This is a genomic window from Geobacillus sp. DSP4a, assembly GCF_013096875.1.
GTDB lineage: Bacteria > Bacillota > Bacilli > Bacillales > Anoxybacillaceae > Geobacillus > Geobacillus thermophilus.
The window spans coordinates 1-56,477 of the sequence record NZ_SDLD01000007.1 but is presented as its reverse complement, the minus strand read 5'-3'; the positions used below and the strand labels follow the sequence as shown (position 1 = coordinate 56,477).

General features: G+C 52.9%; 58 protein-coding genes, 1 other RNA gene, 4 pseudogenes and 1 riboswitch (1 of these 64 running past the window's edge). Of the genes and pseudogenes, 12 read left to right on the top strand and 51 right to left on the bottom strand.

What is annotated here, in order from left to right; all coding sequences use genetic code 11:
• On the bottom strand, positions 1-149 hold the 5' portion of the coding sequence (locus tag ETC02_RS04125) for a YutD family protein (RefSeq protein ID WP_033010389.1). Its footprint begins 127 nt before the window's first position; the window shows 149 of its 276 coding nt (coding positions 1-149); its start codon is at positions 147-149; its stop codon lies off the left edge, out of view.
• A gap of 112 nt (positions 150-261) precedes the next feature.
• Here ETC02_RS04125 and ETC02_RS04120 point away from each other — a divergent pair, with 112 nt between their 5' ends.
• The gene (locus tag ETC02_RS04120; protein WP_050367760.1) at positions 262-948 is read left to right on the top strand and encodes a YhcN/YlaJ family sporulation lipoprotein; all 687 of its coding nucleotides are present in this window, start codon (positions 262-264) and stop codon (positions 946-948) included.
• A gap of 186 nt (positions 949-1,134) precedes the next feature.
• Here ETC02_RS04120 and lipA read toward each other — a convergent pair whose 3' ends face one another.
• Complete coding sequence (gene lipA / locus ETC02_RS04115; protein WP_033010386.1) at positions 1,135-2,031, bottom strand: lipoyl synthase; 897 nt, start codon at positions 2,029-2,031, stop codon at positions 1,135-1,137.
• Positions 2,032-2,227: 196 nt separating this feature from the next.
• Here lipA and ETC02_RS04110 point away from each other — a divergent pair, with 196 nt between their 5' ends.
• On the top strand, positions 2,228-3,184 hold the full coding sequence (locus tag ETC02_RS04110) for a M23 family metallopeptidase (RefSeq protein WP_235468564.1): 957 nt from the start codon (positions 2,228-2,230) through the stop codon (positions 3,182-3,184).
• Between the two features lie 59 nt (positions 3,185-3,243).
• On the opposite strand, the gene ETC02_RS04105 is transcribed toward ETC02_RS04110, so the two are convergent.
• From ETC02_RS04105 to ETC02_RS03970, 28 genes are all read right to left on the bottom strand, one after another.
• Positions 3,244-3,951, bottom strand: a complete 708-nt coding sequence (locus ETC02_RS04105) for an ABC transporter ATP-binding protein (protein WP_033016329.1) — start codon at positions 3,949-3,951, stop codon at positions 3,244-3,246.
• 1 nt (position 3,952) lies between these two features.
• Positions 3,953-4,732, bottom strand: coding sequence for an ABC transporter ATP-binding protein (locus tag ETC02_RS04100; protein ID WP_044742717.1), 780 nt, complete (start codon positions 4,730-4,732; stop codon positions 3,953-3,955).
• On the bottom strand, positions 4,707-5,681 hold the full coding sequence (locus ETC02_RS04095) for a branched-chain amino acid ABC transporter permease (RefSeq protein WP_020753764.1): 975 nt from the start codon (positions 5,679-5,681) through the stop codon (positions 4,707-4,709). Before ETC02_RS04095 ends, ETC02_RS04100 begins: the two co-directional genes overlap by 26 nt.
• A 16-nt stretch (positions 5,682-5,697) precedes the next feature.
• Positions 5,698-6,576 carry a branched-chain amino acid ABC transporter permease gene (locus ETC02_RS04090; protein ID WP_011232449.1) on the bottom strand — a complete coding sequence of 293 codons (879 nt, stop codon included), beginning with the start codon at positions 6,574-6,576 and terminating at the stop codon, positions 5,698-5,700.
• 105 nt (positions 6,577-6,681) lie between these two features.
• Positions 6,682-7,878, bottom strand: coding sequence for an ABC transporter substrate-binding protein (locus ETC02_RS04085; protein ID WP_063210260.1), 1,197 nt, complete (start codon positions 7,876-7,878; stop codon positions 6,682-6,684).
• A gap of 750 nt (positions 7,879-8,628) precedes the next feature.
• The gene (gene yunB / locus ETC02_RS04080; RefSeq protein ID WP_063210254.1) at positions 8,629-9,375 is read right to left on the bottom strand and encodes a sporulation protein YunB; all 747 of its coding nucleotides are present in this window, start codon (positions 9,373-9,375) and stop codon (positions 8,629-8,631) included.
• A gap of 52 nt (positions 9,376-9,427) precedes the next feature.
• Complete coding sequence (locus tag ETC02_RS04075; RefSeq protein WP_033010377.1) at positions 9,428-9,730, bottom strand: YunC family protein; 303 nt, start codon at positions 9,728-9,730, stop codon at positions 9,428-9,430.
• Between the two features lie 61 nt (positions 9,731-9,791).
• Complete coding sequence (locus ETC02_RS04070; RefSeq protein WP_171698079.1) at positions 9,792-11,174, bottom strand: bifunctional metallophosphatase/5'-nucleotidase; 1,383 nt, start codon at positions 11,172-11,174, stop codon at positions 9,792-9,794.
• Positions 11,175-11,194: 20 nt separating this feature from the next.
• The gene (locus tag ETC02_RS04065; protein ID WP_050367766.1) at positions 11,195-12,097 is read right to left on the bottom strand and encodes a sulfite exporter TauE/SafE family protein; all 903 of its coding nucleotides are present in this window, start codon (positions 12,095-12,097) and stop codon (positions 11,195-11,197) included.
• Between the two features lie 18 nt (positions 12,098-12,115).
• The gene (locus tag ETC02_RS04060) at positions 12,116-12,964 is read right to left on the bottom strand and encodes a DUF72 domain-containing protein (RefSeq protein ID WP_171698085.1); all 849 of its coding nucleotides are present in this window, start codon (positions 12,962-12,964) and stop codon (positions 12,116-12,118) included.
• Between the two features lie 125 nt (positions 12,965-13,089).
• Entirely contained in the window at positions 13,090-13,530 is a 441-nt protein-coding gene (locus ETC02_RS04055; RefSeq protein WP_227412625.1) for a hypothetical protein, read from the bottom strand.
• Between the two features lie 623 nt (positions 13,531-14,153).
• Positions 14,154-15,551, bottom strand: coding sequence for a Fe-S cluster assembly protein SufB (sufB, locus tag ETC02_RS04050; RefSeq protein ID WP_015375743.1), 1,398 nt, complete (start codon positions 15,549-15,551; stop codon positions 14,154-14,156).
• Between the two features lie 22 nt (positions 15,552-15,573).
• Positions 15,574-16,008, bottom strand: coding sequence for a Fe-S cluster assembly sulfur transfer protein SufU (gene sufU, locus ETC02_RS04045; RefSeq protein ID WP_015375744.1), 435 nt, complete (start codon positions 16,006-16,008; stop codon positions 15,574-15,576).
• Positions 15,998-17,218: a cysteine desulfurase gene (locus tag ETC02_RS04040; RefSeq protein WP_171698078.1), complete on the bottom strand. Its 1,221-nt coding sequence runs from the start codon at positions 17,216-17,218 to the stop codon at positions 15,998-16,000. Before ETC02_RS04040 ends, sufU begins: the two co-directional genes overlap by 11 nt.
• Entirely contained in the window at positions 17,215-18,525 is a 1,311-nt protein-coding gene (sufD, locus tag ETC02_RS04035) for a Fe-S cluster assembly protein SufD (protein ID WP_063193246.1), read from the bottom strand. Before sufD ends, ETC02_RS04040 begins: the two co-directional genes overlap by 4 nt.
• 17 nt (positions 18,526-18,542) lie before the next feature.
• Positions 18,543-19,322, bottom strand: coding sequence for a Fe-S cluster assembly ATPase SufC (gene sufC / locus ETC02_RS04030; RefSeq protein ID WP_011232465.1), 780 nt, complete (start codon positions 19,320-19,322; stop codon positions 18,543-18,545).
• A gap of 378 nt (positions 19,323-19,700) precedes the next feature.
• A complete protein-coding gene (locus ETC02_RS04025) occupies positions 19,701-20,555 on the bottom strand; it encodes a MetQ/NlpA family ABC transporter substrate-binding protein (RefSeq protein ID WP_171698077.1) in 855 nt (284 codons plus the stop codon).
• A gap of 14 nt (positions 20,556-20,569) precedes the next feature.
• Complete coding sequence (locus tag ETC02_RS04020) at positions 20,570-21,238, bottom strand: methionine ABC transporter permease (protein ID WP_020961126.1); 669 nt, start codon at positions 21,236-21,238, stop codon at positions 20,570-20,572.
• Positions 21,228-22,256, bottom strand: a complete 1,029-nt coding sequence (locus ETC02_RS04015) for a methionine ABC transporter ATP-binding protein (protein WP_063329821.1) — start codon at positions 22,254-22,256, stop codon at positions 21,228-21,230. The genes ETC02_RS04020 and ETC02_RS04015 overlap by 11 nt, the downstream gene beginning before the upstream one ends.
• Before the next feature lie 92 nt (positions 22,257-22,348).
• A riboswitch (SAM riboswitch) is annotated at positions 22,349-22,458 on the bottom strand.
• A gap of 61 nt (positions 22,459-22,519) precedes the next feature.
• On the bottom strand, positions 22,520-22,876 hold the full coding sequence (locus ETC02_RS04010; RefSeq protein ID WP_171698076.1) for a sterol-binding protein: 357 nt from the start codon (positions 22,874-22,876) through the stop codon (positions 22,520-22,522).
• A 154-nt stretch (positions 22,877-23,030) separates the two neighbouring features.
• Positions 23,031-23,345, bottom strand: coding sequence for a thioredoxin family protein (locus tag ETC02_RS04005; protein WP_171698075.1), 315 nt, complete (start codon positions 23,343-23,345; stop codon positions 23,031-23,033).
• Positions 23,342-23,701, bottom strand: coding sequence for a ribonuclease M5 (locus ETC02_RS04000; protein ID WP_033010412.1), 360 nt, complete (start codon positions 23,699-23,701; stop codon positions 23,342-23,344). The genes ETC02_RS04005 and ETC02_RS04000 overlap by 4 nt, the downstream gene beginning before the upstream one ends.
• Positions 23,702-23,872: 171 nt before the next feature.
• Positions 23,873-24,013 (bottom strand): DUF2553 family protein, encoded by a 141-nt coding sequence (locus tag ETC02_RS17630; RefSeq protein WP_233205007.1) that lies wholly within the window; start codon positions 24,011-24,013, stop codon positions 23,873-23,875.
• Between the two features lie 73 nt (positions 24,014-24,086).
• Positions 24,087-24,470: a glycine cleavage system protein GcvH gene (gene gcvH, locus ETC02_RS03990; protein ID WP_033016348.1), complete on the bottom strand. Its 384-nt coding sequence runs from the start codon at positions 24,468-24,470 to the stop codon at positions 24,087-24,089.
• Between the two features lie 93 nt (positions 24,471-24,563).
• Positions 24,564-24,941 (bottom strand): arsenate reductase family protein, encoded by a 378-nt coding sequence (locus tag ETC02_RS03985; RefSeq protein ID WP_033010367.1) that lies wholly within the window; start codon positions 24,939-24,941, stop codon positions 24,564-24,566.
• A gap of 79 nt (positions 24,942-25,020) precedes the next feature.
• Positions 25,021-26,805 (bottom strand): acyl-CoA dehydrogenase family protein, encoded by a 1,785-nt coding sequence (locus ETC02_RS03980; RefSeq protein ID WP_033010365.1) that lies wholly within the window; start codon positions 26,803-26,805, stop codon positions 25,021-25,023.
• Between the two features lie 232 nt (positions 26,806-27,037).
• The gene (locus ETC02_RS03975; protein ID WP_171698074.1) at positions 27,038-28,213 is read right to left on the bottom strand and encodes an acetyl-CoA C-acetyltransferase; all 1,176 of its coding nucleotides are present in this window, start codon (positions 28,211-28,213) and stop codon (positions 27,038-27,040) included.
• Positions 28,214-28,240: 27 nt separating this feature from the next.
• Entirely contained in the window at positions 28,241-30,628 is a 2,388-nt protein-coding gene (locus tag ETC02_RS03970; protein WP_171698073.1) for a 3-hydroxyacyl-CoA dehydrogenase/enoyl-CoA hydratase family protein, read from the bottom strand.
• Positions 30,629-30,811: 183 nt separating this feature from the next.
• Between ETC02_RS03970 and ETC02_RS03965 the strand changes: the two genes are divergently transcribed.
• The gene (locus tag ETC02_RS03965) at positions 30,812-30,961 is read left to right on the top strand and encodes a YuzL family protein (RefSeq protein ID WP_011232479.1); all 150 of its coding nucleotides are present in this window, start codon (positions 30,812-30,814) and stop codon (positions 30,959-30,961) included.
• Positions 30,962-31,023: 62 nt separating this feature from the next.
• On the opposite strand, the gene ETC02_RS03960 is transcribed toward ETC02_RS03965, so the two are convergent.
• A complete protein-coding gene (locus ETC02_RS03960; protein WP_033010362.1) occupies positions 31,024-31,941 on the bottom strand; it encodes a proline dehydrogenase family protein in 918 nt (305 codons plus the stop codon).
• Positions 31,942-32,105: 164 nt separating this feature from the next.
• Between ETC02_RS03960 and ETC02_RS03955 the strand changes: the two genes are divergently transcribed.
• Positions 32,106-32,363 carry a hypothetical protein gene (locus ETC02_RS03955; protein WP_033010361.1) on the top strand — a complete coding sequence of 86 codons (258 nt, stop codon included), beginning with the start codon at positions 32,106-32,108 and terminating at the stop codon, positions 32,361-32,363.
• Between the two features lie 15 nt (positions 32,364-32,378).
• Positions 32,379-32,714 (top strand): spore coat protein, encoded by a 336-nt coding sequence (locus ETC02_RS03950; RefSeq protein WP_033010359.1) that lies wholly within the window; start codon positions 32,379-32,381, stop codon positions 32,712-32,714.
• Positions 32,715-32,929: 215 nt separating this feature from the next.
• On the opposite strand, the gene ETC02_RS03945 is transcribed toward ETC02_RS03950, so the two are convergent.
• The 6 genes from ETC02_RS03945 to ETC02_RS17625 all read right to left on the bottom strand — a co-directional run bounded on the left by ETC02_RS03945 (position 32,930) and on the right by ETC02_RS17625 (position 36,759).
• Positions 32,930-33,073, bottom strand: a complete 144-nt coding sequence (locus ETC02_RS03945; protein WP_167332995.1) for a hypothetical protein — start codon at positions 33,071-33,073, stop codon at positions 32,930-32,932.
• A gap of 99 nt (positions 33,074-33,172) precedes the next feature.
• Positions 33,173-33,352 (bottom strand): hypothetical protein, encoded by a 180-nt coding sequence (locus tag ETC02_RS03940; RefSeq protein WP_050367773.1) that lies wholly within the window; start codon positions 33,350-33,352, stop codon positions 33,173-33,175.
• Between the two features lie 228 nt (positions 33,353-33,580).
• Positions 33,581-34,960 (bottom strand): adenosylmethionine--8-amino-7-oxononanoate transaminase, encoded by a 1,380-nt coding sequence (gene bioA / locus ETC02_RS03935; RefSeq protein WP_050367774.1) that lies wholly within the window; start codon positions 34,958-34,960, stop codon positions 33,581-33,583.
• Positions 34,950-35,666 carry a dethiobiotin synthase gene (gene bioD, locus ETC02_RS03930; protein WP_063211465.1) on the bottom strand — a complete coding sequence of 239 codons (717 nt, stop codon included), beginning with the start codon at positions 35,664-35,666 and terminating at the stop codon, positions 34,950-34,952. Before bioD ends, bioA begins: the two co-directional genes overlap by 11 nt.
• 4 nt (positions 35,667-35,670) lie before the next feature.
• Positions 35,671-36,234: a biotin transporter BioY gene (locus tag ETC02_RS03925; protein ID WP_063211467.1), complete on the bottom strand. Its 564-nt coding sequence runs from the start codon at positions 36,232-36,234 to the stop codon at positions 35,671-35,673.
• 201 nt (positions 36,235-36,435) lie between these two features.
• On the bottom strand, positions 36,436-36,759 hold the full coding sequence (locus tag ETC02_RS17625; RefSeq protein WP_253264080.1) for a hypothetical protein: 324 nt from the start codon (positions 36,757-36,759) through the stop codon (positions 36,436-36,438).
• 408 nt (positions 36,760-37,167) lie between these two features.
• Here ETC02_RS17625 and ETC02_RS03915 point away from each other — a divergent pair.
• Positions 37,168-37,732 (top strand): annotated as a pseudogene (locus ETC02_RS03915) (FAD-dependent oxidoreductase).
• Between the two features lie 138 nt (positions 37,733-37,870).
• Here the strand turns inward: ETC02_RS03915 and ETC02_RS03910 are convergent.
• The 6 genes and pseudogenes from ETC02_RS03910 to ETC02_RS03885 form a co-directional block, all read right to left on the bottom strand.
• Complete coding sequence (locus ETC02_RS03910) at positions 37,871-38,338, bottom strand: flavin reductase family protein (RefSeq protein ID WP_033011501.1); 468 nt, start codon at positions 38,336-38,338, stop codon at positions 37,871-37,873.
• 981 nt (positions 38,339-39,319) lie between these two features.
• A complete protein-coding gene (locus tag ETC02_RS03905) occupies positions 39,320-41,272 on the bottom strand; it encodes a TRAP transporter permease (protein WP_033008916.1) in 1,953 nt (650 codons plus the stop codon).
• Positions 41,265-41,762 (bottom strand): DUF1850 domain-containing protein, encoded by a 498-nt coding sequence (locus ETC02_RS03900; protein ID WP_033008917.1) that lies wholly within the window; start codon positions 41,760-41,762, stop codon positions 41,265-41,267. Before ETC02_RS03900 ends, ETC02_RS03905 begins: the two co-directional genes overlap by 8 nt.
• Positions 41,763-41,842: 80 nt before the next feature.
• Positions 41,843-42,844, bottom strand: a complete 1,002-nt coding sequence (locus ETC02_RS03895) for a TAXI family TRAP transporter solute-binding subunit (protein WP_050368724.1) — start codon at positions 42,842-42,844, stop codon at positions 41,843-41,845.
• A 289-nt stretch (positions 42,845-43,133) separates the two neighbouring features.
• Entirely contained in the window at positions 43,134-43,781 is a 648-nt protein-coding gene (locus tag ETC02_RS03890) for a GntR family transcriptional regulator (RefSeq protein ID WP_050367777.1), read from the bottom strand.
• Positions 43,782-43,820: 39 nt separating this feature from the next.
• Positions 43,821-44,204, bottom strand: a pseudogene (locus ETC02_RS03885) (aldehyde dehydrogenase family protein); the annotation flags it as partial.
• 395 nt (positions 44,205-44,599) lie between these two features.
• Between ETC02_RS03885 and ETC02_RS18340 the strand changes: the two are divergent.
• Positions 44,600-44,833: pseudogene (locus ETC02_RS18340) on the top strand (LysR family transcriptional regulator); the annotation flags it as partial.
• Between the two features lie 39 nt (positions 44,834-44,872).
• On the opposite strand, the gene ETC02_RS03875 reads toward ETC02_RS18340, so the two are convergent.
• From ETC02_RS03875 to ETC02_RS03865, 3 genes are all read right to left on the bottom strand, one after another.
• Entirely contained in the window at positions 44,873-45,772 is a 900-nt protein-coding gene (locus ETC02_RS03875) for a manganese catalase family protein (protein ID WP_047818969.1), read from the bottom strand.
• Positions 45,773-45,793: 21 nt separating this feature from the next.
• The gene (locus tag ETC02_RS03870) at positions 45,794-46,030 is read right to left on the bottom strand and encodes a YuzF family protein (protein WP_050367779.1); all 237 of its coding nucleotides are present in this window, start codon (positions 46,028-46,030) and stop codon (positions 45,794-45,796) included.
• Positions 46,031-46,303: 273 nt separating this feature from the next.
• Positions 46,304-47,482 (bottom strand): helix-turn-helix transcriptional regulator, encoded by a 1,179-nt coding sequence (locus ETC02_RS03865; RefSeq protein ID WP_171698072.1) that lies wholly within the window; start codon positions 47,480-47,482, stop codon positions 46,304-46,306.
• 204 nt (positions 47,483-47,686) lie between these two features.
• Between ETC02_RS03865 and ETC02_RS03860 the strand changes: the two genes are divergently transcribed.
• The 3 genes from ETC02_RS03860 to ETC02_RS03850 all read left to right on the top strand — a co-directional run bounded on the left by ETC02_RS03860 (position 47,687) and on the right by ETC02_RS03850 (position 50,174).
• Positions 47,687-48,277, top strand: coding sequence for a DUF6230 family protein (locus ETC02_RS03860; protein ID WP_171698071.1), 591 nt, complete (start codon positions 47,687-47,689; stop codon positions 48,275-48,277).
• A gap of 22 nt (positions 48,278-48,299) precedes the next feature.
• Entirely contained in the window at positions 48,300-48,725 is a 426-nt protein-coding gene (locus ETC02_RS03855; RefSeq protein ID WP_044743775.1) for a DUF6114 domain-containing protein, read from the top strand.
• 201 nt (positions 48,726-48,926) lie between these two features.
• Positions 48,927-50,174: an RNA-guided endonuclease InsQ/TnpB family protein gene (locus tag ETC02_RS03850; RefSeq protein WP_171698070.1), complete on the top strand. Its 1,248-nt coding sequence runs from the start codon at positions 48,927-48,929 to the stop codon at positions 50,172-50,174.
• An 859-nt stretch (positions 50,175-51,033) separates the two neighbouring features.
• Here ETC02_RS03850 and ssrA read toward each other — a convergent pair.
• From ssrA to secG, 5 genes are all read right to left on the bottom strand, one after another.
• Positions 51,034-51,385: a transfer-messenger RNA gene (ssrA, locus tag ETC02_RS03845) on the bottom strand.
• 344 nt (positions 51,386-51,729) lie between these two features.
• The gene (gene smpB, locus ETC02_RS03840) at positions 51,730-52,197 is read right to left on the bottom strand and encodes an SsrA-binding protein SmpB (protein WP_013144268.1); all 468 of its coding nucleotides are present in this window, start codon (positions 52,195-52,197) and stop codon (positions 51,730-51,732) included.
• A gap of 79 nt (positions 52,198-52,276) precedes the next feature.
• The gene (gene rnr / locus ETC02_RS03835; RefSeq protein WP_033008929.1) at positions 52,277-54,553 is read right to left on the bottom strand and encodes a ribonuclease R; all 2,277 of its coding nucleotides are present in this window, start codon (positions 54,551-54,553) and stop codon (positions 52,277-52,279) included.
• A 22-nt stretch (positions 54,554-54,575) separates the two neighbouring features.
• On the bottom strand, positions 54,576-55,316 hold the full coding sequence (gene estA, locus ETC02_RS03830; protein WP_033008930.1) for a carboxylesterase: 741 nt from the start codon (positions 55,314-55,316) through the stop codon (positions 54,576-54,578).
• Positions 55,317-55,391: 75 nt separating this feature from the next.
• Positions 55,392-55,628, bottom strand: a complete 237-nt coding sequence (gene secG, locus ETC02_RS03825) for a preprotein translocase subunit SecG (RefSeq protein ID WP_033008932.1) — start codon at positions 55,626-55,628, stop codon at positions 55,392-55,394.
• Positions 55,629-55,813: 185 nt separating this feature from the next.
• Between secG and ETC02_RS03820 the strand changes: the two genes are divergently transcribed.
• Together ETC02_RS03820 and ETC02_RS03815 are read left to right on the top strand one after the other, a co-directional pair.
• On the top strand, positions 55,814-56,113 hold the full coding sequence (locus ETC02_RS03820) for an AbrB/MazE/SpoVT family DNA-binding domain-containing protein (protein ID WP_044743778.1): 300 nt from the start codon (positions 55,814-55,816) through the stop codon (positions 56,111-56,113).
• Positions 56,113-56,358: pseudogene (locus ETC02_RS03815) on the top strand (type II toxin-antitoxin system PemK/MazF family toxin); the annotation flags it as partial. The gene ETC02_RS03820 and the pseudogene ETC02_RS03815, both read left to right, overlap by 1 nt.
• Positions 56,359-56,477 lie beyond the last annotated feature (119 nt).

Below are 56,477 nucleotides of genomic sequence, written 5' to 3'. Positions count from 1 at the left end.
CGCAGGCGAAGCTGATTGTATCCCCAATCGCCGACAATGTAGTCGTACTTCCCTAAAATATCGGCGTATCGGGCGCGAAACGCCTCTTCGTTAAACGCGTTTTTGACGTTTTCAACCAGTTCATAACAATGGTTGTTAATGCAAATCACCGCTCTCACCTCGCCTTTCCACTTTCATCATAAACGATGAACCGCACCCAATCAATTACTGTTATCAAACAGCGAACCGCGTGCCACCCTAAAAGCGAGGGGGGTGCTGACGATGAACCGATGTTGGATCGCCGCCGCGTTCGGAACGGCGATCGCCCTGGCCGGCTGCGCGCAGACGGCGCAGGACGAAAACACCGACGTCTACAAACGGAGCGGCAATACGATCAATGTGACCGACCGCAATGAGCTATACAACGAAAACGGGGTGCCAAACGGCGATGACACGCCGATGAACAACTTCGGCTACGTCCGCCATCAAAAAAGCCCGATCCTCGGCGATGCAAACCGCTATAACGACATGCCGTCGTTCAACCGCGAGCAAGCCGCCGATTTAATCAGCAAACTGTGCACGCAGCTGCCGGGCGTCAACGACGTCGCCACGCTCGTCACCGATGAAGAGGTGCTTGTCGTCTATGACGCCGACACAAAAAATCGGCAGCAAACCGCCGACCAAGTGAAAAAGACAGCGCTGTCCGTCGTTCCCCGCTACTACCATGTGTATATCGCCGACAATCCACAGCTGATGAAAGACATTGAGCGCTTCGGGCGCCTTGATTCGAACGCGCGCAATATCGACCAACTTCTCGATGCCACGATTCAGCGGATGTTGAAATATCCGCAAGGGAAAAAGCTGAGCGACGGGGAAAATGAAAACGGCGAAATGATCAACGAGACAAACGACCACCTCGACCGCGACTTCCGCGACGGCACGCCGCGGCCGACGCCGGCCGGACGGTAGCGAAAGAAAACGGTCTGCCTGTTTCTTAAAGAGGCACGACCGTTTCTTTTTTCCGGCAACAAAAGCCGCCAGTCAAAGTGTTTGCCGCCTGGGCGCGATGCCCGCATCTTCCCTCGCAGGCTGTTTGGCGGCAACGAGGGGGGCGGACGCCGGCTTTGACTCCGCAAGCCCGGGCGCTTGCCATCTTCACGCCTTCAGCTGCCGCGCTTTCGCCGCTTCGTTCACCTGCTCGTCGGCATGGTACGACGAACGGACGAGCGGACCGGCCTCGCAATGGCTGAACCCTTTGCTCAGCGCGATTTCTTTCAGCTCTTGGAATTCGTCCGGATGGTAATATTTGACGACTTTCAAATGTTTTTTCGTCGGCTGCAAATATTGGCCGATCGTCAAAATGTCGACATGGTTGGCGCGCAAATCGTCCATCGCTTCGATAATTTCCTCTTTCGTTTCCCCAAGGCCGACCATGATGCTCGATTTCGTCGGAATGTCCGGCTGCAGTTCTTTCGCGCGCCGCAAAAACTCAAGCGAGCGTTCATACGTCGCCCGGGCGCGCACTCTCGGCGTCAGACGGCGCACCGTTTCGATGTTATGGTTTAAAATATCGGGACGGGCGTCCATCAGCGTTTTTAAGTTTTCATACACGCCGCCCATATCCGATGGCAGCACTTCAATCGTCGTAAACGGATTTTTCCGGCGGATGGCACGCACCGTTTCCGCAAACACCGCCGCCCCGCCGTCTTTGAGGTCATCGCGGGCGACGGCCGTAACGACGACGTGTTTTAAATTCATGATGCGCACCGACTCGGCGACGCGTTCCGGCTCTTGCCAGTCAAGCTCGGTCGGGAGCCCGGTTTTGACGGCGCAAAAGCGGCAGGCGCGCGTGCAGACGCTGCCCAAAATCATAAACGTCGCCGTCCGCCTTACCGCCCAGCACTCATGAATGTTCGGGCACTTCGCCTCTTCGCACACAGTATGTAAACGGTTTTCCCGCATCAGCTTCTTCAATCCGATATAATGTTCATTCGTGTTCAGTTTAATCTTCAGCCAGTCCGGCTTGCGGACATGTTCTTCGTTTGTTGCCATCGTTCTCACTCCACTTGTCGAGGATTGTTCCATTTTCATTATAAATGAAAAACGCGAAAAAACACAAAAAAATAAGCCACTTTCCTCTTTTTAACATTTATGAATCGCCTGTTTCTCCCCAAACTAAACATATGAAATGGGCGAAAAGGGGGGATTCCACGTGCACCGATGGTTTGTCGCCCTATGGGTGGCGACGGTGTTGTTCATAGCGGCCAGCGCGGCTTCCGCGGCGGAAAACGACGACGCAGTATACGAACAGCGCATGGAGCTGTATAAAAAAGCGGAGACGGTTTCGCTCATTCCATGGTATTACTTTGCCGCCATCGACCAGTATGAACGGAACATCCGGCAAGCGCGCCGCGACTTGCCAAAACCAACCGGCGTCCTCGGCATTTATATGAAACCGGACGTATGGGCCGGACCGCTGAACAAAAATCCGCACGATACGAACCCGTTTACGATTTCCCAGTTTGGCGGGCTCGGTGTGGACGGAGACGGGGACGGCAAGGCGCGGGCGGATGACGACGACGACGTCATCATGGCCATGGCGCGCTATTTGCAGACATACGGCATCGATCATCGCCATATTAAAATCGCGCTTTGGAACTATTACCAGCGCTCCAAAACGGTGGATTTGATTTTAGGAAAAGTGAAGATTTACAAAAAATACAAGACATTGAAACTGGATGACCATGTCTTTCCGCTCCCGTTGCGGGCGAATTACAGCTACCGCGACACGTGGGGCGATGCGCGCGGCTGGGGCGGGCGCCGCATTCATGAAGGAACCGACATTTTCGCCGGCTACGGCGTGCCGGTCCGCTCGACGTGCTATGGCATTGTCGAACTGAAAGGATGGAATAAATACGGCGGCTGGCGCGTCGGCATCCGCGACATCAACAACACGTACCATTATTTTGCCCATTTGAACGGCTTTGCCGCCGGGCTTCGCGAAGGGCAAATCGTCGAGCCGGGCACGATCATCGGCTCGGTCGGCAGCTCCGGCTACGGGCCGCCGGGCACCGCTGGAAAGTTCCCGCCCCACCTCCATTACGGCATGTACAAAGACAACGGCTATACGGAGTGGGCGTTTGACCCGTATCCGCACTTGAAAGCGTGGGAGCGGGCCGAGCGGCAGCAACAGCGGCGCCGCTAGCAGCGGCGGCTGGACAAAAAAGAGGCCGATGTCGGCCTCTTTTCGTCTTTCTGCTTTCGTTAATGCCCGCCCAAATACGCCTGTTTCACTTGCTCGCTCGCCTGCAGCTCGCTCGCCGCCCCCGACAGGACGACGCGCCCGGATTCGATGACGTAGGCGCGGTCGGCGATGGAGAGCGCCATGTGGGCGTTTTGTTCGACAAGCAAAATCGTCGTTCCCGATTCGTTGATTTCCTGAATGATGCGGAAAATCGTCTTCACCAGCAGCGGCGCGAGCCCCATCGACGGTTCATCAAGCAAGAGCAGCTTCGGGCGCGCCATGAGCGCACGGCCGATGGCGAGCATCTGCTGCTCGCCGCCCGAAAGCGTGCCGGCCAGCTGCTTGCGCCGCTCCTCGAGGCGCGGGAACAGCTGAAAGACTTTGGCAAAGTCTTGTTGAATGCCGTCTTTGTCTTTGCGCAAAAACGCGCCAAGCTCCAAGTTTTCCTCGACCGTCATATTGGCGAACACGCGCCGCCCTTCCGGCACGTGGGAAATGCCTTGCTTGACGATCGTTTGCGCCGCCTTGCCGGCGATCGAAGCCCCTTCGTAGACGATGTCGCCGCTTTTCGGCTTCAACAAGCCGGAGATCGTTTTTAGCAGCGTCGTTTTGCCGGCGCCGTTTGCGCCGATCAGCGTGACGATCTCGCCTTTGTTCACCTCAAGCGATACGCCTTTTAAGGCATGAATGTTGCCGTAAAACACATCGATTGCCTCCACTTTCAACACGTCACGACACCTCCTCGCCAAGGTAAGCCTCGATCACTTTCGGGTTGCTGCGCACTTGTTCCGGCGTGCCGTGGGCGATCAATTGGCCGTGGTCCAACACGTAAATGCGCTCACAAATGCCCATCACAAGCGACATATCGTGTTCGATCAACAAAATCGTCAACGCAAACCGTTCGCGGATAAACGCGATCAAGTTCATCAATTCTTTCGTTTCTTGCGGGTTCATGCCGGCGGCCGGCTCGTCAAGCAAAAGCACTTTTGGCTGCGCCGCCAGCGCCCGGGCGATCTCAAGCCGGCGCTGCTGGCCGTACGGCAAGTTTTTCGCTTTCTCGTGCATGACGCCGTCAAGCTGGAAAATTTTTAAAAACTCGATCGCCTTTTCTTCCATTTCCTTTTCCCCGCGGAAATGGGACGGGAGGCGGAGAATGGAGCTCGCGATCGAATGGCGGGCGTGCGCATGGTAGGCGACTTTCACATTGTCGAGCACCGACAGCTCGCCGAACAGGCGAATGTTTTGAAACGTCCGGCTGATCCCTTTGCGCGTAATTTTATACGGCGGCAGTCCGTTCAACGTCTCGCCGTCAAGCATAATCCGCCCGTCAGTCGGCACATACACGCCCGTCAACAAGTTAAACAGCGTCGTTTTCCCCGCGCCGTTCGGGCCGATGAGCCCGACAAGCTCCCCTTGATATAGCTCCATCGTCACACCGGAGAGCGCCTTGAGCCCGCCAAACTGGATGCCGACGTTTTCTGCTTTAAGCAACGGTGTTTTTGCCGCCATGATTCATTCCTCCCTGCGCTGCCTTCCGCCATTTGAAGAGCGAAGATAGTTCTTTCGTCCCCATCAACCCGGTTGGACGGTACAGCATCACCAAAATCAAGACGATGCTGTAAATGATCATCCGCGTTTCCGGATAGTTTTGCAAGAATGTCGAAACGATCGTCAGCAACACCGCGGCCACCACCGCGCCGGATAGGCTGCCGAGCCCACCGAGGACGACGAAAATCAAAATGTCGAACGATTTCAGGAAGCCAAAGTTCGATGGCTGAATAATGTAAAAGTGGTGCGCATACAGCGCTCCGGCGATGCCGGCGAAAAACGAACCGATCACAAATGCCGCCACTTTGTAATACGTCGTGTTGATCCCCATGGCATCGGCGGCGATTTCATCTTCGCGGATCGAGATGCACGCCCGTCCGTGCGTCGAGTTCGTGAAGTTGGCGATCACCAAAATGGTGGCAAACAGGCAGGCGAACACCCACGGCCATGTCGTCATATGCGTCACCGTCATGCCGCTCGCCCCGCCGACGTAATCGATGTTCAAGAGCGCGATGCGGACAATTTCGCCAAAGCCGAGCGTGGCGATCGCCAAATAATCGCCTTTTAAACGCAAGCTCGGCACGCCGATGATGAGGCCGGCGAGCGCCGCCGCCACCCCGGCAGCCAAAACGCCGGCCGCAAACGGCAGCTGCAGCTTCATCGTCATAATCGCGGAGGCATAGGCGCCAACGGCGAAAAAACCGGCATGGCCAATGGAAAATTGTCCGGTGATCCCGATAATTAAATGAAGGCTGACGGCCAAAATGACATTAATCGCCATAAAAAAGAGGGTATTCACATAAAAGATGTTTAACGTTCCGCTTGCAATCAGCCACTCGACAACAACGAAAAAGGAGAAGGCCAGTATGACGGAAACCCAAAATCCACGCGTCCGCTTCCAAGTTGCCATTGTTCCCTACCATCCTTTACACTTTTTCTCGTACGTTCTTGCCAAACAATCCGGCCGGCCGGAAAATGAGGATGAGAATTAAAATGACAAACGCCACTCCGTCGCGCCAAAGCGAGTAGCCGAGCCCGCTGACGAGCGATTCGATGACGCCAAGCAAAAGCCCCCCGACCATCGCTCCCGGAATGATGCCGATTCCGCCCAACACGGCGGCGACAAACGCTTTTAATCCGGGAAGAATGCCCATCAATGGCTCGATTTTTGTATAATAAATGCCGAAAATAACGCCTGCCGCCCCTGCAAGCGCCGAACCGATGGCGAACGTGGCCGAAATCGTGTTGTCGACGTTGATTCCCATCAACCGGGCCGCTTCCGCATCATGAGAGACGGCGCGCATCGCTTTCCCGATTTTTGTCCGGTGAACAATGAACTGAAGAAGGATCATCAAAACGAGGGACGTGCCGAGGATGAACAGCGACTGGCTGCTGATGACAACGCCAAACAGCTTCAAGTTCCGATCCGGCAGCAGCGTGCTCGGATACGCTTCCGGCTGGGCCCCGCGCAAATAAATCGTGACGTACTCAATCAAGAGCGATACGCCGATCGCCGTAATGAGCACTGCGATGCGCGCCGCATTGCGCAGCGGCTTGTACGCAATCCGCTCGATGATCATCCCAAGCACGGCGCAAGAGGCCATCGCCAGCAAAAGCGCCGGGAAAAAGCCGACACCAAGCATCGTTACGGCATAAAAACCGACGAATGAACCGACCATAAAGACGTCGCCATGGGCGAAGTTAATGAGCCGAACAATGCCGTACACCATCGTATAGCCAAGCGCGATGAGCGCATAAATGCTGCCTAGCGAAATGCCGTTGACCAGCTGTTGAATGAGTTCCATGATTGCACGCTCCTTAACGAAAACTCGTCGTTGGCCAAAAGAAATGCCGGATGGGAGGGCGCCCCTTAGGGGCCTCCCCTGTCCACGCATCCATCCAGCCTTTTATTACGGATTCACTTTTGTTTTAAATTGCTGCTGCCCGTCTTTGTATTCCAAAATAACGGCCGATTTGACAGGATTGTGGTTTTGATCGACCGTAAATGTTCCCGTGACAAGCTGCAAATCTTTCGTTTGCGCCAGCGCGTCTTTAATTTTCACCGGATCGGCGCTGCCAGCCCGTTTGATGGCATCCGCCAAGAAGTATGCCGTATCGTAGCCAAGGGCGTTAAAGGCGTCCGGCGCTTTATTGTATTTCGCTTGGAACGCTTTGACAAATTCTTGAATTTTCGGGTCCGGGTCGCCCGACGAATAATGGTTCGTAATGTACGTATTGTTCAACGCGTCTTTGCCAGCAAGCTCAATCAGTTTTGGCGAATCCCAGCCGTCGCCGCCCATGATCGGGATGTTCAACCCAAGCTCTCGCGCTTGTTTGACGATCAAACCGACTTCTTCATAGTAGCCCGGCAGGAAAATGAACTCTGGATTCTTTGATTTTATGCGCGTCAGCGTCGCACGGAAATCGGTGTCTTTCGCCACATACGCTTCTTCGGCAACAATTTGGCCGCCGCCGGCTGTAAATGTTTCTTTAAATGACGCCGCCAGCCCTTTCGAATAGTCGCTCGCGCTGTCGATCAAAACAGCCGCCTTTTTTACTTTCAAGTCGTTCAGCGCAAATTTGGCCGCCACCGTTCCCTGGAACGGGTCGATAAAGCACGTCCGGAAGACGAACTCGTTCACTTTGCCATCTTTGACGGTCACCGTTTCGCTCGTCCCAGACGGTGTAATAATCGGAACTTTATTGTCATTGGCAATTTGCACTTGAGCGAGCGTGTTCGTGCTCGTCGCCGAGCCGATGATGGCGACGACTTTATCCTGGCTGATCAACTTGATCGCGCCGTTTGTCGCTTCGGCCGCTTCCGATTTGTTGTCGACTTTCACCAACTCCAGCTTTTTGCCGTTGATTCCTTCTTTGTTGATTTCCTCAAGCGCCAAGTCGAGCCCTTCCGCAATCGACTGGCCGTATGACGCGACCCCGCCGGAGAGCTCAAGGTTGGCGCCGATTTTAATCACATCGCCGCCCCCGCCTCCGCCGCTGTTTCCGCCTGAAGAACTGCCTCCTTGCTGGTTGCCGCCGCAGCCGGCCAAAAGACCTGCCGTCAGCATCAATGAGAAAAAGACACCTGCTGCTCTTTTTTTCTTCATTTCTTGTTCCCCCCATTGTTCAAAATGTTCTGTCACCAGAGCGCACACCTTTTTCTGCATACTATATCGATAGAGTCCGTCTGCCTTGTGCGCTCGTGCGCCGCGCCGGATGGCGCCGCAAACTGATGCATGCCTTCCGATGCCGGCCGTTCATCCCCCCTCTCAAACTGCTATATAAATAATAAAATTATTTTCAATTTAATATAATATTACAAAATTCGAACCAACTCGTCTAGTTGTTTTCTATTTAAAAAACAAAAAAAGCTGTTTCCTCTTGACAAACGCCAGAGAAACAGCCAAAGCCCCTTCGCCGGGAAGAACACTTTTTTTGCATAATATTTCCATGTTTCTGTAAAAACCATTCCCAACGGCTGACGCGGGCACCCGTCAACCTAACGGAACTATATATAAGTTGAAACTTTGTTTTACATCCGGCAGAGCGCCCGCCGCATTCTATCAAAGTCGACTTGTATGAAGGGAAAACAGAATCGAACAATCGGAAAATCTTTATTGCAACTTATATAGATGCAATTTGAAGCTTTGCCATTTGTAGCTTTTACCCGAGTATTTGATCGACTGTCGGGCGACCGAACAACGCCGCTTAAAGACCCATATATGGGTCTGTGAAGCAGGCGGTTGTTCGATCCTCCGTCACGCCTTGGCTTGCCTTCGACAGTCGAACGAGAACGATCGATTTAGGAAGATGACAGTCGCCGGCCTTTTAGAGGCGCACATTGACAGCCTTTCCCACTACCGCTTCGGAAGCTGGATGGACGGGCCGACTTGACCGCCGTTTTTGTTGTAAAATTGCGGCACTTCTCCCGGAATAAAGCGCATCACAACTGGAATATCTGTTGTCACATTGGAAATTTTCGATGCAAAAGGAATGACGACTTGGATGTCGACCGATACATGAATATCAATTTCAATAAAAAAACTGTTAATATCATACGCTCGAATTTCTTTCGTCACTTCCGAGTCGACATTGCCAACGATCTGAAACTGCACCGGAATGCGCGGGCCGAGGTTGGCGAGCAGCACGTTGTTCGTCACTTGGCCGAGCGGGATATAGTAAATGATCCCGCGGCTGTCCCCTTGGCCGGATTCGACCTCAGGCAGCACCATCCGTTCGATCCGTCCTTCTGTCGCCGCCTTTAAGCTTTCCATCACATGATCATCCGTCTCCGATAAGATGCGATTGATCACCGCGGTGTCAAAATCGACCGACACAATTTTGCCGCTTTCGTCCTTTTGAACCGTGACCAGCTGCCGAAATTCAGGGTTGTCTTTTTGAAACTGCTGCTCAATGGCGTTATTGATCACCAAGTTGGCAATCCGCTTCGTTTCCGTTTCGGCAATTTCCATCAGCACCGGCTCAATGCCTTTATTCACGATCCAAAGCCCGGCCGCTGTGGAAAACATAAAAAAAACGAATGTCAATAAAAACACGTAGCGGAACGGAAGCGGCCCTCTCCGCACAAATCGGGGGCGCAGCAAAATGAAATCCCTCCTTTACAAGCTATATGTATGCTTGCAAGGAGGGATTTTTTCACCGCATTTTCAACAGCGCGTCTTTTCCTTTCATTCCCCGTTTGATGCCAAGCTCCTCGGCGGCGACTGTCACCGATTCGAGCGGCGCCTCAAGCAGCTGCTCGACCGTGCGCACCCCGACCGCCCGTCCGGCGACAATGCCGCGGTCGCGCAGCTTTTCGTTCAATAACGCCACATCGAGCGCCCCGCACATGATGTACCCTTTTTCACTCGCCACCGCCAGCAAGTTCGTTTTCGGCAGCTGGACGGACACCGCGACAAACGGATGTCCCTCAATGATAATCGGCTTGACTTCCACCATCGCCGCAGTCACTCTCCTTTCCATACTCCAATGTATGAAGCATGGAAAAAGAAGTGCCTGCCTATTGGGCCAATTTCCAAGCGAGAAGATCGCGCAAAAACTCCGGCATGTAATACGTTTTTTCCGCCGCCCGCTGAATTTGCGGATAAAAGTGGCCGATCGCAAACATATCGGTCGTCGCCACCTCATACTTGCGCTCGGGATCGAGCGGCTCGCCGTTGATCATAATGCGGCGGATATGCCATTGACCGTCCTCCTCGAGCCCGGCCTCGATGTCCACGCCGTCGTACACCATTTCCCCCATCACTTCGCCGCGGAAGCCAAACCCTTTAAACTGCCAATGCTTCATCCGTTCCGTGTTGGCCTCAAGGATAATCTCTTTGAGCTCCGCGCCGCGCAGCTTCACCTTGCACGGGTTGAGCGGATGCGGGCAAATGCGATGCAAATCTTTTTTCGTCACCGGTCCTCTCGCAAGCGGCGCAAGCAGCACGCCGGCGTTAACCATGCCAATGTCCGCTTGGCACCACTCACGCAAAGCGGAAGCAAGCAAATTCCCAAGCGGCGACGGGGCGAACCAGTCAAGCGGCAAGTCATCATGGAGCACGGCGACTTGTTCCGCTTCAAGCCGCGCCAAACTTTCCTGCTCAAGACAAACAAGATGGCGCTCGACCGCCTCGGAGCGGGGCAATGGTTCGACATCCACGACCGTCGCGGATGCCCTGGACAGCCGGTTTTGGTCAATCTCCAGCTTGACCACCCCAACATATTTTCCGTATTTCCCCGCCGCGCAAAGCAGTGTTTGATTCAATGTTTTTCCTTCTGGAAACACATGGTGGGTGTGAGCGCCTAAAATAATGTCCACGCCTGGGATCGTCGCAGCGATTTTTTCATCCTCATTCACCCCAAGATGGGACAGCACAACGACGCAATCGGCCTTTTGCCTCACTTCCTCCACCGCCGCTGCCAACATGTCAAACGGCGGAACGATCTTCCAGCCGAGCAGCTCGTAAAAGTGAGAAAACGGAGCGGTGGCGCCAACCACCCCAATGCGAAACGTCTCCGTCGCCGGGATAACGACATACGGAAGCGCCCAATGCGGCCGCACGCCATCGCGGCGAAACAAATTGGCGACCACGACCGGAAACCGAGCCTGTTCGTACAACGTATCCAGTTCATCATGATCAAGGGTGATCCCTTCGTTGTTGCCGATCGTCACCGCATCATAGCCAAGATCGTTCAACAAGTCCACATTCGCCTTCCCCCGCGTCGCCTCGGTAATCGGGTGCACGCGATCGAGAAAATCGCCGACATCAAACAAAAGCATCGCCTCGTTGCGCGCGCGATGCTCCCTTCTCCGTTCTGACAAAAAGCGGGCGATTTGCGGCCAATGTTCAAAATGGCTGTGCACGTCGTTCGTATGGTAAATATAAATAGTTTGCTTCAAAACGCGCGCCCCTCCTTCCATTACGCCAAACTTCCCCATACAAGCCGGGCCCCGAGCAGCACAAGCACTAGCCGCAGCACGACGACAAGCGTCCGGCTTGGCATCCGCTTATTGATCCACGCTCCGGTTTTCGCCCCGATCCACACCCCAGGAATGAGGGCAAGGGCAAACGGCCATTGCACGTTTCCCATGGCGACATGGGTGAGCGAACCGATGAGGGAGGACAGGAAAATCATCAACATCGACGTCGCCACCGCCACATGGGGTGGAAAGCGAAACAGCACGATCATCGCCGGCACCATGAGCGAGCCGCCGCCAATGCCAAACAACCCGCCGAAAAAGCCGACCACAAACGCGATGGCGATCGCGGCGAGCGGATAATAGCCGTACACGAACGTCTCCCCGTTCCGCTCCGTGTACGTGCGCATGACTTTCCGCGCCCACCACGATGCCCGTTTCAAGCGGGTTTCCGCTTTCGTCTCGGATCGGGATGACTCCCGTTCATTCTCCGTCGCCGCCGCCGTCTCGTCAGCCGAACGCTTCGTTTTCTTTTGACTGAGCGACAAAAAGAGCGACATGGCGATTAAAAACAGCCCAAAATACAATGAAAAATGAGCGGCGCTCAGCGTATTGTTCACCCAAGCACCGATGACCGCCCCGGGAACGCTGCCAAGACAAAAGAGCAAGCCGCTTTGATAGTCGACCATTTTGTCTTTCATATACGACAATGTGGACGATAAGCCATTGAAAATAATGACGACAAGCGACGTGCCGACCGCGACCTGCGGCGTCACCGCCGACAGCCAGCCGAGCGCGCCGAAAAACAGAAGCGCCGGCACGATGATCACCCCGCCGCCAAGGCCGGCCAAGCTGCCCACCGTCCCCGCGATAAAGCCGATCAAAAAAAGCAACATATACGCCATTTTGTCTCTCCCCCCGCTTCAAAACAAACCAAGCTGCCGCGGCGCAAGGCCTGTGTATTCAATGCCAAGCAAATCGATCAATTGTTTGGCGTTGTCAGCGGCGTCGCCGCCGGAGTTGTTGTTGAACAGCACGTAAATTTGTTTTGTTTTTTGCTTTAATGTCTCGATATGGCGCACCCACTCGCGCAGCTCGCGCTCATTGTACCGGTATAAATAGCGGACCGCCCTCCAGTTCTCGCCGGCCGTCGCCTTGTTCCAGCCGTGGACATTCCGTCCGTGCAGGCGGATGAGCGTCTTTTCCCGGTCGGTCGGATGCAAAACGGTCGGCACCGACCCTTCCCCCGCCTGCGGCTCGTCGCAAATCGCGTGAATCCACCCTTCCTCTTCCATAAAACGGAGCGTTTTATCGTAAAACCGGGGCGAAAACCACGACTGATGCCGAAATTCTAAAGCGACAGGCACCGCTCCCATCCTCGCCTTGACCCAGCGCAAATAGGTGACATGCTCGCGCCGGCAGTCAAACCACGGCGGAAACTGAAACAGCACCATCGCTAATTTCCCCGCTTCCTGAAACGGCGCGATCGAGTCCAAAAACGCGGCGAACATCGCTTCCTTATTCGCATATGGAATCGGGCCGCGCTCATGCCCGGTCATCCCTTGATACGCTTTAACGATAAATTGAAACGACGGCGGCGTCTCGCGAATCCACTTTTCCACGTTCGAACGCGGCTGAATGGCGTAAAAGTACGAATCGACCTCGACTGTCGGAAAATGAGCCGCGTATTCCAGCAGCTTGTCTTTTGCCGCAAGACCTGGTGGGTACAAGCTGTCATGATCCCCCCAGCCGGTCAGTCCAATATAAATCATGGCCATCACCAGTTTATTCAGCTTTCAGATATTTTAACTATACCATAAGCAGATCGGCCATGAAATCAAAACGACTATTGGCACGTTGCTCTAAGGGGAAATGGCCTGCGACGCGGCAAGCAACGTTATTCTTGCGTCAAGTAATTGAAATGTTTATCCGTGATATAGGTGAGATCAATATCAAAATTCATCTTATCTAAGATCGGTTGAATGTACTCGATTAAATGTGTGCCAACCCCAAAATAATCAGGGAACTTCGTAATATAAAACGAATGATTATTATCACAATCGGGCTTATGTTCAACTAACCCTTCGATGACCTCAAGGATTCGGTCCACCATATGTTGTTCTAATGTTTTCTCTGAAATGATGACCGTGTGGATATAATTCTCCGCGCCTTCAAATGAATCCTCATCCTCGATTCCCTTTAAAATGGGAAAATCATCGAAAACACTAGGTCTCCTGTAATCCAAAATCAATAACATACAAACCGTTTCACCATCTTGGTCATCTAAACGAAACAACTCCAGATCTCGCAACTTCAACATTCTGATCAATTTCCACATTCCTATCATCTCTTTCACGTTCCACCTCATATTTCGCAACCTTTGCATAATATACAAAAAATAACCAAAATATTCGCATAAAAATAAATTTTTATACAAATATTGTAAAATAACTAATTTTTATTCACTCAAATCAGGCTTATTTTGAATTTTTATTCAGGGTGCGAAATGTGAGTTCCACTCTCTTTTTCATCGTTATATTTTCAAAATAATGAAACATCACCAATCCGATTATAGATCATAACAAAATATTGGCTCTTCACCAAAAGTTGTACTTGATTTTTTCTGAACATACCCTATTTACGCTTGTGAGGGAAAATCAACAAATCAGTGATTTTTGCACATCTTTGTTCAGGAAACCGTATTGCTTGTCAAGTACATGTTGTGGTGAAGAGCCAAAATATTCATAAATAACCATTCCTTCACAAATCTGAAATGGACGATCATCGTTATGGACGCTTTTAGCACGGATAGAGCATGCCAGCATAACAATGACCGCTGACAACCAACTCCATGTGACTCAAAACATTGAGGATGAGACACTGAAGTGGGATCAGCGGCACTTGAAAAAAATGATGGGTGCAGCGCTTCGTTTGAACGCTGCACCCTTGATATGATCAAGATTATCCAATGCTTCCTTCCATCTCGAACTTGATCAAGCGGTTCATCTCGACGGCGTATTCCATCGGCAGCTCTCTTGTGAATGGCTCGATAAAGCCCATGACGATCATTTCCGTCGCTTCCTGCTCGGAAATGCCGCGGCTCATCAAGTAGAACAGCTGCTCTTCCGACACTTTCGACACTTTCGCTTCGTGCTCAAGCGAGATGTTGTCGTTTAAAATTTCGTTGTACGGAATGGTATCGGATGTCGACTGATTGTCGAGAATGAGCGTATCGCATTCGATGTTCGAGCGCGAGCCGGACGCTTTGCGGCCGAAATGGACCATGCCGCGGTACGTGACTTTTCCGCCTTGCTTGGAGATCGACTTCGAGACGATCGTCGATGACGTATTCGGGGCCAAATGGATCATTTTCGCCCCGGCGTCTTGGTGCTGCCCTTTGCCGGCGATGGCGATGGAGAGCGTCAAGCCGCGCGCCCCTTCGCCTTTTAAGATGACGGCCGGGTATTTCATCGTCAGCTTCGAGCCGATGTTGCCGTCGATCCATTCCATCGTCGCGTTTTCTTCGCAGACGGCGCGCTTCGTCACCAAGTTGAAGACGTTGTTCGCCCAGTTTTGGATCGTCGTGTAGCGGCAGTAGGCGCCTTTTTTGACGATGATTTCCACAACCGCGCTATGAAGCGAGTTCGTCGTGTAAATCGGCGCCGTGCAGCCTTCGACGTAATGGACGTGCGCCCCTTCGTCCACGATGATGAGCGTCCGTTCAAACTGCCCCATGTTTTCCGAGTTGATGCGGAAGTACGCCTGAAGCGGCGTATCGACTTTGACGCCTTTCGGGACGTAGATGAACGAACCGCCCGACCAGACGGCCGAGTTGAGCGCCGCAAATTTGTTGTCCGTCGGCGGCACGACTTTGGCGAAATACTCGCGGAACAAGTCTTCGTTTTCCTTCAGCGCCGAGTCGGTGTCTTTAAAGATGACACCGAGTTTTTCGAGGTCTTCTTTCATGTTGTGGTAGACGACCTCGGATTCATATTGCGCCGAGACGCCGGCCAAATATTTTTGTTCCGCCTCTGGAATCCCTAATTTATCGAACGTCGCTTTAATTTCCGCCGGCACTTCATCCCATGAGCGGCCCGATTTTTCCGTCGGTTTGACGTAGTACGTAATTTCATCGAAATCGAGGCTTGACAAGTCGCCGCCCCATTGCGGCATCGGTTTGCTGTAGAAGATGTCGAGCGCTTTTAAGCGGAACTCGAGCATCCATTGCGGCTCGTTTTTCATCCGCGAAATTTCTTCGACGACTTCACGCGTCAAGCCGCGCTGGGCGCGGAAGACGGAGACGTCTTTATCGACGAAGCCGTACTTGTATTCACCGATTTCCGGGGCTTTTTTCGCCATCTCGGTTCACCTTCCTTTAGACTTAGTGGTGATGCAGTCCTTTTTCGAGCGCTTTCCACGCGAGCGTCGCGCATTTAATGCGGGCCGGAAACTTGGAAACGCCTTGGAGCGCTTCAATGTCGCCAAGGTCGACGGAATCGTCGTACTCTTTCCCTTGGATCATGTCGGAAAAAATGTGGGCGAGCCGAAGCGCTTCTTCCACCGTTTTCCCTTTGATCGCCTGCGTCATCATCGACGCCGACGACATCGAAATCGAACAGCCTTCCCCTTCAAATTTGACGTCGGCGACTTTTCCGTCTTCAACTTTCATCGTCAAGTGGATGCGGTCGCCGCACGTCGGGTTGTTCATGTTGACATCGACGTTCGTTCCTTCAAGCACCCCGCGGTTTCTCGGGTTTTTATAATGATCCATAATGACTTGGCGGTAAAGCTGGTCCAACGGATGATTAGAAGACATGGCTGAAGTACTCCTTCGCTTTCTGTAATGCGGCGATGAACCGGTCGATTTCCTCTTTCGTATTGTAAAGGTAAAAGCTCGCCCGGGCGGTCGCCGTCACGCCGAGCCATTTCATGAGCGGCTGGGCGCAATGGTGGCCGGCGCGGATGGCGATTCCTTCGGCGTCAAGGACAGTCGCCACATCGTGCGGATGCACCCCGTCGATGTTAAACGTCACAAGCCCCGCCCGCTCTTTCGGGCCATAGACGGTGACGCCTTCGATGTCCGCCATTCGTTCAAGCGCATATTGCGCCAGCTCATGCTCATGGGCGGCGATGGCGTCCAAGCCGACTTGTTCAAGGAAATCGATCGCTGCACCAAGGCCAATCGCCCCGGCGATGATCGGCGTGCCGCCTTCAAACTTCCACGGCAGCTCTTTCCACGTCGAGTCGTACAGCTCGACAAAATCGATCATTTCGCCGCCGAACTCGACCGGCTCCATCTGCTCAAGCCATTTCTTTTTGCCATATAATACGCCGATTCCCGTCGGCCCGCACATTTTATGGCCGGAAAGGGCGAGAAAATCGCAATCAAGTTCTTGGACATCGACCTTCATATGCGGAGCGCTTTGCGCCGCATCGACGACGACGACCGCGCCGCGCTCATGGGCGATGCGGGCGATCTCCCGCACCGGGTTGATCGTCCCAAGCACGTTCGATACATGAGCAATGGCGACAATCTTCGCTGCTTCGGTGACGGTCGCCTCGACATCGCGCAGATCGATCGTGCCGTCTTCCTGCATTGGAATGTATTTTAACGTCGCCCCCGTTTGTTTCGCCAGCTGCTGCCACGGAATCAAGTTGCTGTGATGCTCCATGTACGTGATGACGATCTCATCGCCTTCTTTGACGTTGGCGCGCCCGTAGCTGGAGGCGACCAAATTAAGCGATGCCGTCGTGCCACGCGTAAAGATGATTTCCTGCGTCGATTGGGCGTTTAAAAACCGCCGCACTTTTTCGCGCGCGCCTTCGTACGCATCGGTCGCCTTCGTCCCGAGCGTATGGACGCCGCGGTGGACGTTCGAGTTGTACTCGCGGTAATAGCGGTCAAGCGCCTCAATCACCGGCAGCGGCTTTTGCGATGTCGCCGCGCTGTCGAAATAAACGAGCGGATGGCCGTTGACATCCTGATGCAAAATTGGAAACAACGCGCGAATGTCGTTTACATTCATGATTGAACTTTCCTTTCAATCACTTCAATTAATTGGTTTTTCACGCCTTCAATCGGAATTGCTTCGACGACCGGCGCCAAAAAGCCGTGGATGATGAGCCGTTCCGCGTCGCGTCTCGGAATGCCGCGGCTCATTAAGTAATACAATTGGATCGGGTCAACGCGCCCGACAGAAGCGGCGTGGCCGGCCATGACGTCGTCTTCGTCAATCAACAAAATCGGGTTCGCATCGCCGCGCGCTTTTTCGCTCAACATCAAGACGCGCGACTCCTGCTCGGCGTTCGATTTTGACGCGCCGTGCTCAATTTTGCCGATGCCGTTGAAAATCGAGGTCGCGCTGTCGCGGACAACACCGTGCTTCAAAATTGTCCCTTCTGTATGCTTGCCGTAATGGATGACGCTCGTCGTAAAGTTTTGCACTTGCTCGCCGCGGCTGACCGCGACCGTTTTCGTATCGCCGAACGAGCCGTCGCCGACAAGGCGGGTGATGTTCTCGGAGACCGTATTGCCGTCATTCATCAGCCCGAGCGCCCATTCGATCCGTCCATCGCGCCCGGCGATGCCGCGCCGATTGACATACGTCGTGGTGCCTTTGGCCAAATGGTCGACAGCGGCGAAAAAGACGCTTGCGTTCGCTTGAGCAAACACCTCGGCGACCACATTAACGACCGCGTTTCCTTCGCGGCTTGCTGATATATAATTTTCGACAAACACGACGCGGCTGTTGTCTTCCGCCACGACGATGACATGGTTAAACAAGGCGATGTCGTCTTCGTCTTGAATATAGACCGCCTGAAGCGGCGTTTCAATCTCCACATTTTTCGGGACATAGACAAACACACCGCCGTTGAGCAGCGCCGCATGGAGCGCGGCAAGGCGGTGCTCATCCGGCTTGACCGCCGTCATCAAATAGTTTTTCAGCAAGTCGCCATGCTCGCGCGCTGCGGTGAAGATGTCGGTGAAAATGACGCCCTTCTCCTTCAACTCATCGGACAGCGACACATACGCCGGCGTATGGTTGCGCTGCACGTACAAATTTTTCGTTCCTTCGCCGGCTTGCATGAGCGCCTTGACCGCTTCAGGCAAGTCATCGAGGCCGGCATATGGCGCACTGTCAACGGCATGGCGTGAGAAGCCAGTGAAGTTCCAATTGTCGATTTTCGTTTTCTCCGGTTTCGGAAGCGGCAGCCGCTCCGCCAACCGAAGCGCCTCAAGGCGCCGCTCGGTCAGCCAGCCCGGTTCGCCGCGTCCGCTTGAGAACGTGCGGATGTAGGTTTCATCGAATGGGATTTTCGTTTCTGTCGCCATAGTCCTCCTCCTAACGCTTACGCTTCTTGTCCGACCGTTTCGTCTTCGATGCCGAGTTCTTTTTTGATCCAGTCGTACCCTTCCGCCTCAAGCCGCTGCGCCAGCTCCGGACCGCCGGACTTGACGATGCGCCCTTGCATCATGACATGCACATAATCCGGGGTGATGTAGTTGAGCAGCCGCTGGTAGTGGGTGATGATCAAACAGCCGAACTCGCTGCTGCGCATTTCGTTGACACCTTTGGCGACGATTTTGAGCGCGTCGATATCGAGGCCGGAGTCGATCTCGTCCAAAATGGCGATTTTCGGCTCAAGCATCATCAGCTGCAAAATTTCATTTCGCTTTTTCTCCCCGCCCGAGAATCCTTCGTTCAAGTAACGGTGCGCCATATCCGGATTCATTTCCAAAAACGCCATTTTTTCATCGAGCTTGCGGATGAATTTCATGAGCGAAATTTCGTTGCCTTCGCCAAGCCGGGCGTTGATCGCCGCGCGCAAAAAGTCGGCGTTCGTCACCCCGCTAATTTCACTCGGATATTGCATCGCCAAAAACAGGCCGGCGCGCGCCCGTTCGTCGACTTCCATCTCGAGGACGTCCTGGCCGTCGAGCGTCACCGATCCTTCTGTCACTTCATATTTTGGATGGCCCATAATGGCCGATGCCAGCGTCGACTTCCCCGTTCCGTTCGGACCCATGATGGCGTGGATTTCCCCACCTTTGACTTCCAAGTCCACTCCTTTTAAAATTTCCTTTCCCTCCACGGCGACGTGGAGATTGCGAATCGTCAATACCGCCATGCAGCATACCTCCAATTCTCAATTGAGAGTCAATTCGCTCGCTTGTCTTCTAGCGATCGTTCATTCTCATTTTATTCTCATTACAATTTTATAACAAATGAAAACTGCCTGCAACTTCCCTGCTCTGTTTTTCACGATGGCCGTGTGAAAAACCGCATCATTTATTTATTTTACACGAAAACCGCAAGCTTGTACGAGTTTTTGCAAAAAAAGACCCCGTTTTTTTCCGGAGTCTAGTGAGCCGCCGTACTGGCGCGTTTGAACAACCGATGAAGCGCGGGAAAACAGACCGGCCGCGGCGTCTCTCCATCCAAAACGGTTTTGAACTTTCGGGCAGCTCTTTTTTGTGCAAAAAATAACGGAAGCGATTCGCTTCCGTTATTGATTGTTTGTCGCCGCTGGAATGACGGCGCCGTGGTATTTTTCTTTGATGAAATCTTGGATTTCTTTCGATTGCAGCACTTCGACAAGCGTTTTGATTTCTTTCCGGTTTTCATCGCCTTTGCGCACCGCAATAATGTTCACATACGGATTGTTTTTCGGCGACTCCACGGCGATCGGGTCTTTCGCCGGGTCCAAACCGGCGTCAAGCGCATAGTTGGCGTTGATCAAAACCGCATCGCCTTCGCCGTTTTTGTAAATTTGCGGCAGAAGTCCAGCATCGACGTCCGCTTTAAATTTCAAATGTTTCGGGTTTTCGACGATGTCGTTGACCGTCGCTTTCGTTTTATCGATGCCCGGTTTCAGCTTAATGAGCCCCTTTTCTTGCAGCATCGACAAAATGCGGCCATGGTCGGCGACCGAGTTGCTCATGATGATCGTCGCGCCGTCCGGCAGTTCTTCAATGCTTTTGTATTTTTTCGAGTATAAGCCGATCGGCTCGATATGAATGCCGCCGGCGTTGACGAAATCATAGCCGTGTTCTTTCATTTGCGATTCCAAGTACGGAATGTGCTGGAAGTAGTTGGCGTCGATGTCTTTATCAGCCAACGCTTTGTTCGGCAAGATGTAATCTTGGAACGTAATGATCTCCAAGTCGATGCCTTTTTCTTTCAAAATCGGTTTCGCTTTTTCCAAAATTTCCGCGTGCGGCACGTTCGACGCGCCGACTTTCAGTTTCACCAATTCGCCGCCTTTGCCCCCCTCGGCCGCGTTGTTGTTGTCGTTGCCGCCGCACGCCGCCAAAGCGAAGACAAGAACAGCAGCGAACAGGGCGCCAAGCCATTTTTTCATCGTTTTCTTCCTCCTTATCGTTTATCAATTTTGGAAGTGACAACGTCACCGATCAACTGAATGACAAAGACAATGACGAGCACCAACACGGTCGCGACAAACGTCACATCGTTATGGCTGCGCTGGAATCCTTCCAAATACGCCAAGTTCCCAAGCCCGCCGGCGCCGATGGCTCCAGCCATCGCCGTATAGCTGACGAGCGACACGGCCGTCACCGTAATGCCGGAGACGAGCGCCGGCAACGATTCCGGCAGCAGCACTTTCCAAATGATCGTCCACGTTGAGGCGCCCATCGCTTGGGCTGCTTCGATGACGCCTTTGTCGATTTCGCGAAGGGCAATCTCCACCATGCGGGCGTAAAACGGCGCGGCCCCAATGACCAAAGCCGGCAGCGCCGCATTGGCGCCAAGCATCGTCCCAACAAGCCAGGTGGTAAACGGAATGAGCAAAATGATCAAAATAATAAACGGAATCGAGCGGAAAATGTTCACAAACGCCGCAATCACTGTATTGACAAACCGGTTTTCCCATAGGTTGCCCTTCGCTGTCAAAAATAGAAGCAAGCCAAGAACGATTCCGAGGACGAAAGTGGCCGCCACCGCCACTCCCGTCATATACAGCGTCTCGACCGTCGCCGCCCACATTGTCTCCCATTGGACGTTCGGCAGGAGGTTAGCGAGCATCGTGAATCACCTCCACCGCCACCTGCTGGCTTTGAATGTAGTCAAGCGCCCGGGCAATTTCATCCGCCGCCCCATCGATGTGCACAAACAGCACCCCATAAGCGCCTTGATGGGTTTGCGAAATTTTCCCTTGCAAAATATTCATATCGACGGCAAATTGCCGCACGACCTGGCTGATGAGCGGCTGGCCGGCCGCCGCGCCGACAAACGTCAGCTGCGCGATCAGCCCGCTCGGATATTGGCCAAACAAATGGGAAATCGCCTCTTCCGTCTCTTCCGGCTCGACGAGCTGCTTGACGAACCGCTTCGTGATCGGCTGCTGCGGGTTGCGGAACACGTGCAGCACGTCGCCTTGCTCAACGATTTTGCCGTTTTCCATCACGGCGACGCGGTCGCAAATTTTGCGGATGACGTGCATCTCATGGGTGATGAGCACGATCGTCAGCCCGAGCCGCTTGTTGATGTCGACAAGCAGGTCCAAAATCGCATCGGTCGTCTGCGGGTCGAGCGCCGATGTCGCCTCGTCGCAAAGCAGCACTTTCGGGTTGTTGGCGAGCGCCCGGGCAATGCCGACACGCTGCTTTTGCCCGCCGCTCAACTGCGACGGATACGCCTCTTCCCGCCCCGTGAGCCCGACGAGCTCGATCAATTCATCGACCCGTTTTTGCCGCTCCGCTTTCGGAACACCCGCAATCTCGAGCGGAAACGCAATGTTTTCCCGCACTGTGCGCGACCAAAGCAAGTTGAAATGTTGGAAAATCATCCCGATCTCTTGACGCGCCTTGCGCAGCTCCCGCCCTTTGATGCGCCCCATGTCGCGGCCGGCGACGATCACCTTGCCGCCCGTCGGCTTCTCGAGCCCATTGAGCAAGCGGATGAGCGTACTTTTCCCCGCGCCGCTGTAGCCGATAATGCCGAAAATTTCCCCTTCGCGAATCTCAAGCGACACATTGTCGACGGCCGTGACCGAGCCGTTAGCCGCTTGATAGATTTTTGTCACATGTTCGAGTGTAATCATCGTTTCACCTTCCTTCCTCCCCAAGGCGGCGGAGCGCAAAAAGAAAACCTTTCTGCCCGCAGAGAACAGAAAGGTATTGTGCACCATTCCGTCTCTTATCTCTCAAAGCAGGCCGCTTTGTGTGAATTGGCACCTTTTCAGCGCACGCGCTGACGGTTGCCGGGCTTCATTGGGCACATCCCTCCACCTCTCTTGATAAGAGCGCAACAATCGCCTATTCGATTGACTACAGTTGTGATTGTATCACCTTGTGTCGAACATTGTCAATAAAAATTCCACCCAACATGCCGATACGGCTTAGCCAAATGGAGGAGCGACTCAAGCAGCAACAGATGACGAAAGCTTCCCGATACATGCACTTCGCGCAGCCGGACGAGCTGCTGCAGCTTCAGCTCGCCGCCTAAAAGCGAGCAAAGCGCTTTTTTGGAGCCGCGCACCGTCAAGACGTTCCGTTCATCAGGTTCCCTTCCGGCGGTAAGCTCCTTGCCGAGCGCCACCATGGCGGTCTCTTCCTCGCTTTCAAAGCGGACATACAGCTGCTCATCCGGCAAAATCGGCAACAAATGGCGCAACGTTTGCATCCGTTCCATAAACTGCCCTACCAACTCGCGCATTTCCATTGAGCATCCTCCCCCCCATCTCCTTTGTCCTTTTATTTCCATGCCGAAGGGGGAGAATCCTTTACAAAAATCTCGACAGCCGCCGTGGCGAACCAACGCCGTTTTTGTCATTTCCCAAGAAATGTGTCAAACGGCGTCAAAAAATAGCGGATCGTCAACGCGGCAAACGGGCGCGGATTGCTTCGTACAAATAAGGGACCGAATGGAACGCATACCATTTGCCGATGATCTCTCCGCCGACGAAAAGAAGCAAGCACGGAACGCTTTCAATTTTCCACGCCGCCGCCTGCTCGGGGATGTAGTTGATGTCCGTTTCGCAAAACGGTATGTCCGGAAACAATTGTTCTAGGACAACAAGCATGCGCCTCGCCAACTGGCACGTGCCGCACAGCGGGGTATACAACGAAAGAGCGAGAAGCGGCTCCCCTTCCACCATTCGCTTAATATCGTTTCGACCGATTGTGTTCACTCGCCTCTTCCTCTCATGAACGATTCGATACGGACGTCAAAATGGGCGCGCAGCAACACATGCGCCAAATGCCAGATCGGGGCGGCGGCCACTTCGCGATACGCCCGGTCAATGTAAATATGCCCTGCTTCCGGAAACACCCGGCGGAACTGCCGGCGCAATTTTTCCCCCGCCTCGTCGGCATCGGCGAGCACGTACACATCCCGCCCTTCGAGTTCATCGGCCAGCTCCTCAAGGCGCGCATCGCTGATCGTGCCGTTCGTGCAAATGATGACAACCGGCTCGTTCAGCACGGCCGCCACTTTTTCCTTATCTGACCGCCCTTCCACAATAATCACTTTTTCCACCTGTCGCATGTCCGACCCACCTAACGTGAATGAGGATACAATATTGTATGGCAACAGAAAAGCAACGGCCATCCGCCGTTGCCTCCTAACACCAGCCCGCCTCCCCGTCGCAGTCGACATATTTTTGATCCGGTTCAACGGTAGCGGTGACCCATTTTCAAATTTTTCCATTTGTTCGCTTTATCCGTTTTTCCACGCTACAGCCGCAGGAAGCGGAAGGCGGCCGATGAGCTCGCCTCCCTCGTACAGTTCGATCGTGCGGCCGTTCCATTTGCCGGTGACCCGGTCCGTGACATCCAGTTGCTTCGTTTGCAGCACCATCACGAGCACCCCTTTTTCATCACATTCCGGTATGTATAGGGGGCCCGGTTCGAAGCGAACTTTGCAGGAACGTTTATCCTTCGTTGATCATCGCCTCGTATTGTTCGGCCGTCAACAAGTTGTCCACTTCGCTTAAGTCTTTCGGCTCAATAACGATCATCCATGCTTTTTCATACGGTGATTCGTTCACATATTCCGGATTGTCGTTCAACGCTTCGTTCACTTCGACGACCGTGCCGCTGATCGGCGCATACAATTCCGAGACGGTTTTCACCGACTCAACGCTGCCGAACGGCTCGTTCGCTGTCAGTTCCGCGCCGACTTCCGGCAGCTCGACAAACACGATGTCGCCCAGCTCCGATTGGGCGAAATCGGTGATGCCGATGCGCACTTTGTCCCCTTCGACGCGCACCCACTCATGCTCTTTCGAATAACGGAGTTCTTTCGGCGTGTTCATTAAATCCCTCCAGTGCGGCAAGTTGTGTTCTTTTTCATCATAACCGATTTTTCGCCAAAACTCACTGAATTCATTTCATTTCGGCCAAATTTTTTATGTTTCCGTCGAAACGCGCCCGGCAAAACACGATTCGTAGTCTTGTTCGCGGAATCCGACCACGACCCGCTCGCCGTCCGTTAAAATCGGCCGCTTGACGAGCATGCCGTCCGAGGCGAGCCACGTGAGCATCTCGTCTTCCGAGGCGCCATCGAGCTTGTCTTTCAATCCGAGTTCGCGGTATTTCATGCCGCTTGTATTGAAAAATTTTTTGAGCGGCAGCCCGCTTTTTCGATGCAAGTCGGCGAGCTGTTCTTTCGTCAGCGGCTCGTCGACCAAATGCACCGTTTGCACCTCAATGCCGTGTTCATCGAGCCAACGCTTCGCCTTCCGGCACGTTCCGCATTTTGGATACCAATAGAGCGTCAGCGCCATCCGCATTCCTCCCTTTCATTCGACGGCTTGGAATTCATGGAAAAAGAAGCACCAGGCAAACGCCTGGCACTTCCCATTATCACACAATATACCGTTCCGCTTCAATGAGGGCGGCAGCCGCCTCGCGTTTTTTCGCGATCACATTGATCGGCGTATGGCGCGTCAACCGGCGGAGAGCGGCGAGCATCATCCGCAGCGTGTCGCCTTGTTCGACGGCGACAAGCGTTTCTTTCGCATGCGCCTCAATTTCATTGAACGCCTCTTGGCAGAAAATTTGCGTATAGAGCAATTTTTGTTTGTGTTTCTCTTCCCCGCCCGCATTAATCGCTTTTTCGGTGCGGAGAAGCGCCGATTCCATGGCGTAGATGTTGGCGACAATATCGGCGATGTTCACGAGCACTTCTTGCTCTTCCTCAATTTTCGGACCGAATTTTTGCGCCGCTAGCCCGGCGACCATCAAGGCGATTTTTTTCGCGTTGCGCACCAAATATTTCTCTTGTTCGAGCGCGCCTGTTCCCGGTTCTTCGGCCGTCATCATCATCAGCTCTTCTTGCAGCTGCTGCGCTTTTTGGAAGAGCGGCAGCTCGCCTTTTAGCGCTTTTTTCAAATACATGCCCGGCACGAGCAGGCGGTTGATTTCATTCGTCCCTTCAAAAATGCGGTTGATGCGCGAATCGCGGTAGGCGCGCTCAATTTCGTATTCCTGCATAAAGCCGTACCCGCCGTGGATTTGCACGCCTTCATCCACGATGTAATCGAGCACCTCGGTCGCGAAAAACTTGTTCAGCGAGCACTCGATCGCGTATTCGGCAATCGATTTCGCCACTTCCTTGCCGTCTTTCGCTTTTTCCCCATCGAGCAGGCCCATCCGTTCATCGAACAAGCCGACCGTGCGGTACACCGAGCTTTCCGCCGCATACAGACGCGACGCCATCGTCGCAAATTTTTCTTGCGTCAGCGTAAACTGCGAAATCGGGCGTTTGAACTGCTGGCGTTGGTTCGCGTATTTGAGCGTGATTTCGAGCGCCCGTTTCGCGCCGCCGACCGCGCCCAGTCCGAGCTTGTAGCGGCCGATGTTTAAAATGTTGAAGGCGATGACGTGGCCTTTGCCGATTTCACCAAGGACGTTTTCTTTCGGCACCGGCACGTCTTGCAAAATGAGCGTCCGCGTCGACGAGCTTTTGATCCCCATTTTCTTTTCTTCCGGACCGGTCGAAACGCCCGGGAAGTCGCGCTCAACGATGAACGCCGTAAAGTGCTGGCCGTCCACTTTCGCGTAGACGACGAACACATCGGCGAAACCGGAGTTCGTGATCCATTGCTTTTCGCCGTTTAAAATGTAATGCGTTCCTTCTGCATTCAATTTCGCCGTCGTTTTCGCGCCGAGGGCGTCCGAACCCGATCCCGGCTCCGTCAAGGCATAGGCGGCGATTTTTTCGCCAGTCGCCAACTGCGGCAAATATTTTTGCTTTTGTTCTTCCGTGCCGAACAAGACGATCGGCAGCGAGCCAATCCCGACGTGCGCCCCGTGCGAAATCGCAAAACCGCCGGCCGGCGCCATCTGTTCTGCGATGATGGCCGAGCTCACTTTATCCAGACCCAACCCGCCGTATTCTTCCGGAATGTCGGCGCTTAGCAAACCGAGTTCGCCCGCTTTGCGAAGCAGTTTCACGGAACGGTCAAACTCATGGTTTTCCAAATGCTCCAGCTGCGGGAGCACTTCATTGTTAACATACTCTTCCGTCGTTTTGGCAATCATATGATGCTCGTCGGTGAAATCTTCCGGCGTAAAGACGCGCTCGGCCGGAATGTCTTCGATTAAAAAGCTGCCGCCTTTGATCGCTTCTTCCATTGTTTTCGCCATCGTTCGTTTCCTCCCCCGAAAAATGATGGATAATCCGGGCGGCATCCGCCCAGCAACCTTTGATCGTGTTGGCCTAGGCGCCCTGGCGGCTGCGCCGGGGCGCGATTTTCGTCAGTTCTCTAATCCAGCATTCATCTCCTTGTTTCGGCCCTCTTGCCGACTTGGGACCGGCAGCCGAACCGCTTTGACCTAGGGTGGTCGATCCGTCCGACGGCCAACTCGTCCGGCTTCCTTATGGCAGCAGTTCAAACACGCCGGCTGCGCCCATGCCGCCGCCGATGCACATCGTCACAATGCCGAACTGGACGTTGCGGCGCCGCATTTCATGAAGCAACGACAACGTCAGCTTCGCGCCCGTGCAGCCGAGCGGGTGGCCGAGCGCAATCGCCCCGCCGTTGACATTGACGATCTCTTCGTCAAGCCCGAGCTCGCGAATGACTTGAATCGACTGGGACGCGAACGCTTCGTTCAGCTCGATCAAGCCGATGTCGGACAGCTCAAGGCCGGCGAGCTTCAACGCTTTCGGCACCGCCGCGACCGGGCCGATCCCCATCACTTCCGGCGGCACGCCGGCGACGGCAAACGAACGGAACTTGCCAAGCGGCCTTAAACCGAGCGACTCTGCTTTTTCACGGTCCATCACCATGACCGCCGCCGCCCCGTCGCTCATTTGCGACGCGTTGCCGGCTGTGACCGTGCCGTTGGCGGCAAACGCCGGGCGCAGTTTCGCGAGCGTTTCCATATTCGTGTCCGGGCGCACGCCTTCATCTTGTGTAAAGACGACTTTCTCCTCAACGAGTTTGTTGCCTTCTACTTTGCGCACCGTCACCTCGACCGGCACGATTTCTTCATTGAATTTCCCTTCGGCAATCGCCTTCGCGGCGCGCTGGTGGCTGCGCACCGCGAACGCGTCTTGATCTTCGCGGCTCACGCCGTATTTTTTCGCCACTTGCTCGGCCGTGTGCCCCATCGACATGTAATATTCCGGCGCCTCTTCGGCCAGGCGGGCGTTCGGGCGGACGACATGGCCCATCATTGGCACCATGCTCATTGATTCAACCCCGCCGGCAATGACCGTATCCGAATGGCCGAGCATGACCCGTTCGGCCGCATAGGCGATCGCCTGCAAGCCGGACGAACAATACCGGTTGATCGTAATCGCCGGCACCGTGTACGGCAGCCCGGCGAGCGCCCCGATGTTGCGGGCGATGTTCAGTCCTTGCTCCGCCTCGGGCATGGCGCACCCGATAATCAAGTCGTCAATGTTTCCTTCATAGTTCCCCGCGCGCTTGATCGTTTCTTTGACGACGAGCGCCCCTAAATCATCCGGCCGCACGTGGGCGAGCGTTCCTTTTTTCGCTTTGCCGACCGGTGTGCGCGCACCTGCGACAATGACCGCTTCTCTCACGCCAATCCCCCCTTGATCTCCTCCGCTTTAGTTGCGGAGCGGTTTTCCTTTCACCAACATATGCTGCATGCGCGCTTGCGTCTTCGGCTCGCCGATGAGGCTCAAAAACGCCTCGCGCTCGAGATCGAGCAAATATTGCTCGTCGACTTCCGTTCCGTACGGCACTTTGCCGCCGGCTAGAACATACGCCAATTTTTTCGCGATTTTCAAATCGTGCTCGCTGATGTAGCCGGAATGGAACATCGACTGCGCCCCAAGCAGCATGGCGGCATAGCCGCTTTCGCCGGCCACCGGCACTTTCTTCCTTACAGGAGGCTGGTACCCTTCCTCATACATCGAGAGCACCGCCTGTTTCGCTTCATACAGCAGATGGTCGCCGTTCATCGTGATGCCGTCGCGGTGATTCAAGAAGCCAAGCTCGCGCGCTTCCGCCGCTGACGTCGACACTTTCGCCATGGCGATCGTTTCAAATACGCTGGCCGCGATTTTGACGTAGTCGACGTCCACGCCGCGCGGCAGGCTGTTCAACCGTTTGATGTACAGCTCCTTGTTGCCGCCGCCGCCCGGAATCAAGCCGACGCCGACTTCGACGAGCCCGATGTACGTCTCGGCCGCCGCTTGGATGCGTGAAGCCGCCAAGCTCACTTCCGCCCCGCCGCCTAACGTCATGGCAAACGGCGCGACGACGACCGGCTTCGGGTTGTATTTCATTTTGAGAAGCGCTTGCTGGAACTGGCGGACGGCAAGCTCCAATTCAAAGAAGTTTTCATCTTGCGCTTCCATCAGCATCATCGCCAAGTTGGCGCCGACGCAGAAGTTTTTCCCTTGGTTGCCGATGACGAGCCCTTTGTAATTGCGGTTCACTTCCTCAAGCGCCTCGTTGATCATTTGGACAATATCGGCGCCAATCGCGTTGTTCGGCGAATGGAACTCCAGAAGCGCCACGTCATCGCCGAGGTCGATGAGGCTTGCACCCGCATTTTTCTTGATGACGCCCCGCTGTTCCTTCAGCCGGCGGATGTGGATGACTTTTTCGCTTTCTTCTACTGGTTTATACCCGCCCGGCGCATAATAGAACAGCCGGCCGTTTTCCGTTTTATAGAACGATGTGGCTCCGTCGGCGAGCATGTCCGTGATCCACGACGGGATGTCACGCCCTTCCGCCTGCATTTTCCGCACCGACTTCTCGAGGCCGATCGCATCCCACAGTTCAAACGGGCCTTGCTCCCAGCCGAACCCCCACTTCATCGCCCGGTCGATCGCCACGATGTCGTCAGCGATCTCCCCGACAAGGCGGGCGGTGTACAGCAACGTCGGTGCGATGATGTTCCAAAGGAGCGTTCCCGCGCGGTCGCCGTCCGCATAGACGAGCGTTTGCAACTTGGCGGCCGTTCCTTTCGCCTGCTTCGCCATTTCCACCGCCGGGGTGACGAGCTTTTTGCGCGGCTCGTATTGCATCGTGACGTAGTTCAGCTCGAGAATGTCTTTTCCTTGCTTGAGGAAAAACCCTTGTCCAGATTTGCTGCCGAGCCAGCCGTTTTCAAGCATCGTGTTCATAAACTCCGGCACGCGGAACGCCTCTTTTTCTTCCCCTTCGACGTTTTCATACACATTGTTGGCGACATGCACGAACGTATCGAGTCCGACGACGTCAAGCGTGCGGAACGTCGCGCTTTTCGGCCGGCCGATGAGCGGCCCCGTCACCGAATCAACCTCGCCGACGCTGTAGCCCCCTTGCATCATCTCGCGGACAGTGACAAGCAAGCCATACGTGCCGATCCGGTTGGCGATGAAGTTCGGCGTATCTTTCGCCATCACGACGCCTTTGCCGAGCACGTCTTCGGCGAACGTTTTCATATAGGCGACCACATCCGGATCGGTATGCTCCGTCGGGATGATTTCAAGCAGCTTCAAATAGCGCGGCGGATTGAAGAAATGCGTGCCTAAAAAGTGTTTTTTGAAATCATCCGAACGCCCCTCCGCCATCGCGGCGATCGAGATGCCGGATGTGTTCGAGCTGACGATCGTCCCCGGCGTCCGCACCTCGTCAACGCGGGCGAAAACGCTTCGTTTGACATCCAAGTTTTCGACGACGACTTCAATGATCCAATCAACATCCGCCAGCCGATGGAAATCGTCTTCAAAGTTGCCGGTTTCAATGAGCGCCAGATTGTCTTGAGCCATCAGCGGCGCCGGCTTTTGCTTTTTCATCCGCTCCAGCGCCTGATTGGCGAGGCGGTTGCGCACTTGTTTATGCTCGAGCGTCCAACCTTTTGCTTCTTCCTCTTTCGTCAATTCCCGCGGCACGATATCCAACAGCAGCGTCGGAATGCCGACGTTCGCCAAATGGGCGGCAATGCCCGAACCCATGACGCCGGACCCAAGCACCGCAGCGCGCCGAATGCGTTTTGCCATTTCGGTTCCCCCTCACACCATTGAATGAATCATCATTCATTTTTCGGCGAAAAAAATAGCCGTGAAAACGTTCTCTATATTCAATATATAGTATGTTGGTAATTTTCGCAATATATTTGCGCACATTTTTTTCACATCGCCGCCGTTCTTTCAATCCATACTAACAACCAGGAGGTGAAGACGATGGCCCGGCTGAAAAAAAATCCGTCTGAACGCGGCGTCAGCGCGGCGAGCGTGAAAGGAAACGCCGGCCCGACGGTCGAAGCCGACGGCGGCGGCAAGCGGACGAGCCAAAATCAGCAGTACAAAAAGCACAACATGCAAGGGGACTGAACGCCTAAGGGCGTCCGTCCCCTTTTTGCCTGCTTGACTTTCGCGCTGCCGGGCGATGGGCGTCACTTACGGAACATGCCTTTGACGACGAACGCCACGTTGGCCGGGCGCTCGGCGAGCCGGCGCATAAAATAGCCGTACCAATCGGTGCCGTACGGCACGTACACGCGCATCGTATACCCTTCGCGCGCCAGCTCGACCTGGCGCTCCGGACGAATGCCGTACAACATTTGAAATTCAAACTGGCTGTTCGGGATATTGTATTCCTTGACGAGCTGCTTCGTATATTCAATGATGGCGTCGTCATGCGTCGCCACCGCCGTGTAGTTGCCGTTTAGCATATGCTGCTTGATGATCTTTTTAAAGTTTTCGTCCACATCTTTTTTGTCCGGAAACGCCACTTCCGGCGGCTCTTTGTACGCCCCTTTGACGAGCCGCAAGTTCGGGCGGTACGGCTTCAGATCTTCAATGTCTTGCTCCGTCCGGTACAAATACGCCTGCAGGACCGTTCCGACGTTATCGTACTCTTTTTTCAACGTTTTAAAAATGTCGAGCGTCTTTTGGCAGCGTGAATAGTCTTCCATGTCGATCGTCACGAACACGCCGCGCTCTTTCGCCGCATCCAAAATGCGGCGCATGTTGCGCATGACAAGATCATCGGAAATGTCAAGCCCCATCGACGTCATTTTCAGCGACAGTTGCGAATTCAGCTTCTCGCGGCTGATCGCGTCGATCGCCTCTAGGCAATGGTTCGCCATCTCGTTCGCTTCTTGCTCGTTATCGACAAACTCTCCCAAGTAGTCGACCGTCACGGCCAGCCCTTTTTCGTTCAGCCGGCGGATGACATGCACCGCTTCCTCAATCGTTTCGCCGGCGACAAACCTTGACGCGCCGAAGCGGAGGCCGTATCGCTTCGCCAACCGGGTCAACGTCTTATTTTTGGACAAGAACAAAAAAAAGTCGCGCATCAGCTGTTCCACTGTTGCAAGCCTCCTTGTATGGAAACGCATTCATCATCCTTATTGTACCATGTTTCAGCCCGATTGAATATGTTTTTTCCGCACGGTTTATCTTTTATATGTGAATAATTTCCCACTCACTGCACAATCTACAAGCGAACAAACCATGAAAGGAGCGAAACGCGATGCAGCAACAACCGCAAATGAACCCGCAGACCGCGATGCCCGAGCCGCCGCAAATGGTGTCATCAAAAGACGCCATGTATTTTTCCGATATGATGTCGTGGAACTTGCTCGCGGCGAAAAAGGCGCACTTTTTCGCCGCGCAATGCCGGGACCCCGAGGTGGTGCAGGCGATCGAGCGCGCCGGGCAAATGCATCAGCGCCATTACAACATGATTTTGCGTCATTTGCAAAACCCGCCGCAGCCGCCGGTGATGTGAAAGGAGGGACGCCCGATGAACCAAAAACAAGTGCAAAATCCAGAGACGCAAGTGCCGAAAACGCCGCAAATGAACGAACGCGATTTTTTGAACGACATGTTGACAACAGAAAAATACATGACGTCGGCATACAGCGTGTACTTGCATGAGGCGAGCAACCAACCGTTATATCAAGAAATGATGAACATTTTCACAGAAACACAAAACTGCCAGCGCGAACTGTATAACTTGATGTTCAAAAAAGGCTGGTACAAACTTGAAGCCGCCGATCCGCAAAAGCTTCAGCAAATGTACCAGCAGTTCCAAGGGTATACGAATCAGCTCCCTTATCAAGGGAATGTCATGCAATAACAAAGCGAGAGGATGTCCGAACAGCAAAAGGACATCCTCTTTCTCAATCCGTTAAGAAGACCGGGTGCAGAAAGGGGAGAAAGGGATGGCAGCGCCATCCGAATCCGTGTGGAACATGCTGCAAACAGCCGACGTCCGCATCCGCGACACCGAGATCATTGAATAAGCACCCCTTCTTGTTCCACAGGGATGCTTATTCTTTCATGAATAGACGATCAATACCACCAGCCTGGATACGGCGGATACGGCGGATACGGCGGATACGGGTAAAACGGACGCGGAGCTAACGCGCCGCCGAGCAGTCCGCCCAAGAAGCCGCCGACAAATGGGGCGCCAAACAACAATCCTGGAAATGGCATCGTTCCTTCTCCTTTCCCCAAAGCTAGAATGCTACACTGTATTCATATGCAACAAACAAGAAAAGAGGGTGGGTCGTCCGCCCAACCCTTGCCGGTTTCTCACCACCAAATGGGGCCATACCACCACGGATAGAAAAACAGCGGAACTAATGCGCTCCCGAGCAAACCGCCTAAAAAGCCGCCAAAAAACGGAGCGCCGAAGAAAAATGGGCGCGGCCGCCAAAACCAAAAGCCCCACGGCCGCCAAATGCGTTCATCCGCTGCTTGGAGATGGCTCATCTTGCTTTCCTCCTTCCGCTTGCTTTAGTCCCACTGTATGCAGAAAAAACGCCCGCTGCTTAGGCCAGTACCTAGAAGGCTGGTGAAAAACAGCGATTTCTCCCCAATATTGATGCGCGAATGCAAAGGAAGCTTGTTTCTTCAAGGTCTTTGCACTCAAAAAAATCTTTTGCCTCGCTTTCCCATCTGCACAAAACCAAAAACAGGCGGCTGTCCGCCGCCTCCCGCTTATACAAGCTCCGCCTGCACTTGATTGTACAAACAGGCGATCGAATCAAACAAAATGCGCACCGCCTCGGCCATTTCGTCTTCGCTCATGGAGAGAACCGGAATGAATGTCAACACCGGGCCGAGCGGGCGGATGACAAGCCCCCTCCGGCGCGCCTCAAGGATGATCCGGTGCTCCACCATGGCCGCGCGCGGAAACACTTCTTTCGTTCTTCGGTCTTTCACGATTTCAATGCCGCACATCAAGCCTTTTTGCCGGATGTCGCCAACAATTGGAATGTCATACAACCGCTCAAGCCATTCGGCCAGTCGGCGCGCCTTTCGTCGAACATCATCAAGCAGGCCGCGCGTTTCGATGAGCTCCATGTTTTTCAGCGCAACGGAACAAGTGAGCTGGTTCCCCGTGTACGTATGGCCGTGGTAAAACGTTTTGTCTTCGTCCACATCGCCGAGAAACGCCGCATACACGTCTTCGGTAACGAGCGTGGCCGCCAGCGGCAAGTACCCGCCGGTGATCCCTTTCCCAAGGCAGACAAGATCCGGCTTCACCTCTTCCTGCTCACAAGCGAACATCGTGCCCGTGCGGCCAAAGCCGACGGCGACCTCGTCGCAAATGAAGAGCACCCCATATTGCCGGCAAAGCCGTTCCACTCCTTTTAAAAATCCGCGCGGATGGACGATGATCCCCGCCGCTCCTTGCACAAGCGGTTCCACGATCACGCCGGCAATGTGCTCGTGCTGCTTTTCAAGCACCCGTTCCAGCTCGCGCAAACAATAGTCGACGATCTCCGGCTCGCTTCCGTATTCCTCCATGCGATACACGTACGGCGACGGCACTTCGATCCGCTCAAACAAAAGCGGCGCAAAAATACGGTGGAACGTTTCCATGCCGCCAACGCTCACCGCCCCGACCGTATCGCCGTGGTATGCTTCCTTCAACGAGACAAATTTGTTCTTCTTCGCATATCGAACCGGATCGATATTTTTCCAATACTGATAGGCGATCTTGAGCGCGATTTCCACCGCCGCCGCCCCGGTGTCGGAATAAAACACTTTTGACATGTGCGGCCAATATTCAAGCAGCCGTTTGGCCAACAAAATCGACGGCACATTCGCCGAACCGAGCAATGTCGAATGGGCAATTTTCTCCAATTGCTCGCGAAGCGCCGCATTCAGCTCCGGGTCGTTATGGCCGTGGACATTGACCCATAGCGACGCATAGCCGTCTAGGTACCGGTTGCCGTCGACATCGTACAAATAGCTTCCTTGCCCGCGTTCAATGATCAGCGGACGTTCTTTCGCATACTGTTTCATTTGCGTGAACGGATGCCAGACGCACTGCTTGTCCCACTGTTCCAATTGCTCGTAGCTATACGCCAACGCTAAGCACCTCCAGCCATTGTTTCGCCTTTCCTTGTTCGATCCACTGTTCGGCCAGGTTTTCTAGTTCCTTCCTTGATACAGCAGGAAGGAGCGGCATGACCGCCAGCACCGGGAGTCGAAGCAACGCGGCGATCATTTCGACATTGTTTTGGTGGATGATCTCCTGCTCTTGAAACTGATTGAATACAAGGCCAAGCAAGCGGATGCCTTTCGCCTCGGCATACGCCGCCGTCGTCACCGCGTGGTGAATCGCCCCAAGGCTTGAGAGCGACACAAGAACCGCCGGCAGCTGATAATCACGAACGAAATCGCTCGTCATATACCATCGTCCATCGCGCTCGCACCACGGAACAGCCAGCCCGCCCGCTCCTTCGACGAGCACGACATCATAGCGCTGTTTCAGCTGTTCGAGCCGTTCAGCAATCCGCTCCGGTTCGATGGACGTACCGGTCAACGCGGCTGCCAAATGCGGCGACATCGCCGGCTCCATATAGTACATGCCTTCTGATGCGGAAAGCTTCGCCACTCGTTCATACCAATATTGTTCGGCAAACGACACCCCGTCTTCGGCCAGTCCAGTCTGAACCGGTTTAAACACGCTTACGCTCATCCCAAGCCGCTCCAACGCCAATGCCACAATGGACGTCACCACCGTCTTGCCGATTTCTGTTCCTGTTCCCGTCATGAAAATGGCTTTCCCCATTCTCTTATCCCCCCATCCCTCGAGTCATCATGATCGGTCGGACGCGCGGCCAGACGCGCACCGCGATGACCGAACAAACAGCGCAAAGCGCGAGATCCCCCGGCACCGGAAGAAGAAATCCGAACCATAGCGTTTGGCCGATGGAAAGCGGAGTCTCGGCGATCCATTTCATCGCTATGTACAGCCACGTGCAGCCAAACGCATACACCGTCAATAAGGCCGCCAAATTCGCCTTCCATATGTCCCGCGCTCTTGTCCATTGAAAACGGCGGACAAGCGAACCACATACATACGCCCCGGCGATGAAGCCAAGCAAATAGCCAAACGTCGGCTTCCAAATATAACCGAGCCCTCCTCCTTCCGCAAACACCGGCGCACCCGCCAGGCCGATCAAGACATATAGAAGTTGGCTAAGCGCTCCGATTTTGGGGCCAAGCAGACAGCCAGCCAGGTAAACCGCGGCGATTTGCAGCGTAAACGGCACATACGGCACCGGGATTTTGATGAACCCGCCGACCGCTGTCAGGGCGGCAAAAAAGGCGGCCCAAACAAAGGAACGGATGTGCACGTTTCCCCTCCTCTCCCAATCTTTGTTTCTATTGTGCCGGATATGGTTTTTATTTGTCAACCTTATTTTTATAAAGGTTTACATTTAAATAGAAATGAGGGGGCCAAAAGAACCGCCCCCTCTTTCACCGCTATATCCACGCTTACTGCTCCTGCTGCACTAAATATGTTTTGCCTGCCCTAAAAGGTTGGTGAAAAACAACTAATTTTGCCGAACCCATTGTTTTCGGTCGAAAGAGAAGCGTTGATTTTGCAAGACTTCTCTATTTGAGAAAAAAGTCCGTTTTTCTTGTTCGACCGCGTCGATGAGATGAGCCTCTTGCCCCTCAAGCCGCCATCCGGCGTCTTCCATCGCTTCATGCAAATCCGACGGCATATGCTCCCTCATATATAAGTAAGCAAGCAACTGATCCCGGCTCTCTTCATGGGATGGAAGAGGAAAATACTTCTGCTTTTGTCCCACCCACTCCGCCATCTCTCGGTAAAAAGCGGCCAAGCGGGCGCCCAAATCTCGTTTGTCGTGCATCAGCGGCACCAACCCTTGTGAAAAATGCGGTTTTACTTTTATATATTCGCCGCCACCCCAAATGAGGACAGAAAAAAACCGGCGCCATTCGCCGGTTGAATACGACAGAAACAGGAAATCGTTTTTAGCGATATGATTTTTGAACCACAATTTTCGTCCCGCATTGGCAAAGCAGTGAGTGTTTCAGCCGCCGCAACGGCTGGCCGCACTGTTCACAAACGGCCGGTTTATTCACGCGTTTCCTCCCCTTTGCTGCGTGTTTGGTATCTATTATACGCCCATAATTATTTAAAGTAAATATAAAATGATAGCAATTATAAATAAAAAGCAGATCATTTGGACCCTTTTTCCATTTATGATAAAGTAATGAATGATAGTGCCAATATTCAAAACAATGAGGCGGTCACGATGTACGACATCGCCATCATCGGCGCTGGACCGGCGGGAGCGAGCGCTGCGATCTTCGCCGCCAAAGCGGGAAAGAAAACAGTGTTGTTTGACAGCGACAAAGGCATGACCAAGCGCGCTTGGGTGGAAAACCATTACGGTGTTCCGCAAATCAGCGGCCCGGAATTGGTGGAAACCGGGAAAAAGCAAGCCGCAAAATTCGGAGCAGAATTGGTGGAAGCACAAGTGACGGATGTGCAAAAAACAGACGGGGGATTCCGTCTCGAAACAGAAGCTGGATCCTATGAAACGAAACACGTCATCTTCGCCACCGGTTTGGCGACCGATTTAGCGAAAAAAATCGTCCTGCGCACCAAACCGGGTACGGAGCCGCGCATTAAAACGGTGCTTGACGTCGACGCCAACGGCAAGACGAACATCGACGGCCATTTGGGCGGCCGGGACGGTCGCTGGCGTCAGCGTCCATACGATCATCACAGCGGGCGACGGTGCGAAAGTCGCCATCAACGTCATCAGCGAGCTGAACGGCGAACGGTACGTCGATCACGATGTATTGAAAAAATAACAACGAAGGTGTCCCAAACAGCGGGACACCTTTTCTAAATAGCGCCATGGAAACGGCCGAGATGCAAGATGACGGGCCTGAAACGTCTGTCGCGTCGTCCCCGCATGACAATAGCGGCCCCGATCCATCCAAGGGCGCTTATTGTCCAATGCTCCGGTACTTCCCTTCAAAAAACAAGAGCGGGTCGCCCGGTTCGTCTTTCATCAAAATATCGGTCACTTCCCCAAAGTAAAGCGTATGATCGCCGGCCACGTACGTGCTGTGGACGTTGCATAAAATATTCGCCAACGCCTCCGGCAAAATCGGATGGCCGTTCACCCAATCGAACGAAACGGGGCGTTCTTCTTTCAGCTGGCCAGCAAACAAGCGCGACAACTCCTCTTGATCACGCCGCAAAATGTTGACAGCAAATTTCCCCGTTTGCTTGACAATGTCATGCATTCGCGCTTTATGGCCAATGGAGACGACCACCAGCTTTGGGTCGAGCGAAACGGACATAAACGCGTTCGCCGTCATTCCTTTCGCTTCCCCTTGAAACGCGGTCGTCACAACCGTCACGCCGGTTGCGAATTTCCCCATCGCGTTGCGGAATGTGCGGTCATCCATACGTTCTCCCATCCTTCCCTTTTCATCATCTAGCTGTGATTGGCTGCTCCCGGAAGGCCGGTGAAAAACTGCGATGTCCTTCCATCAATGATTTTTATTGCTCAAAAACAGACGTTCTCAGTCAACTACCCCCACTTCGCTAACGCTTGAAGTGGGGGCTTGCCACTCCCCAGAAGTGCAAACGGACTTCGTCCTCCTTCCTTGACTTGGGGTTGCATCAGGGGGCAGGTTGACGACTACCCAACGACACAGGTCATGCCTGCATCGTTACCGATTCTCTCGGTGTGTCTGTTGGCAGTACTTGGCTTCCACACACAACAGACAGACCTACGCTCGATGTTTTACGGTTGCAACGTTTCCTGCAACCAACTCCATACATCGAGCAGCAGTTTATTGGAGTGCCTTTATTTAACGGTTTTCTCCACGCCTTTATTCTATCATACACAAAAGAAAGGGGGAACGCGCATTCCTCTCCCACTTACTTCCTTTGGTCGTTGAAGTGGGAGTCTCCTGCGCGAAATAGGATGAAAGAAATACCTTTTTCCATTTGCCGTTTTCAATCACCGGCCCACTAGGGGGGCAGTTCTCAGCCGCTCAGGTGCATGTTGCAAGCAAGCCGCTGACCGGAAAGCCAGCCAAATCTATCCCCATCATAGCAAAAACCAAACAAGGAAACAACGACGACGCGCCATCAGCCATTGCCGCGTTGGAGATGTCCGTACTCAAACACGGCCGGTTCCTTTTCATCACCTGAACCGGGTTCCCATTTGATGCACAAAAAAGCGGCTACGACTTTGCTGTTGACAGTATTCCTATTCTTCAGTGGCAGGCGCAAGAAGATGACGGACGTGCATCCATAGATCAAAACGCACCGGCTTGTCTCAAAGTGCCAGAGGATGTCACCGCCCCGTCGCAACCGCAAGCAAAAGGCAGGCCTCGTCTAGATGAGCGCCTGCCTTTCGGTTTGCTCAAATCGGACTTTTATGACGCTGTTTTCTGCGTCCGTTCCCGTCTTCCGGCTGCATATTGAATGGCAAACATGGCCGCAAATAAGACCAATCCAACGATATCGCTGATTTTTTCTGGATAAATCAGCAGCAATCCTGTCACAACCGCCATGGCGCGTTCAAGAATGTTGAGCTTCCGGTACCAAAAGCCGATCATTCCCGCGCTGATGGCGAGCATGCCGATAAATGCCGAGAATACGACCCAAATCAAATACGGAACGGTCGTGTCAATCATGAGCAAGGCCGGTGAAAGCACGAACATGTACGGGATGATAAACGCGGAAATCGCTAGCTTCGACGCAATCACCCCGGTCCGTAGCGGCTTCCCTCCGGAAATGCCGGCCGCCGCAAACGCCGCAAGCGCCACCGGCGGCGTAATATCGGCAATAATGCCAAAGTAAAAGACGAACAAATGAGCCGCCAGTTCCGGCACACCGGAAGCGATGATCGCCGGCGCCGCGATCGTCGAAGTGATGACGTAGTTGGCCGTTGTTGGTGACCCCATGCCGAGAATGAGCGATGTCAACATCGTGAAAAAGAGCGTTAAAATCAAAATCCCGTTCGATAAGTCCACTAGCCCGTTTGCCATTTTTAAGCCAAGGCCGGTTTTCGTCACGACCCCGACGATAATCCCGGCGGCCGCTGTCGCCGCCGCCACAGACAGCGCGCTTCTTGCTCCGTCAACCAAAGCGCCGATAATGTCACGCCATCCTAACCGCGTTTCCTTTTTCAAGCCGCTGACGACAATGATCGCCACGATCGACCAGAGCGCCGCCCGCATCACGCTCATCCCGCTCATCAGCAGCAAAATGACAACGATGATCGGAACGAGCAAGTAGATTTTTCCGAGCACTTCTTTCCGGTTCGGCATTTCTTCCTCTGTCAACCCGCGCAGCCCGATTCGCTTCGCTTCAAAGTGCGTCATCATCCAAATGCCGGCAAAATATAGAATCGCTGGAATCGCTGCTGCTTTGGCGATCTCCCAATACGAAATGCCGCCGATAAACTCCACCATCAAAAACGCCGCCGCTCCCATGACCGGGGGCATGAGCTGGCCGCCGGTGGACGATGTCGCCTCCACAGCGCCGGCAAACTCTTTTCCATATCCGAGACGTTTCATCATCGGAATCGTAAACGCCCCGGACGTCACGACGTTCGCCACCGAGCTGCCGCTGATCGTTCCTTGCAGCGCGCTTGAGAACACCGCCACCTTCGCCGGACCGCCGATTCGCTTCCCGGCGACAACGAGCGCCAAGTCATTAAAATACTCCCCGACACCCGTTTTCACTAAGAAGGCGCCAAACAACAAGAAGACGAAAATGTATGTCGCCGACACGTACAGCGGCGTGCCGAAAATGCCTTCCGTCGTAAAAAACATCGTTTTGACGAGCCCTTCCAAATCAACGCCCCGATGAGCCAAAAATCCCGGCATATACGGCCCGAAATACGCATACAGCAAAAATAGCGAGGCGATGATCGTAATCGGCAGCCCGACCGCCCGCCTCGTCGCCTCAAGCACAAGCAGCACGGCGACCAAACCGACCGTAAAGTCAAGCGGCGTCATAATGCCGATGCGTTGGACGATGTCATCGAGCATCAGCGGCAAATATGCGCCGACCCCGATCGACAACAGCGACAAAAGGATATTCACGATGCCGACGTCGGCGCGATGAAGATGTTTTTTCCGCGCCGGAAACAATAAAAAGATAAGCGACAAGGCAAACCCTAAATGGATCGACAATAAAATTTGTTTTGGAAGCGTTTGAAAAATCGAAGCATATAACTGAAAGAGTGAAAATGAAAGCAGCCCGAAAAAGGCAATCCAGCCAAGCGGCCCTTTCAATTTGCGCGTCGCTGCTTCCGGATCATATTTTTCCAGCAATTGTTGCTGCTCCTCAGCGGATAGCTGTTCAAACTTCTCAGTCAAACAAGTTCACTCCCTTCCAGCATTGAACCAATGATAGTCGTGTCACCTTGATGCGGACAATGGAGCCGGGAGGGATGACTGTTTTTAATGTCACCATCTTCCCTTCATAAACGACGCGATGGTTGGCGACAACCCGCCCAATGCTCAACAAGATGGATGGAAATTTGCGCTCCATGCCGGTAATATAGTATTTTCCATTCCGAAGCGTAAATGTCTCCCCTGGCGCCGCGTTCGCCGGCATCCCGACCGCCGTATCCTCATAGGTAAGAGCGATTTGTTCAATCGTCCCGTCAGCCAACACCTTATACGTTTCCTCGACATCTGAACGGTGGATCGAATGCGTATAGCGAATTGCGAACGTATCCCCTTGAGAAATCGGGATATACGCAGCGACCCGGCCATCCTTTTCAAACGCCAGCACCTGGCGGAAAGGAAGGAAGAAGACTGCAACCGCCAGAAGTGCACTGACCGCTGCGAACCATTTTCGCATCAGCCGCCCCCCCCTTCGTGGCCGGCGGAAATAAGGAAGGGCTGGCGCCATGAACCCGGCCAGTCCTTCCCGTGACACCGTTATTCCGCTTTAACTCCTTTTTCATCAAAGTATTTCTTCGCCCCCGGGTGAAGCTCGATCGACATGCCATCCAGCGCATTTTCCAGCTTGATTTGCTGGGCTTTGGCATGTTTGACCTTATCCAAGTTTTCAAAAATCGCTTTCGTCACGTTGTAGACCGTGTCTTCCGGCAAATCCGCCCGAGCGACGAGCATCGCGCGCACGGCGACCGTCGGAACCGCTTCCGCTAGCTTATACGTCCCTTGAGGCACTTCGTCTTTCGCATAGTACGGGTATTTTTCAATCAGCGCATTGATTTTGTCCTCAGCGATCGGCACAATCACAACGTCTTCCGTCGCTGACAAGCTTTCTACCGCTCCTGTCGGCGTTCCCGCCGTAATAAAAGCGGCGTCAATCGTGCCATCTTGGATGCCGGAGACGGAATCATCAAACGACAAATTGCGCACTTCAATATCATCAAACGTCATGCCGTGAACTTCCAAAATTTGTTCCGCATTTGCCCGCGTCCCCGAGCCCGCTTCCCCGACAGAAACGACTTTCCCTTTTAAATCCTCAACGGACTGAATGCCCGATTTTTTCGTGGTGACAATTTGAATCGTTTCCGGGTAAAGGGTCGCGATCCCTTTCACGCTTTCAATTTTCTCTTTAAACATTAATTTTCCTTCCGTCGCGTATGTCGCGATGTCAGTTTGCGCAAATGCAATTTCCGCATCGCCCGCATCCAAAATCGCCATGTTTTCCGCCGATGCCCCCGAAGTGATGGCATTGGCGTCGATGCCCGTTTCATCTTTGATAATATCGGCAAAGGCCCCGCCAAGCGGATAATACGTTCCGCCTGTCCCGCCAGTGGCAATGCTGAGGAATTTCACGTCGCCGCCTTGCTTCCCATCGGCCCCTTCTTGCTCTGTCCCTCCATTGCCGTTACCGTTTCCACAAGCGCCAAGCAACAGCGACAGAGAAAGAACAGTCATTGCGCGCGCAAACCACTTTCGCTTCTTCATCGTCATCATCTCCTTTGCTATTTTCGGTTTCCCTTTATGATTATATTGCATCGAACATATTTTCACAACCATACATATTATTTCCTTAGTTCTGTTTTTCTATTAATCATGCAGAACGGCAGGGAAAACCCCACACTTTCCGACCAAACCGTGGTTGCAGAAGGAAGCAAAGTTCAAGTTTTGCAAAGCTTCCCTATTTGACTTTTTTCATCTTTTTTTGACCCCTTTTACATTGACAACGCTTTCAAATCATCATTCTCCCGCCAGGCCTCCACCCGGCGGAAGAAGATCAGCACCGCCGCTTAAACGCTTCGGCGGTGTTGATTTTGTGTTGACGGACGTATTGTTCGATTTCATGCGGCGGCGCCTGTTCACGCAACAGACGGATGATCTCTCTATGTTCTTCGATCGATGCTTTCGCCCGCTGCGGCACAAAGGTGAAGCCGTAGGCGCGGATGCGCTTCATCCGCTGCCAAATTTGCTTGATTTGCTCTTCGAGGTAGGCGTTGCCGCAATGGGCGTAAATCAAGGAATGAAATTCATAGTTCAGCTCGCTGAACCGTTCCAGCTCCAGCTCTTCAAGCGCCCGCTCCATCCGTTCGTTCAACCGCTCAAGCTCGTTGATCGCCTCCTTCGTCAAATTGGCGGAGCCAAGCGCGGTCGCATAGCCTTCCAGCACAGCCAACACCGACAGCGTCTCGATATATTCTTTCTCGTTGATGTTGCTCACAACGGCGCCCGTATACGGTTTGAACTCGACAAGCCCTTCCGCTTCAAGCTGGCGGATCGCCTCCCGCACCGGGATGATGCTGAGTCCAAGCTCGCGGGCGATTTGGTCGATGACGACCCGGTATCCCGGGCCATAGACGCCGTTTTCAATGCGAGAAAGAATATACTCGTAAGCCAATTGGGTTTTGTTTTTCGCTTTCGTTTCCATACGTTTATCATATACTAGATCGTATACATTGACTAGCCATTATGCCTGTTCGGCAGACAAGGCGGTCTGTTTCTCCCCTTTGCCGAATGCGGGGATTGGCGGATCGCCGACCGCGACGTGGACAACTTGCACTTCCGTATAGAAATCAAAGCTGTAATGCCCGCCTTCGCGGCCGATGCCGCTGTATTTCGTCCCGCCAAACGGGATGCGCAAATCGCGGACGTTCGGTGAATTGACCCACGCCATCCCGCTTTCGATCGCCTGGGCGACGCGGTGGCCGCGCTTCATGTCGTTCGTCCAGACGTACGCCGCCAATCCGTACTTCACATCGTTCGCCAACCGAATGGCCTCTTCTTCACTCGTGAAAGACATGACGGCCATGACCGGTCCGAAAATCTCTTCCTGCGCCACTTTCATCCTATTTCGCGCAGGAGACTCCCACTTCAACGACCAAAGGGAGTAAGTGGGAGAGGAATGCGCGTTCCCCTTTTCTTTTGTGTATGATAGAATAAAGGCGTGGAGAAAACCGTTTAATAAAGGCACTCCAATAACGGCTACTCGATGTATGGAGTTGGTTACAGGAAACGTTGTAACCGTAAAACATCGAGCGTAGATCCGTCTGTTGTGTGTGGAAGCCAAGTACTGCCAACAGACACACCGAGAGAATCGGTAACGATGCAGGCATGACCTGCGTCGTTGGGTAGTTGTCAACCTGCCCTGATGCAACCCCAAGTCAAGGAAGGAGGACGAAGTCCGCTTGTACTTCTGGGGAGTTGCAAGCCCCCACTTCAAGCGTTAGCTAAGTGGGGGTAGTTGACATCGCCCAGCCGCCGCTCAACCAGCAGCTGAAGCAGCTCGAAGAAGAGCTCGGCGTTCCTTTATTTGACCGGAAGGCAAAAAAAATGGAGCTCACCGCACCAGGCAAAGCGTTTTACGAAAAGGCGAAACGGCTGCTCGCCCAGCTTGATGACGCCGTAGCGGAAGTAAAAGAAATCGAAGAGGGAACGGCGGGAACGCTGTCGATCGGCTGCGTCAAATCGTGCTTTTACTATTGGCTTTCCAAAAAAAATCAGGCGCCGTTGGGCGCCTCATCACAACCCTGCCGACCGCTGCAGCCGCTTGGCGATTTCCAAAAAATCTTCGGCCGAAATCCCGGGAGCGAATTCTTCCGGCACTTCGTCCAAATCGGGGATCGCCCCCCCTTGGGGCGCTCCTTCGACCACCTCGAGCGGCTGGCCGTCGCTTGGATGGGTTCCTTTCCAAATGCGGACGATTTCTTTGTAATAGCGATCGCTGAACGTATAAAGACGGCGGTGGACGCCTTGATCCTCATACTTTCTCGCCGCATCGAACACGCGGTTATCGAGGTTCGGGATTGGCAGAAGCTTCGTCACATCAACGCCCGTCGCCACTTCCAACGCCTTGGCGTACGCCAAAACATGAACGCCCCCGCGCACAAGCAAGTAGCCGATCATCTCGCGGGCGGTAGGGTGGTCCGTCATTTCATAGACGCGCATTTTATGCGTGCGCGCTCCGCATTCCAGGAAAAAGTTGTGAAGCAAATCCAAAATCAAGTTGCCGCTGTTGAACACGTACTCCCCCGTCCACGCCTTCCCCATCGAATCGCCGGGAAACGCCGTCTGCGCCGTCGCGATAAAATGATACGTATTGCGCTTGTCTTTCGCATCCTTCATCGGCGCTGTATCCGGATCACCTGGATGGGTGGAGCCGGTCAAGCAAAGGTTGATCGCATTGGACACGAGCTCCACATGGCCAAACTCTTCGGCGGTGATGCTCGCCACCAACTCGTAAAACGGGCGCAGCTTCTTTTTTTGCCGAAAATTGAATGACTGAAACAAATAATTGTTTAACGTCGACATTTCTCCGAAACGGCCGCCAAGCAGCTCCTGGACAGCGGCAGCCGCATTGGGGTCCGCGTATTTGGGCTTCGGCAATTCAATCGCCAGCCGGTCGATCCGCTGAAATACCACGACTCTTTTCCTCCTTTTCCATTAATTGCTGAGGCGAACAGACACCACTTGCGCCAAGCGGATGTAATAAACCGCCTGATGCGCTGAGATGACGATATGGTCTGGCTTCACATCCCTCACCGTTCCTTGGATCGAACCGCGGACGGTTTCCACTACCACTTCTTTGCCGTTCAAAGCTTGGAAAGCGTGGTACACATACGGGTCAACCAGGGCAATGAGCTGCGGTGACGAAGCATGGGGCACGTAGGGCTGGTTCATTCTCATTTCCTCCCTTTTGATGTGCTGAAGAAGATTCCCTTTTTATCCATATGCCGCCCCATGCAGAACAATGACAAAAAAACCCAACGTCGAGAAAAGAAAGCGGCCTGATGCTCAAGGACATTCAAGCCACTTCCAAAGATGTTTACGCCGCGAGAAAGCGGCGAACGCTCGGAATCTTTTGCACCACAAAACGATCAAACAGCCAAAAAACGGTGAGCAATCGGCGAAAATGGTGTGAAATGAAACGGCCGGACAGACCAGTCCGCCTCGTCATCCAATCAACCCAAGACGCAGCGCTTTTGCCACCGCTTCCGTACGATTTTTGGCGCGAAGCTTCCTTAAGGCGCTCGAAATATAGTCGCGCACTGTAAATTCGCTTAAATACAGCTGTTCAGCTGCTTCTGATGTCGATGCCCCATCAGCGAGCAGCTTCAACACCTCGATTTCCCGCGGCGACAGCGGCTCATGCTCTCCCTCATCCTTTTTTCTCGCCGGCGCTTCGATCAATTTCAACAACAATTCCCCCGCGCTTTGGCCAAATTTCATCAGCGCGGGAAACAGGCGGCGGTCAACGGCAAAGAAGCGGCCCGGTCCGCGGTCGAGAACGACGCCTCCAATCATCCGCCCTTCCGTCGGCACATACACCGGAACGATCACCAGCGAGGCCAAACCGAACAGGTCCACATACAGGCGCGGAAACTGTTCGCTCGCCCTCGGCACATAAATCGGACGAAAATGGCGAAACTCATGCACTTCCGCTTTCAATTTCCCCACACTTTCTTTCAACATCGGAATGCTGTCCAATTCCACGCGCAAGCGCTGAATTTGCCCGTTGTCCACGCCATACCCGTGCAGGCCGATGGCTGTGCTCTCCTGATTGACAAATTGAAACAGAGCGCAGCGGGTGAAAGGAAGAAAATAAGAAAAACCAAAACAAATATGCGCCGCCGATTCCTCAAACGTCTGCGCCCGCAAAATCCATTCGTTAAACAAAATGACGGCGTCTTTCCACAAGGATTCTTTTTTCCACGCGGAATCGCTACTGGGTTTGAATGATTGTTCATTCACTTCATACAACAACCATTCATTCCATTTAAAAAACAAATACCGCACGGCTGGGTGCAGCGCAGCAGCCGCTGACGCATGCGCCTTCAACACTTGATGAACCGTATTTTCCATTAAATTCAGGGAAAATATGACCATCTCCGGATGAAACGCCGCAATGCGTTCGAGCTGCCCATTCGCTGGATGTTCACCCCCGTACGGGAGCAATCTTGCCTGAACGAATGCGCACAGCGTCGAAAACACCTCTTGAACCCGCGCATTCCGCTTGCCAAGCGCTTCGCCGATCCGCTTCCATTCCCGGTTCACTTCCCTTTCATACTGCCGCAAAATATCCGAAGCCTCTCTCAGCAGTCGAAACAAATGATTGTGCAATTCTGTTGACAAGGCAACGCCCCCCTTTTTTGGTCGACCGTGTTCCCTCACTATTGTATTTTCGCAACGCGTGCGTTGATTCCTTCTCCCCTCTGCGACGAAGACGGGAAAAAACCCTACAAATGTAGGGATTTTATTTTATTTGAATTATTTTAATATTTAATTAAATCTATATTTAAAGCGCTTTCAATTTATGTGAAGGGGAGGAGAATGTTCATGAATATGGCCAGCCAATCACTGATTGTAGGAGGGCACACGGCGAAAAAACCGTTGCTTCTCGCCTTGCTCGGAGGATTTTTTGCCCTCACTCTTATGTTGTCCGCCTTCGGGCTGACAGGCGTCGCCTATGCCGTACCAATCAGCGGGGTCGGCGAATTTACCGTTCAATTTGACAAACTGAATGGCAGCGGGTTTAAAATGTACGGCGGCGTGGCGGAAGCAGGCAATGCGCCGCAGACGCCGGTCTTCGTCAATGAAATGGATAAAGCGACGATTCAAGGTCTTCGGATTTCGAAAGACTTCCCGGCCTTGGGCATTCGCGTCGTCATTGTGGCGAGCCAACCGGTCTCGATTGACGGCCTCGTGCAAAAAGCGACGCAAATCAACGGCAACATCTCCTTCGGCAGCTTGACGATGAAAGAAAGCTATGTCGGCGATACGAGCAACCCAGTCGAGAAAGCGGCCAAAGAATTCACACAAGGAGCCGACAGCATTACGATCGAAAACGGTGATATCAAAACCGTCTACTTGTTCCAGCAAAAAGTATCGCTGCCGGGCATGAAAGTGTACTTTGAAAAACTCAACTAATTCTCGGTAAGGATGAGGGACATTGGGCATCATTCGTTCCAGCTGGCAGGCGTTCGGTCGCTGGCGGAAACGCCGCCCGTTTTGGGGAGCGACGTTTCTCTTGTTATCAAGCCTTGTGATTTTATGGGTTCCGATGCAGCTATACGAAATTTCTCTCGTTCCCGGAAGCATGGTGTTCGCCGGCTTTTTCCTTGGCGGCATGGTCATGTTGATGGGGATTCTTTCCTACGCCATGCCGCGGCTATCCACCTTGCTCGGCATCATCGGTATGTTCAGTGCCATTCTGTCGATCATGGGCGCCTTGGGCGGCTTCTTAGTCGGCACGATTCTCGGCATCATCGGCGGGGCGCTTTGCATCGCCTGGCGCCCGCAATGGGCTGAAGCCGACGCTCCTGCTGCTCATCATGAAGCAGCGGCGGACAAAGAGCCATCCGCCGCAATCGACTAACAGGCGCCGATCGCTCGGCCGAACGAAGCGAAAGATTCGCTCGTTCGGCCTTCTTTTTTTATCTTAATTAGGCGAGAAGACTCCCACTTCAACGAAGCGAAGCGGAGTAAGTGGGAGAGGAATCGCCTTAACTATATTTTGCTGAAAATAGGATAGATTCAGTAAAATATAGTATAATATAGTTAGATGGGAGGTGAAAACATGTATTTTTGTATCAAACAACAGCTAAATGGTTTGACCAAAGAAGAATACTTGACTCTTCGAGAACTGTGCCATATTGCCAAGAACATGTACAACGTCGGATTGTACAATGTCAGACAATACTATTTTGAACACAAGGAATTTCTTAATTATGAGAAAAACTATCATCTTGCAAAAACGAACGAAAACTATAAGCTGTTGAACAGCAACATGGCACAGCAAATTTTAAAAAAGGTTAATGAGGCTTTTAAATCTTTCTTTGGCTTGATCAGTCTAGCCAAACAAGGCAAATATGACTACAAGGCTATCAGTATCCCAAAATATCTTAAAAAAGATGGCTTTCATTCACTAATCATTGGTCAAATTCGTATAGACGGCAACAAATTCACGATACCGTATTCTCGCCTATTTAAAAAGACTCATAAGCCTATCACGATAACGATTCCGCCTGTGTTACTGGACAAAAAGATTAAGCAGATTGAAATCATTCCTAAGCATCATGCCAGGTTCTTTGAGATTCAGTACAAATATGAAATGCCTGAAGATCAAAGAGAATTAAATGACCAAAAAGCACTGGCCATTGATTTAGGATTAAACAATTTTGCCACTTGTGTCACATCAGACGGCAGATCATTCATCATTGATGGGCGGAGATTAAAAAGTATAAATCAATGGTTTAACAAAGAAAATGCCAGACTTCAAAGCATAAAAGATAAGCAAAAAATCAAAGGCACCACTCGTAAACAGGCTTTGCTTGCTATGAATCGCAATAATAAAGTGAATGATTATATCAACAAGACTTGCCGTTACATCATTAACTACTGTATTGAAAATCAAATTGGCAAACTTGTCATTGGCTATGCGGAAACATGGCAACGCAATATGAATCTAGGAAAAAAGACAAATCAAAACTTTGTCAATATTCCTCTCGGTAACATAAAAGAAAAACTAGAATATCTTTGTGAATTTTACGGCATTGAATTCTTGAAACAGGAAGAATCCTATACGTCTCAAGCCAGCTTTTTTGACGGCGATGAGATTCCTGAATATAATGCCGACAATCCAAAAGAATATAAGTTCAGCGGCAAACGTATTAAGCGCGGCTTGTATCGAACAAAGTCTGGCAAACTAATTAATGCTGATGTCAATGGCGCATTAAACATCTTAAAGAAAAGTAAAGCTGTAGACCTGAGTGTCTTATGCTCTAGCGGCGAAGTGGACACGCCTCAAAGAATAAGGATTGCTTGAAGCAGTCAAACTTCTTTGGAAGCCCCCACTTCAAATTTTCGCTAGAAAATTAAGTGGGGGTAGTTCACCTCTTTTTCCCGATCACGAATCCATTCATCATGAACAAACGAGGCGCATATTCATATTATGGGCCCATCATCGCTGCAGAACAAGATGAAAGAAGGAGGGACCGCCATGAAACACCTTTCTCCCGAGCGACTGCACGTCACCCAGACCGCTGCCAACGGTATGCGCGCATTGTAAGAATTACCCTTAAGCATTGCGCTCAAAGTGAGTGCCACTCTACATTCCCCGCCTCAATCATGATGATGTTCACCCCGTCGGTTACTATTTTAACTTTTTCAAGCGATTGAGTGGCGGAAATAAGCACTACTTCCAATATTTCATCAGCATCAAAGTCTTTAACGCAATCTGTTTCAAAATATGTTACATCTTCAAAAACAACGAATCCTTTAATCATCTGTAGATGAGCAAATTCACTAACATAAATTTACATCCAAACAAAAAAAGGCGACATGGACTCGATTCCTTGGTTAGAATAGACAAGTGCAACTCTTGGCGGCGCTAGAGCTGAGGCCGCCTCCGAAGATTCTAGGCATCCATCCTCGCGCCTAGATACACGCTGGAAGGATACCCAAATGCCTCTTGTCCCTTTGGCATCAAGGGATGAGAGGCATTTTGTTTACTTAGTCACTGTCGAACTCGGTATACAATGCAAGGTAAAAACGCGGTGCAAAATTCGTGCAAAATTTTTTCGTATTCTATCGTTTTTTGGGGATTCCCAAAAAATGAAAAACGACTGCAAATGCAGTCGTATCAAGGGTTTCACAGTTTCTCGTCCGAACCGTTCGGATATCGGAAATGGAGACGGTGGGAGTCGAACCCACGTCCAGAGGCATCGCCACTTAAGCATCTACGAGCGTAGTCGGTATATTTCGCTTCGCCGTCCGTTCCGCCTACCGACAGGCCTCCCGGCGGCTAGCCTGGTTCGTCTCTTCCCTCATCCTCAGGCGGCGGATTTGGGCGTAGCCCGCTTCATATGAGCCCCTCGAACGCCACGCGGGCGATGGCGGGAGGAGCTAGCTGCAGCAATTAGGCAGCTAAAGCGTAGTTTTGTTTGCCAGTTATCTTTAGGTGACGTTTTTACGAGGACGTCCCCCTCGGCTCGCCGCTTAAGCTCGACCTACCCCTGTCGAATCCGGATCGTCCCCGCGGTGGCGAAGAAAGATCGGAATAGCGTAAGCGATGGATAACTGGCTGTTGCACTTTTTATTATACCATGACGCGGTGCATTTTCAATGGGAATGTTTTCAATCTCGCCAAAAAACAGGCTCTTCTCCGAATGTTGTGCCGGATGATTGAGAACACGGCTTCTTGGCACTTGCCAAGAAAAATCAGCCCATCCTATTTTCCGTACACGGCGACGCAAGAAATGCCCCCGCTTGCCGCGATGAACCAAACACCCCTCCGCCGTTCCCAAACCGGCAATGCCCGCCAAAAGCCCGATGTTTCAGGCTCCCGCCCTCGACAAATGCCCGCTCGGCGGCTTGCCTCTCTACAGCTTTTGCCGCTCGCGGAACGCCCGCTCGATTTCGCGCTGCGCTTCTTTCCGCTTCATGTCTTCCCGTTTGTCGTATTTTTTCTTCCCTTTGGCCACTCCAAGCTCCACTTTGGCAAAGCCATTTTTAATATACAATTTCAGCGGCACGAGCGTATACCCTTGCTCTTTCGTATAGCCGATCAGCTTGTTGATTTCGCGCCGGTGCAGCAAAAGCTTTCTCGTCCGCAGCGGGTCGTGGTTGTAGCGGTTGCCTTGTTCGTACGGGCTGATATGCATGTTATGGAGAAACACTTCCCCTTTTTCCACTTTGGCGAACGAATCTTTCAAGTTCACCCGGCCGTTGCGGATCGATTTGATTTCCGTCCCTTGCAAAACGAGGCCGGCTTCATACGTTTCTTCGATGAAATAGTCGTGGTGCGCTTTTTTGTTTTGGGCGATCACTTTTCCTTCGCCTTTCGGCATCCGTTTTCCCCCTCCTCATCGGCGTTTCTTATTTTACCAAAAACGAAAAGGAAGGAAAAGCCGCCCGTTCGGCTTTTCCTCACCGTTTTTTCTTTTTCTTCTTTTTTGCTTTCGCGGCGCGGCCCGCACCGGTTTTTCCTTTTGCCTCTGCTTTCGGCTTGCCGTTCTTTTGTTTTTTTCCTTCAATAACGACCGGCGCGGCTTTTGCCTTCGGCGGGCGGCGTCCTTTCATGCCGACGACTTCAAAATCAACGATCCGTTCGTCTTTGTTGACGTTGATGACACGGACGGTGATTTCATCGCCGATGCGGTACATTTTTCCCGTCCGCTCGCCGATCATCGCATAACTGCGCTCGTCATAGCGGTAATAGTCGTCGGTTAAGTAGCTGACGTGCACCAGGCCTTCGATCGTGTTCGGCAGCTCAACGAACAAGCCGAAGTTCGTCACCGAGCTGATAATGCCGTCAAACTCCATCCCGATTTTGTCTTCCATAAACTCGGTTTTCTTCAGATCGTCCGTCTCCCGCTCGGCCTCGACGGCGCGCCGCTCCATGTTGGATGCATGCTCGGCAATCTCCGGCAGCTTTTCCGCCCATTTTCGCTGCGTCTCCGGATCCATCTGCCCGTTGATCAAGTAGGTCCGGATGAGCCGGTGGACGATCAAGTCCGGATAGCGGCGGATCGGCGACGTAAAATGGGTGTAAAACTCAGTCGACAGCCCATAATGGCCGAGGCTCTCGGCGTCATAGCGCGCTTGCTTCATCGACCGAAGCATGACGGTGGAGATCACCATTTCTTCCGGCTCGCCGCGCACCGCTTCGAGAATTTGTTGCAAAGCGCGCGGATGGATTTGGTTGCCCGTTCCTTTCACGACATAGCCGAAGTTCGTGATGAACTCCAAGAAACGTTGCAGTTTTTCCGGCTTTGGATCCTCATGGACGCGGTACATAAACGGTACGTTCAGCCAATGGAAATGCTCAGCGACCGTTTCGTTCGCCGCCAACATAAACTCTTCAATCAACCGCTCGGCGACCGACCGCTCGCGCAAGACGACATCGTACGGCTTGCCGTTTTCATCGACGAGCACTTTCGCTTCTTTGAAATCAAAATCGATCGCCCCGCGCTTCATCCGCTTCGTGCGCAAAATGTCGGCGAGCTCAGCCATCAGCTCAAACATCGGCACAAGCGGCGCGTATTTTTCCCGCAAGGCTTCGTCTTTGTCCACCAAAATTTTATTGACATCGGAATACGTCATCCGCTCTGTCGTGCGGATGACGCTTTGGAAAATGTCATGGCGGACGACTTCGCCTTGCGGGGTGATCTCCATCTCGCACGACAGCGTCAGCCGGTCGACTTTCGGGTTGAGCGAACAAATGCCGTTGGACAGCCGGTGCGGAATCATCGGGATGACGCGGTCGACCAAATAGACGCTCGTGCCGCGCTCATACGCCTCGCGGTCGATCGGCGAGCCTTCTTCGACGTAATGGCTCACGTCGGCGATGTGGACGCCGAGCTTATAGTTGCCGTTTTCCAGCTTCGTCACCGTCACCGCATCGTCTAAGTCTTTCGCATCCTCGCCGTCAATGGTGACGATCATCTCGCCGCGCAAATCGCGCCGCCCTTCCAAATCTTGCTCGGTAATCACATCGGGCACACGGTTCGCATGCTCGATGACGTCATCGGGAAATTGAAGCGGCAGCCCATGCTTATAGATGATCGCCAAAATGTCGACGCCCGGGTCGTTTTTATGGCCGAGAATTCGGACGACTTCCCCTTCAGCGCTCATCCGTCCTTCTGGATACGAGGTGAGCCGGGCGACGACTTTATGCCCTTCGACCGCACCGTTCGCGGCGTGTTTCGGAATGAAAATGTCGTTGACGATCCGCTTGTCATCCGGGATGACAAAGCCGAAATATTTGCTTTCGGTGTACGTGCCGACGACTTCTTTCACCCCGCGCTCCACAATGCGGACGATCGTCCCTTCACGGCGCGCCCCCGATGAATCGGCCTGGACGCGCACAAGCACGGTGTCGCCATGCATCGCGTTTTTCAATTCGGACGGCGGGATGAAAATATCATCCAGTCCCGGCTCCTCCGGTGTGACAAACGCGAATCCTTTCGGGTGGCCAATCACCTTGCCGCGCACGAGATTCATCCGCTCGGGCACGCCGTAGCGGTTGCTGCGCGTCCGGACGATGAGTCCTTCCTCTTCCAGGGCGACAAGCGTTTTGACAAACTCCTTGAATCCATCGGCATCCTCGATGCCAAACGCTTCTTCCAACTCTTCGACCGTCAGCGGCTTATACGCCTCATCGCGCATAAACGTTAAGATGCGTTCGGCCAACACATGATCCATTGTCCATCCCCTCCTTTCTCCATTACCAATCTAACGATTCAAGAAATGCATAAATATCTTCATGCAGCTGATCTTTTTCTTGATCAAGCGTAATCACATGGCCTGATTGCTCATACCACTTGATTTGTTTGACCGGCGATTCAATTTCGTTATAAATGATGTTCGCGCTGTCCGGGTTGATCATCTCATCATGGCGCGCCTGCACAACAAACGTCGGGGCATAAATCAAATCAAGATGGTCACGCACATCGGCGATCAGCTCCTGCAGCGCCTTTAACGTCTTCATCGGCGTCTGCTTGAACTTCTCCATCTCCTGTTCGATCTGCTCCTCTGATTTTCCTTCCCGCTTTTTATACTCGCGCGCATACTCGAGCACGCCTTCGTACATCGTTTCCTCGCTTTTGATGTACATCGGCGCGCACATCGTCACAATGCCCTCTATAGGTACAGTGTAACCTAATTTCAATGAAAATACGCCTCCAAGCGACAGTCCGGCGACGGCGATTTTTTCGTAGCCCTTGTTTTTCAAAAACTCGTAGCCGTTCATGACATCTTGCCACCAGTCATCCGGCCCGGTGTGGACGAGCTCCTCAGGCGGCACGCCGTGTCCTTTGTAAATCGGCGCATGGCACGTATAGCCTTTGGATTCTAAAAAACGCCCGAGCATCCGAACATCAGCGGAATTGCCGGTAAACCCATGCAACAGCAGCACCGCCCGCTCCCCGGCTTCAAAGAAAAACGGCTTCGGCGGAACAATTTTCATCATAGGTTCTCCTTCCTCTCTGGTGTGAAATAGAAAGGGCAGCCCTTCATTCTATGGACCGCCCCCGTTTTTTGCTTATGATGGTTGGACATAAACAACAAGAATCGCCAACACAAAGAACAAAACGGCCAACACAACCGTCACGCGCTGAAACACCGCATCGAGTCCACGGGCTTTCTGCTTCCCGAACAGTTGCTCGGCGCCGCCAGTGATCGCCCCCGACAGCCCGGCGCTGCGGCCCGACTGCAACAACACCACCGCAATCAGCGCGATCGACACAATGACAAGCAGCGTCACAAGCAAGGCATGCATGCTTGACACCTCCAACGACCGACATTGCAATAATTTCACTATACCATAGATCGCCGTTGGCGGCAACTGGCGGGCCTGTCTCAACACGACGAAAGCCCCCTCATTCCTTTTTTGGTGAAACATGTAATCATTTTGAATCATTTTGTATATACTGTGTAGATACATTTAGGAACGGAGATGATACAATGAATTCAAAACAAAACAACAGCGTAAAAAAGAAAGGAGAGAATGTGATGTCTACTGTCATCGTGCAAAAGTGGGGGAACAGTTTGGGCATCCGCATCCCAAAAGACGCGGCTGACCAAATCGGGATTCAACAAGGTTCTGAAATGGAATTACATGTCATTGAAAACGAAGGAATCATCACATTAAAGCCGAAAAGAGCACGGAAGAAATACACATTGGAAGAGCTACTCTCACAAATTACCCCTGAAAATCGACATAAGGAGATCGATTTTGGGGTAGAAGGGCGTGAGTGGATCTAATGGCCGCAGACGCGCCGGAAAGAGGAGATTTCGTTGTGTTGAACTTCCATCCACAAGCTGGCCATGAACAAGCAGGAAGAAGAATTGCTCTTGTTTTATCTCCACAAAAATTCAATCAAGCAACAGGATTTGCAGTTGTTTGTCCCATCACCAATCAGAAGAAAGGCTATCCGTTTGAAGTGGATTTGCCAAAAGAAGGAATACCCCTTGAAGGCGGCGCTCCCATTACAGGGGTCATTTTATCTTAATTAGGCGAGAAGACTCCCACTTCAACGAAGCGAAGCGGAGTAAGTGGGAGATGAATCGCCTTAACTATATTTTGCTGAAAATAGGATAGATTCAGTAAAATATAGTATAATATAGT

What these genes read in the sequence shown, in the direction of transcription:
- ETC02_RS04120 (WP_050367760.1), top strand. Translation starts at nt 262, where the DNA reads ATGAACCGATGTTGGATCGCCGCCGCGTTCGGAACGGCGATCGCCCTG.
- lipA (WP_033010386.1), bottom strand. Translation starts at nt 2,031, where the DNA reads ATGGCAACAAACGAAGAACATGTCCGCAAGCCGGACTGGCTGAAGATT.
- ETC02_RS04100 (WP_044742717.1), bottom strand. Translation starts at nt 4,732, where the DNA reads ATGGCGGCAAAAACACCGTTGCTTAAAGCAGAAAACGTCGGCATCCAG.
- ETC02_RS04095 (WP_020753764.1), bottom strand. Translation starts at nt 5,681, where the DNA reads ATGGCAACTTGGAAGCGGACGCGTGGATTTTGGGTTTCCGTCATACTG.
- ETC02_RS04090 (WP_011232449.1), bottom strand. Translation starts at nt 6,576, where the DNA reads ATGGAACTCATTCAACAGCTGGTCAACGGCATTTCGCTAGGCAGCATT.
- ETC02_RS04085 (WP_063210260.1), bottom strand. Translation starts at nt 7,878, where the DNA reads ATGAAGAAAAAAAGAGCAGCAGGTGTCTTTTTCTCATTGATGCTGACG.
- ETC02_RS04075 (WP_033010377.1), bottom strand. Translation starts at nt 9,730, where the DNA reads ATGGTGGAAGTCAAGCCGATTATCATTGAGGGACATCCGTTTGTCGCG.
- ETC02_RS04065 (WP_050367766.1), bottom strand. Translation starts at nt 12,097, where the DNA reads ATGGCGTATATGTTGCTTTTTTTGATCGGCTTTATCGCGGGGACGGTG.
- ETC02_RS04060 (WP_171698085.1), bottom strand. Translation starts at nt 12,964, where the DNA reads ATGATTTATATTGGACTGACCGGCTGGGGGGATCATGACAGCTTGTAC.
- ETC02_RS04055 (WP_227412625.1), bottom strand. Translation starts at nt 13,530, where the DNA reads ATGTGGAAATTGATCAGAATGTTGAAGTTGCGAGATCTGGAGTTGTTT.
- sufB (WP_015375743.1), bottom strand. Translation starts at nt 15,551, where the DNA reads ATGGCGAAAAAAGCCCCGGAAATCGGTGAATACAAGTACGGCTTCGTC.
- sufU (WP_015375744.1), bottom strand. Translation starts at nt 16,008, where the DNA reads ATGTCTTCTAATCATCCGTTGGACCAGCTTTACCGCCAAGTCATTATG.
- ETC02_RS04040 (WP_171698078.1), bottom strand. Translation starts at nt 17,218, where the DNA reads ATGAATGTAAACGACATTCGCGCGTTGTTTCCAATTTTGCATCAGGAT.
- sufD (WP_063193246.1), bottom strand. Translation starts at nt 18,525, where the DNA reads ATGGCGACAGAAACGAAAATCCCATTCGATGAAACCTACATCCGCACG.
- sufC (WP_011232465.1), bottom strand. Translation starts at nt 19,322, where the DNA reads ATGGCGGTATTGACGATTCGCAATCTCCACGTCGCCGTGGAGGGAAAG.
- ETC02_RS04025 (WP_171698077.1), bottom strand. Translation starts at nt 20,555, where the DNA reads ATGAAAAAATGGCTTGGCGCCCTGTTCGCTGCTGTTCTTGTCTTCGCT.
- ETC02_RS04020 (WP_020961126.1), bottom strand. Translation starts at nt 21,238, where the DNA reads ATGCTCGCTAACCTCCTGCCGAACGTCCAATGGGAGACAATGTGGGCG.
- ETC02_RS04015 (WP_063329821.1), bottom strand. Translation starts at nt 22,256, where the DNA reads ATGATTACACTCGAACATGTGACAAAAATCTATCAAGCGGCTAACGGC.
- ETC02_RS04010 (WP_171698076.1), bottom strand. Translation starts at nt 22,876, where the DNA reads ATGGAAATGCGCGAGTTGGTAGGGCAGTTTATGGAACGGATGCAAACG.
- ETC02_RS04000 (WP_033010412.1), bottom strand. Translation starts at nt 23,701, where the DNA reads ATGCGACAGGTGGAAAAAGTGATTATTGTGGAAGGGCGGTCAGATAAG.
- ETC02_RS17630 (WP_233205007.1), bottom strand. Translation starts at nt 24,013, where the DNA reads ATGGTGCTGCAAACGAAGCAACTGGATGTCACGGACCGGGTCACCGGC.
- gcvH (WP_033016348.1), bottom strand. Translation starts at nt 24,470, where the DNA reads ATGAACACGCCGAAAGAACTCCGTTATTCGAAAGAGCATGAGTGGGTG.
- ETC02_RS03985 (WP_033010367.1), bottom strand. Translation starts at nt 24,941, where the DNA reads ATGGCGCTGACGCTCTATTGGTATCCAAAATGCGGAACGTGCCGGAAG.
- ETC02_RS03980 (WP_033010365.1), bottom strand. Translation starts at nt 26,805, where the DNA reads ATGGCGAAAACAATGGAAGAAGCGATCAAAGGCGGCAGCTTTTTAATC.
- ETC02_RS03970 (WP_171698073.1), bottom strand. Translation starts at nt 30,628, where the DNA reads ATGGCAAAACGCATTCGGCGCGCTGCGGTGCTTGGGTCCGGCGTCATG.
- ETC02_RS03965 (WP_011232479.1), top strand. Translation starts at nt 30,812, where the DNA reads ATGGCCCGGCTGAAAAAAAATCCGTCTGAACGCGGCGTCAGCGCGGCG.
- ETC02_RS03955 (WP_033010361.1), top strand. Translation starts at nt 32,106, where the DNA reads ATGCAGCAACAACCGCAAATGAACCCGCAGACCGCGATGCCCGAGCCG.
- ETC02_RS03950 (WP_033010359.1), top strand. Translation starts at nt 32,379, where the DNA reads ATGAACCAAAAACAAGTGCAAAATCCAGAGACGCAAGTGCCGAAAACG.
- ETC02_RS03945 (WP_167332995.1), bottom strand. Translation starts at nt 33,073, where the DNA reads ATGCCATTTCCAGGATTGTTGTTTGGCGCCCCATTTGTCGGCGGCTTC.
- ETC02_RS03940 (WP_050367773.1), bottom strand. Translation starts at nt 33,352, where the DNA reads ATGAGCCATCTCCAAGCAGCGGATGAACGCATTTGGCGGCCGTGGGGC.
- bioD (WP_063211465.1), bottom strand. Translation starts at nt 35,666, where the DNA reads ATGGGGAAAGCCATTTTCATGACGGGAACAGGAACAGAAATCGGCAAG.
- ETC02_RS17625 (WP_253264080.1), bottom strand. Translation starts at nt 36,759, where the DNA reads ATGCACGACAAACGAGATTTGGGCGCCCGCTTGGCCGCTTTTTACCGA.
- ETC02_RS03910 (WP_033011501.1), bottom strand. Translation starts at nt 38,338, where the DNA reads ATGGATGACCGCACATTCCGCAACGCGATGGGGAAATTCGCAACCGGC.
- ETC02_RS03900 (WP_033008917.1), bottom strand. Translation starts at nt 41,762, where the DNA reads ATGCGAAAATGGTTCGCAGCGGTCAGTGCACTTCTGGCGGTTGCAGTC.
- ETC02_RS03895 (WP_050368724.1), bottom strand. Translation starts at nt 42,844, where the DNA reads ATGAAGAAGCGAAAGTGGTTTGCGCGCGCAATGACTGTTCTTTCTCTG.
- ETC02_RS03890 (WP_050367777.1), bottom strand. Translation starts at nt 43,781, where the DNA reads ATGGAAACGAAAGCGAAAAACAAAACCCAATTGGCTTACGAGTATATT.
- ETC02_RS03870 (WP_050367779.1), bottom strand. Translation starts at nt 46,030, where the DNA reads ATGAACCAGCCCTACGTGCCCCATGCTTCGTCACCGCAGCTCATTGCC.
- ETC02_RS03860 (WP_171698071.1), top strand. Translation starts at nt 47,687, where the DNA reads ATGAATATGGCCAGCCAATCACTGATTGTAGGAGGGCACACGGCGAAA.
- ETC02_RS03850 (WP_171698070.1), top strand. Translation starts at nt 48,927, where the DNA reads ATGTATTTTTGTATCAAACAACAGCTAAATGGTTTGACCAAAGAAGAA.
- smpB (WP_013144268.1), bottom strand. Translation starts at nt 52,197, where the DNA reads ATGCCGAAAGGCGAAGGAAAAGTGATCGCCCAAAACAAAAAAGCGCAC.
- rnr (WP_033008929.1), bottom strand. Translation starts at nt 54,553, where the DNA reads ATGGATCATGTGTTGGCCGAACGCATCTTAACGTTTATGCGCGATGAG.
- estA (WP_033008930.1), bottom strand. Translation starts at nt 55,316, where the DNA reads ATGAAAATTGTTCCGCCGAAGCCGTTTTTCTTTGAAGCCGGGGAGCGG.
- secG (WP_033008932.1), bottom strand. Translation starts at nt 55,628, where the DNA reads ATGCATGCCTTGCTTGTGACGCTGCTTGTCATTGTGTCGATCGCGCTG.
- ETC02_RS03820 (WP_044743778.1), top strand. Translation starts at nt 55,814, where the DNA reads ATGAATTCAAAACAAAACAACAGCGTAAAAAAGAAAGGAGAGAATGTG.